The 57,671-nt window shown below is 56.1% G+C and carries 54 protein-coding genes (1 of these 54 running past the window's edge); 30 read left to right on the plus strand and 24 right to left on the minus strand.

The window, feature by feature from the left end; genetic code table 11:
- Nucleotides 1-277 precede the first annotated feature (277 nt).
- Nucleotides 278-949, plus strand: coding sequence for an HAD family hydrolase (locus tag CU103_RS10845; RefSeq protein ID WP_106663958.1), 672 nt, complete (start codon nt 278-280; stop codon nt 947-949).
- 1 nt (nt 950) lies between these two features.
- Here CU103_RS10845 and CU103_RS10850 read toward each other — a convergent pair whose 3' ends face one another.
- Complete coding sequence (locus CU103_RS10850) at nt 951-1,244, minus strand: hypothetical protein (protein ID WP_106663959.1); 294 nt, start codon at nt 1,242-1,244, stop codon at nt 951-953.
- 146 nt (nt 1,245-1,390) lie between these two features.
- Here CU103_RS10850 and CU103_RS10855 point away from each other — a divergent pair, with 146 nt between their 5' ends.
- The gene (locus tag CU103_RS10855; RefSeq protein WP_106663960.1) at nt 1,391-2,125 is read left to right on the plus strand and encodes an SIMPL domain-containing protein; all 735 of its coding nucleotides are present in this window, start codon (nt 1,391-1,393) and stop codon (nt 2,123-2,125) included.
- Nucleotides 2,126-2,184: 59 nt separating this feature from the next.
- On the opposite strand, the gene CU103_RS10860 is transcribed toward CU103_RS10855, so the two are convergent.
- Both CU103_RS10860 and CU103_RS10865 read right to left on the minus strand, forming a co-directional pair.
- Nucleotides 2,185-2,538, minus strand: a complete 354-nt coding sequence (locus CU103_RS10860) for an antifreeze protein (protein WP_106663961.1) — start codon at nt 2,536-2,538, stop codon at nt 2,185-2,187.
- A 136-nt stretch (nt 2,539-2,674) separates the two neighbouring features.
- On the minus strand, nt 2,675-3,130 hold the full coding sequence (locus CU103_RS10865; RefSeq protein WP_106663962.1) for a YcgN family cysteine cluster protein: 456 nt from the start codon (nt 3,128-3,130) through the stop codon (nt 2,675-2,677).
- A 55-nt stretch (nt 3,131-3,185) separates the two neighbouring features.
- On the opposite strand from CU103_RS10865, the gene CU103_RS10870 reads away from it, so the two are divergent.
- The 3 genes from CU103_RS10870 (at nt 3,186) to CU103_RS10880 (ending at nt 6,185) form a co-directional block, all read left to right on the plus strand.
- Entirely contained in the window at nt 3,186-3,464 is a 279-nt protein-coding gene (locus tag CU103_RS10870; protein ID WP_106663963.1) for a hypothetical protein, read from the plus strand.
- Nucleotides 3,397-5,526, plus strand: a complete 2,130-nt coding sequence (locus CU103_RS10875; RefSeq protein ID WP_245448726.1) for an OmpA family protein — start codon at nt 3,397-3,399, stop codon at nt 5,524-5,526. Before CU103_RS10870 ends, CU103_RS10875 begins: the two co-directional genes overlap by 68 nt.
- Before the next feature lie 134 nt (nt 5,527-5,660).
- Complete coding sequence (locus CU103_RS10880; RefSeq protein WP_106663965.1) at nt 5,661-6,185, plus strand: TIGR00645 family protein; 525 nt, start codon at nt 5,661-5,663, stop codon at nt 6,183-6,185.
- A 137-nt stretch (nt 6,186-6,322) separates the two neighbouring features.
- On the opposite strand, the gene rpoD is transcribed toward CU103_RS10880, so the two are convergent.
- Both rpoD and dnaG read right to left on the minus strand, forming a co-directional pair.
- Nucleotides 6,323-8,350, minus strand: coding sequence for an RNA polymerase sigma factor RpoD (gene rpoD / locus CU103_RS10885; protein WP_106663966.1), 2,028 nt, complete (start codon nt 8,348-8,350; stop codon nt 6,323-6,325).
- Between the two features lie 293 nt (nt 8,351-8,643).
- Nucleotides 8,644-10,611: a DNA primase gene (gene dnaG, locus CU103_RS10890; RefSeq protein WP_106663967.1), complete on the minus strand. Its 1,968-nt coding sequence runs from the start codon at nt 10,609-10,611 to the stop codon at nt 8,644-8,646.
- A gap of 354 nt (nt 10,612-10,965) precedes the next feature.
- Here dnaG and CU103_RS10895 point away from each other — a divergent pair, with 354 nt between their 5' ends.
- A complete protein-coding gene (locus CU103_RS10895; protein ID WP_106663968.1) occupies nt 10,966-12,636 on the plus strand; it encodes a Na/Pi cotransporter family protein in 1,671 nt (556 codons plus the stop codon).
- A gap of 49 nt (nt 12,637-12,685) precedes the next feature.
- On the opposite strand, the gene CU103_RS31375 is transcribed toward CU103_RS10895, so the two are convergent.
- Complete coding sequence (locus CU103_RS31375; protein WP_162707066.1) at nt 12,686-12,850, minus strand: hypothetical protein; 165 nt, start codon at nt 12,848-12,850, stop codon at nt 12,686-12,688.
- A gap of 96 nt (nt 12,851-12,946) precedes the next feature.
- Entirely contained in the window at nt 12,947-13,633 is a 687-nt protein-coding gene (locus CU103_RS10900) for an HAD-IA family hydrolase (RefSeq protein WP_106663969.1), read from the minus strand.
- A gap of 187 nt (nt 13,634-13,820) precedes the next feature.
- On the opposite strand from CU103_RS10900, the gene CU103_RS10905 reads away from it, so the two are divergent.
- Both CU103_RS10905 and CU103_RS10910 read left to right on the plus strand, forming a co-directional pair.
- The gene (locus CU103_RS10905) at nt 13,821-14,267 is read left to right on the plus strand and encodes a GNAT family N-acetyltransferase (RefSeq protein ID WP_245448728.1); all 447 of its coding nucleotides are present in this window, start codon (nt 13,821-13,823) and stop codon (nt 14,265-14,267) included.
- A gap of 37 nt (nt 14,268-14,304) precedes the next feature.
- Nucleotides 14,305-14,838, plus strand: coding sequence for a DUF1003 domain-containing protein (locus CU103_RS10910; protein WP_106663970.1), 534 nt, complete (start codon nt 14,305-14,307; stop codon nt 14,836-14,838).
- Nucleotides 14,839-15,074: 236 nt separating this feature from the next.
- Here CU103_RS10910 and CU103_RS10915 read toward each other — a convergent pair whose 3' ends face one another.
- The gene (locus tag CU103_RS10915) at nt 15,075-15,734 is read right to left on the minus strand and encodes a hydrolase (RefSeq protein ID WP_106663971.1); all 660 of its coding nucleotides are present in this window, start codon (nt 15,732-15,734) and stop codon (nt 15,075-15,077) included.
- A 153-nt stretch (nt 15,735-15,887) separates the two neighbouring features.
- Between CU103_RS10915 and CU103_RS10920 the strand changes: the two genes are divergently transcribed.
- The gene (locus tag CU103_RS10920; protein ID WP_106663972.1) at nt 15,888-16,784 is read left to right on the plus strand and encodes a LysR family transcriptional regulator; all 897 of its coding nucleotides are present in this window, start codon (nt 15,888-15,890) and stop codon (nt 16,782-16,784) included.
- 230 nt (nt 16,785-17,014) lie between these two features.
- On the opposite strand, the gene CU103_RS10925 is transcribed toward CU103_RS10920, so the two are convergent.
- The gene (locus tag CU103_RS10925) at nt 17,015-17,464 is read right to left on the minus strand and encodes a GatB/YqeY domain-containing protein (RefSeq protein WP_106664257.1); all 450 of its coding nucleotides are present in this window, start codon (nt 17,462-17,464) and stop codon (nt 17,015-17,017) included.
- 289 nt (nt 17,465-17,753) lie between these two features.
- Here CU103_RS10925 and carA point away from each other — a divergent pair, with 289 nt between their 5' ends.
- Complete coding sequence (carA, locus tag CU103_RS10930; protein WP_162707067.1) at nt 17,754-19,007, plus strand: glutamine-hydrolyzing carbamoyl-phosphate synthase small subunit; 1,254 nt, start codon at nt 17,754-17,756, stop codon at nt 19,005-19,007.
- A gap of 3 nt (nt 19,008-19,010) precedes the next feature.
- Here the strand turns inward: carA and CU103_RS10935 are convergent, their stop codons facing one another.
- Nucleotides 19,011-19,931 carry an aldo/keto reductase gene (locus tag CU103_RS10935; RefSeq protein WP_106663973.1) on the minus strand — a complete coding sequence of 307 codons (921 nt, stop codon included), beginning with the start codon at nt 19,929-19,931 and terminating at the stop codon, nt 19,011-19,013.
- Nucleotides 19,932-20,111: 180 nt separating this feature from the next.
- On the opposite strand from CU103_RS10935, the gene CU103_RS10940 reads away from it, so the two are divergent.
- On the plus strand, nt 20,112-20,585 hold the full coding sequence (locus CU103_RS10940; protein ID WP_106663974.1) for a nuclear transport factor 2 family protein: 474 nt from the start codon (nt 20,112-20,114) through the stop codon (nt 20,583-20,585).
- Between the two features lie 3 nt (nt 20,586-20,588).
- The gene (locus CU103_RS10945; protein ID WP_106663975.1) at nt 20,589-21,146 is read left to right on the plus strand and encodes a TetR/AcrR family transcriptional regulator; all 558 of its coding nucleotides are present in this window, start codon (nt 20,589-20,591) and stop codon (nt 21,144-21,146) included.
- A gap of 23 nt (nt 21,147-21,169) precedes the next feature.
- Here CU103_RS10945 and CU103_RS10950 read toward each other — a convergent pair whose 3' ends face one another.
- A complete protein-coding gene (locus CU103_RS10950; protein WP_106663976.1) occupies nt 21,170-22,441 on the minus strand; it encodes a TCR/Tet family MFS transporter in 1,272 nt (423 codons plus the stop codon).
- Between the two features lie 216 nt (nt 22,442-22,657).
- Complete coding sequence (locus CU103_RS10955) at nt 22,658-23,122, minus strand: Lrp/AsnC family transcriptional regulator (RefSeq protein ID WP_106663977.1); 465 nt, start codon at nt 23,120-23,122, stop codon at nt 22,658-22,660.
- Between the two features lie 146 nt (nt 23,123-23,268).
- Here CU103_RS10955 and CU103_RS10960 point away from each other — a divergent pair, with 146 nt between their 5' ends.
- The gene (locus tag CU103_RS10960) at nt 23,269-23,991 is read left to right on the plus strand and encodes an aspartate/glutamate racemase family protein (protein WP_106663978.1); all 723 of its coding nucleotides are present in this window, start codon (nt 23,269-23,271) and stop codon (nt 23,989-23,991) included.
- Between the two features lie 58 nt (nt 23,992-24,049).
- Here the strand turns inward: CU103_RS10960 and ypfJ are convergent, their stop codons facing one another.
- Nucleotides 24,050-24,985, minus strand: coding sequence for a KPN_02809 family neutral zinc metallopeptidase (gene ypfJ / locus CU103_RS10965; protein ID WP_106663979.1), 936 nt, complete (start codon nt 24,983-24,985; stop codon nt 24,050-24,052).
- Between the two features lie 315 nt (nt 24,986-25,300).
- Here ypfJ and carB point away from each other — a divergent pair, with 315 nt between their 5' ends.
- On the plus strand, nt 25,301-28,786 hold the full coding sequence (carB, locus tag CU103_RS10970; protein WP_106663980.1) for a carbamoyl-phosphate synthase large subunit: 3,486 nt from the start codon (nt 25,301-25,303) through the stop codon (nt 28,784-28,786).
- A 216-nt stretch (nt 28,787-29,002) separates the two neighbouring features.
- On the opposite strand, the gene CU103_RS10975 is transcribed toward carB, so the two are convergent.
- Nucleotides 29,003-30,787: an ABC transporter ATP-binding protein/permease gene (locus tag CU103_RS10975; protein ID WP_106663981.1), complete on the minus strand. Its 1,785-nt coding sequence runs from the start codon at nt 30,785-30,787 to the stop codon at nt 29,003-29,005.
- A gap of 240 nt (nt 30,788-31,027) precedes the next feature.
- Here CU103_RS10975 and CU103_RS10980 point away from each other — a divergent pair, with 240 nt between their 5' ends.
- Nucleotides 31,028-32,872: a M66 family metalloprotease gene (locus CU103_RS10980; protein WP_210203747.1), complete on the plus strand. Its 1,845-nt coding sequence runs from the start codon at nt 31,028-31,030 to the stop codon at nt 32,870-32,872.
- A gap of 263 nt (nt 32,873-33,135) precedes the next feature.
- Nucleotides 33,136-33,348, plus strand: a complete 213-nt coding sequence (locus CU103_RS10985) for a cold-shock protein (protein WP_027233379.1) — start codon at nt 33,136-33,138, stop codon at nt 33,346-33,348.
- A gap of 115 nt (nt 33,349-33,463) precedes the next feature.
- Here the strand turns inward: CU103_RS10985 and CU103_RS10990 are convergent, their stop codons facing one another.
- Nucleotides 33,464-34,495: a zinc-dependent alcohol dehydrogenase family protein gene (locus CU103_RS10990; protein ID WP_106663982.1), complete on the minus strand. Its 1,032-nt coding sequence runs from the start codon at nt 34,493-34,495 to the stop codon at nt 33,464-33,466.
- A gap of 126 nt (nt 34,496-34,621) precedes the next feature.
- Between CU103_RS10990 and CU103_RS10995 the strand changes: the two genes are divergently transcribed.
- Nucleotides 34,622-35,548, plus strand: a complete 927-nt coding sequence (locus tag CU103_RS10995; protein WP_106663983.1) for a LysR family transcriptional regulator — start codon at nt 34,622-34,624, stop codon at nt 35,546-35,548.
- On the opposite strand, the gene CU103_RS11000 is transcribed toward CU103_RS10995, so the two are convergent.
- Nucleotides 35,549-36,163 carry a glutathione S-transferase family protein gene (locus CU103_RS11000; protein WP_106663984.1) on the minus strand — a complete coding sequence of 205 codons (615 nt, stop codon included), beginning with the start codon at nt 36,161-36,163 and terminating at the stop codon, nt 35,549-35,551.
- Between the two features lie 243 nt (nt 36,164-36,406).
- Here CU103_RS11000 and CU103_RS11005 point away from each other — a divergent pair, with 243 nt between their 5' ends.
- Both CU103_RS11005 and msrP read left to right on the plus strand, forming a co-directional pair.
- Nucleotides 36,407-37,609 (plus strand): pyridoxal phosphate-dependent aminotransferase, encoded by a 1,203-nt coding sequence (locus tag CU103_RS11005; protein WP_106663985.1) that lies wholly within the window; start codon nt 36,407-36,409, stop codon nt 37,607-37,609.
- Between the two features lie 136 nt (nt 37,610-37,745).
- The gene (gene msrP / locus CU103_RS11010) at nt 37,746-38,726 is read left to right on the plus strand and encodes a protein-methionine-sulfoxide reductase catalytic subunit MsrP (RefSeq protein ID WP_106663986.1); all 981 of its coding nucleotides are present in this window, start codon (nt 37,746-37,748) and stop codon (nt 38,724-38,726) included.
- Between the two features lie 337 nt (nt 38,727-39,063).
- Here msrP and CU103_RS11015 read toward each other — a convergent pair whose 3' ends face one another.
- A complete protein-coding gene (locus tag CU103_RS11015; protein ID WP_106663987.1) occupies nt 39,064-39,960 on the minus strand; it encodes a LysR family transcriptional regulator in 897 nt (298 codons plus the stop codon).
- Nucleotides 39,961-40,019: 59 nt separating this feature from the next.
- Entirely contained in the window at nt 40,020-40,994 is a 975-nt protein-coding gene (gene trxB, locus CU103_RS11020; RefSeq protein ID WP_106663988.1) for a thioredoxin-disulfide reductase, read from the minus strand.
- Between the two features lie 278 nt (nt 40,995-41,272).
- Between trxB and CU103_RS11025 the strand changes: the two genes are divergently transcribed.
- Both CU103_RS11025 and CU103_RS11030 read left to right on the plus strand, forming a co-directional pair.
- A complete protein-coding gene (locus tag CU103_RS11025; RefSeq protein ID WP_106664260.1) occupies nt 41,273-42,673 on the plus strand; it encodes a TrkH family potassium uptake protein in 1,401 nt (466 codons plus the stop codon).
- A 91-nt stretch (nt 42,674-42,764) separates the two neighbouring features.
- The gene (locus CU103_RS11030; protein WP_106663989.1) at nt 42,765-43,235 is read left to right on the plus strand and encodes an Lrp/AsnC family transcriptional regulator; all 471 of its coding nucleotides are present in this window, start codon (nt 42,765-42,767) and stop codon (nt 43,233-43,235) included.
- On the opposite strand, the gene CU103_RS11035 is transcribed toward CU103_RS11030, so the two are convergent.
- From CU103_RS11035 to greA, 3 genes are read right to left on the minus strand one after another with little or no spacing between them, the layout of a single operon-like run.
- The gene (locus CU103_RS11035) at nt 43,232-43,963 is read right to left on the minus strand and encodes a glycosyltransferase family 25 protein (RefSeq protein WP_245448730.1); all 732 of its coding nucleotides are present in this window, start codon (nt 43,961-43,963) and stop codon (nt 43,232-43,234) included. The genes CU103_RS11030 and CU103_RS11035 overlap by 4 nt on opposite strands.
- Nucleotides 43,960-45,021 (minus strand): glycosyltransferase family 4 protein, encoded by a 1,062-nt coding sequence (locus tag CU103_RS11040; protein ID WP_106663991.1) that lies wholly within the window; start codon nt 45,019-45,021, stop codon nt 43,960-43,962. Before CU103_RS11040 ends, CU103_RS11035 begins: the two co-directional genes overlap by 4 nt.
- A gap of 5 nt (nt 45,022-45,026) precedes the next feature.
- A complete protein-coding gene (gene greA / locus CU103_RS11045; RefSeq protein WP_106663992.1) occupies nt 45,027-45,500 on the minus strand; it encodes a transcription elongation factor GreA in 474 nt (157 codons plus the stop codon).
- 285 nt (nt 45,501-45,785) lie between these two features.
- On the opposite strand from greA, the gene CU103_RS11050 reads away from it, so the two are divergent.
- Nucleotides 45,786-46,931: a PQQ-dependent sugar dehydrogenase gene (locus CU103_RS11050; protein WP_106663993.1), complete on the plus strand. Its 1,146-nt coding sequence runs from the start codon at nt 45,786-45,788 to the stop codon at nt 46,929-46,931.
- Nucleotides 46,932-47,018: 87 nt separating this feature from the next.
- Nucleotides 47,019-47,909, plus strand: coding sequence for a DMT family transporter (locus CU103_RS11055; protein WP_106663994.1), 891 nt, complete (start codon nt 47,019-47,021; stop codon nt 47,907-47,909).
- Here the strand turns inward: CU103_RS11055 and CU103_RS11060 are convergent.
- Nucleotides 47,899-48,249: a DMT family protein gene (locus CU103_RS11060; RefSeq protein WP_106663995.1), complete on the minus strand. Its 351-nt coding sequence runs from the start codon at nt 48,247-48,249 to the stop codon at nt 47,899-47,901. The two genes, CU103_RS11055 and CU103_RS11060, sit on opposite strands and share 11 nt — an antisense overlap.
- Nucleotides 48,250-48,450: 201 nt before the next feature.
- On the opposite strand from CU103_RS11060, the gene CU103_RS11065 reads away from it, so the two are divergent.
- Nucleotides 48,451-49,443 carry an extensin family protein gene (locus tag CU103_RS11065; RefSeq protein WP_106663996.1) on the plus strand — a complete coding sequence of 331 codons (993 nt, stop codon included), beginning with the start codon at nt 48,451-48,453 and terminating at the stop codon, nt 49,441-49,443.
- 209 nt (nt 49,444-49,652) lie between these two features.
- Nucleotides 49,653-50,075, plus strand: coding sequence for a VOC family protein (locus tag CU103_RS11070; protein ID WP_106663997.1), 423 nt, complete (start codon nt 49,653-49,655; stop codon nt 50,073-50,075).
- A 1-nt stretch (nt 50,076) separates the two neighbouring features.
- Here CU103_RS11070 and CU103_RS11075 read toward each other — a convergent pair whose 3' ends face one another.
- Complete coding sequence (locus CU103_RS11075) at nt 50,077-50,415, minus strand: acyl-CoA thioesterase (RefSeq protein WP_162707074.1); 339 nt, start codon at nt 50,413-50,415, stop codon at nt 50,077-50,079.
- Nucleotides 50,416-50,639: 224 nt separating this feature from the next.
- On the opposite strand from CU103_RS11075, the gene CU103_RS11080 reads away from it, so the two are divergent.
- The 5 genes from CU103_RS11080 (at nt 50,640) to uvrB (ending at nt 57,485) form a co-directional block, all read left to right on the plus strand.
- Nucleotides 50,640-51,836: a mandelate racemase/muconate lactonizing enzyme family protein gene (locus tag CU103_RS11080; RefSeq protein WP_106663999.1), complete on the plus strand. Its 1,197-nt coding sequence runs from the start codon at nt 50,640-50,642 to the stop codon at nt 51,834-51,836.
- 133 nt (nt 51,837-51,969) lie between these two features.
- The gene (locus CU103_RS11085) at nt 51,970-53,139 is read left to right on the plus strand and encodes an alpha/beta hydrolase (RefSeq protein WP_106664000.1); all 1,170 of its coding nucleotides are present in this window, start codon (nt 51,970-51,972) and stop codon (nt 53,137-53,139) included.
- A 123-nt stretch (nt 53,140-53,262) separates the two neighbouring features.
- Nucleotides 53,263-53,520, plus strand: a complete 258-nt coding sequence (locus CU103_RS11090) for a SemiSWEET family sugar transporter (RefSeq protein WP_106664001.1) — start codon at nt 53,263-53,265, stop codon at nt 53,518-53,520.
- A gap of 124 nt (nt 53,521-53,644) precedes the next feature.
- Entirely contained in the window at nt 53,645-54,553 is a 909-nt protein-coding gene (locus CU103_RS11095) for an HNH endonuclease (RefSeq protein WP_106664002.1), read from the plus strand.
- A gap of 115 nt (nt 54,554-54,668) precedes the next feature.
- A complete protein-coding gene (gene uvrB / locus CU103_RS11100; RefSeq protein ID WP_106664003.1) occupies nt 54,669-57,485 on the plus strand; it encodes an excinuclease ABC subunit UvrB in 2,817 nt (938 codons plus the stop codon).
- Between the two features lie 9 nt (nt 57,486-57,494).
- Here uvrB and CU103_RS11105 read toward each other — a convergent pair whose 3' ends face one another.
- Nucleotides 57,495-57,671, minus strand: the 3' end of a protein-coding gene (locus tag CU103_RS11105) for a TetR/AcrR family transcriptional regulator (RefSeq protein WP_106664004.1). 405 nt of this gene lie beyond the right edge of the window; the window shows 177 of its 582 coding nt (coding positions 406-582); its start codon lies beyond the right edge, outside the window — the gene reads right to left on this strand; it ends in the stop codon at nt 57,495-57,497.

Consider the following 57,671-nt stretch of genomic DNA (forward strand, 5'->3'; position numbering starts at 1 on the left):
GACGATGTCGGTGCCCATCTCGCCCGAACCGATCAGGCCGATGCGGATCGGACGGCCCGTCTCCGCCCGCGCCTGCATGTCCCGCGCCAATCCCGTCAATGCAACATTCGTAGCCATAATGCCCTCCTCCGCGGCCTCTATTCGGTGTTCGAAGCCGTTCAAATCACAACCACCGAATATTGAACATTTGTATTTTAGTCAAGACCTATGTGCACTATATGAAAGGTAAGGACGAGCGGGCAAAGGCCCGTGAAGCGCATGATAAAGAGGGACGAAAATGCTGCAGAACCGATTTGATCTGGTGATATTTGATTGCGACGGCGTGCTTGTTGATAGCGAACCCCTAGCAGCTGTTGCCTATCACAATGTCTATGCCAATCAGGGAATGCCGCTACCGGAAGGTACGATCGCGCAATGCATTGGCATGAAGCAGTCCGACATCATCAAGCGAATTGCCGAACTGACCGGACACCAGCTTTCGGATAAAGCGGAAACCGGTCTTTGGCCGGAAACCAGACGTGTGTTCAGCCAGTCACTACGGCCGACACCCGGAATCCGGGCACTGCTTGAGACGTTGGAAACACCCCGCTGCGTCGCCTCATCCTCGTCGCTGGAACGCATTCATTTTAGCCTGGAGACGACAGGGCTATCTGCCTGTTTCGGCAATGCGATCTACAGTTCCTCCATGGTCAAACGCGGCAAACCCGCACCTGACCTCTTTTTGCATGCCGCCAGCGAGATGAAGGCCGATCCAAAGGACTGCGTCGTCATGGAAGATTCGCCATTCGGCATCGAAGGGGCTGTCGCCGCTGGCATGACCGCTATAGGCTACACCGGCGGCGCGCATACCTATGGTACCCACGCGCAAGCCCTCCTCGACAAAGGCGCAGTAGCGGTGTTCGCCGACTGGACGGACATCGCCTACTGGATGCGGGCGTCCAATGACTAAGCTAGTCGCCAAATCGGTGCCCTTCCCGCTCCGGATCGCGGGTAATTTCCTCCTCCTCTTCATCGTCGGGCAAGGCGTCATCGCTGTTCTGATAGGGGTTGTCATCGTCGTCTTCTGACAGGTCACCCGCATCCTCCGACGCTACGTGCCGCTCGCCGCGAATTGCCAACTCGTCGTCGATAGGCATTTCCTCCGAATTGACCTCACTCCAATCCCGCTTCTTCATCGGTGTTTCTGCCGGACCTTCGCGCCCCTTGATCTTTCCAGGGCTGTTCTTGTTTTTTTCGATAGTCATGATTCTCTTCCTTCTTCCTGAAAGAGAAACGCGCATGCAGCCAATTGGATGCACGAAGCGTGGAGCCGCCAAAAGTTTTGCCTTTTGCCCTAATCCACCCATAATGACCTGCGACGCAGCAGCGTCACTTCATCTGGGAGATATCCATGACACCGAAATTCCTGACGCTGGCCTTCGCAGCCACCACAATGATGGCTGTACCTTTCGCCGCCCTGGCGGACGAAACTCCACGACCACGTATTACGGTTACCGGAGAAGGCGAAGCTGCTGCCGCGCCAGACACCGCAATCATCTCACTGGTTGTCCTGCAGGAAAAGCCGACGGCACGCGAAGCGTTGACAGCCAACAATGAGGCTATGGCCAAGGTTCTGGATGCTATGAAGAAAGCAGGCATTGCCGAACGGGATCTACAGACCTCCGGTTTCAGCATCGACCCACGCTATGTCTATCCGGAAAACAAAGACGGTACACAACCACCACAGGCACCGAAAATCGTTGGCTACGCAGTTTCCAATTCACTTTCGGTCCGCGTGCGCGATCTGAAAAAGGTAGGCGAGATCCTCGATCAGTCAGTAACACTCGGTGTCAATCAAGGCGGCAATCTTGTTTTCACCAATGACAAGCCCGATGCGATCCTTGAAGAGGCACGAAAGAAGGCGGTTGCAAGTGCCATGGCCAAGGCAAAGACCTTGACGGAAGCTGCAGGCGTCGGCCTTGGCAAAGTTATCGACATTAGCGAGCAGTCGTTCAACCCTCGCCCCATGCCGATGGCCGTTCGGCCGAAGATGATGTCAATGGAGGCTTCCGACTCCGTTCCGGTTGCGGCGGGCGAAAACACCTATAACGTAAACGTAAACGTGACGTTCGAACTGAAAAATTGATCCTGCACATCAGGGAAAAGGGTGCCTTGCGGCACCCTTTTTGTTTGCGTCTGCAGACATTATCGAATGAACGGACAACCAGGCGCACGGGCGAAAACAACAACTGTGCGCAGGCCGCGCTTCCAGCCGGCAACACGGATGACGTTGCGGTTTACGGCCACGCGCGCCCGGTAAATACCCATGCGGTTCGCCTTGTTGGCGGCTTGGCGGGGCGTACAAAATGCGGGACGATAGGGCGGCCGATAATGCCCGTATCGGTGATCGATCTGCACTACCGGTACCGACGTTGTGCCATAGTCAACAACAATCGGCACCGCAGCGACCGGCGCGGCATTAGATGTGTTCGCGCCGAGAATTGCACCGATGCTGATCGCAGCACCGACCGCCAGCAACTTCAATGAAAGACTAGCCATGGGGCGTTCTCCTGTCTGATTGTCCGGGATTAGGGGATTCAGAAAATCTGATATCCGGACAGGCGCCCGTTCTTCCATAAATGAGCTGAACAAATCCTCAACGTGCCATTCACGCACGGTTCATTTCGAAACAGGCTCAGGATGGCAATTCGGCCTGCATCATGTGTTTGAAGTAATCTTCATCACTGGAAAGATCGTGGTCATATGCAGTGACCTTGCCTCGGACCGAAATGCCCGCCTCGTGCACAGTTTCTGCACTGCCCGATACGAGAGGGTGCCACGAGTAAAGATCTTTGCCCTCATCGATGAGCCTATATCCGCATGTCTCCGGCAGCCAGTCGACGGTGCGCACGATCTCAGGCGTCAGGAATACGCAGTCGGGCACCTTCTTCTTTCTGTCGACGTAGTCCGAACACTGACATGTCCCTGCGTCAAGCAAAGTACAAGCCACTGTCGTAAAGTAGATTTCTTCAGTGTCCTCGTCTTCAAGCTTGTGCAGACAGCAGCGGCCACAGCCATCGCACAGGCTTTCCCACTCCGAGCGGTTCATCTCGTCGAGAGTCTTTGTTTTCCAGAATGGCTCCATAGGCATGCGTTCCAATACAGCGCAAGCAGTTCCGCGTCCATATTTTTAACATGAACGCAAGATGAACAGCTTCTTCACCCGACATACAGGCTGGTATTGCAATCCTCACCTCATCGGATTCGGCCAAACTTCGCGGCCGGACAGCATTGCCACCGGCAATGAAACTGCAAAGACGATCGCAACGGACAATTCGTTGCCACAAAGCGGAACCAAGTTGCGATCACGAACATTTGACGTGTTTCAACAAGAAGGAACGCGAGACAGGGATGAAAATGAAACGTACAGCCCTCTTTTTTGCTTCAACAGCAATTCTCTTTTCCTCGCCATTGGCGATGGCTGAACAGCCCCCGCTCAATCGGCCCTTTATATCCTCCAACTCAAACGTGCCGTCGCTTATGCTCGCGCAGGCCGAAGAAGCCTTACCGCAGGAAGATTCTGCAGCCGAAGAAATAAAGAGGAAGGCGGGCAAGCGGGCTGAGAAAGCCCAAGAGCGCGCCGCGGAAGAAGCAGATGCCGCAGCCAAAGCGCAGCAACAGGCCGAGAAGCAGGCGAAGCAACAGGCTGATCAGGCTGCGAAAGCCGCCGAAGCGGAATCTGCTCAGAAGGCTGACGAAGCGCAACGCGCTGCGCAGGCCGAAGCCGACAAGGCAGCGGAACAGCAGAAGGCCGTAGAAGAAAAAGTAAAACGGAAAGCTGCTTCGGAATCGAAGGCTGCAAAGGCCGCCGAAAAGGAGGCTGCTCAGGAAGCCGAGAAAGCCAAGCGAGCTGCCGAGGCCGAATCCAACAAGGCGGCGGAACAGCAGAAGGCTATTGAGGAAGAAGCGCGCAAGAAGGCGGCATCAGAGGCTGAAGCGGCAAAGGCCGCTGAACAGGATACTGCAAAGGAAGCGGCGAAAGCCAAGAAGGCTGCGGAACAGGAAGCGGCAAAGGCCGCAAAAACTCAAAAGGCGACCGAAGAAGAAGCGCGCAAGAAGGCTGACGGCGCCCAGAAGGCGGCGGACAAGCAAACCGAAAAAGCTGCTGACGACGCGAAGAAGGCGACGGAAGCCGCCCAGGAAGCACCTGCCAAGGTTACGCCGGAGACCCCGGCGACCGCAGAAAAACCTGCGCCCGACCAGACAACAGGCGAAAAGCCGGCTGTAACCGTCGACGAAACCAAGCCAGTAAAACCTGCAAATCCTGCCACTGGACAGCCGACTCCTGAAGGGACGGCGACTGCTCCGGCAACAGCGCCAGCCGAGGCCACCCAGCCTGCACAACAAGAGGCATCACCCCTGCCGGAAAACGCGGCGCCGGTTCTCGACAGCGACAAGCCAGCACCCGTTCGTGAAGGAAAGGATCGTAGTAAGGGCAGCAAGGGCGGACAGGCAGCCGAAGCACCCGCCGCAGCAAGGCCGGTTGCTCAGGAGCCCGCCACCCCACCCGCGCCGCCACCCACGACCGATGCTGAGGTCCAGCAGCAACTAACTCCCGTCAAAATCGAGCCGGTCCTTACCGAAAAGGGTACGCGGACCAAGGACCGCCGGCGTGACGAGCGTCCAGCTGATGTTCAGGTAATCAAGCAGTTCGACGACCGCACCATCGTCGAAGTCAACAACAATGTCTTTGTCGAGAGCTCTGATCGCCCTCGCATGTCGCGCAATGCACAAGAGGTCTACTACGAGGACTTGCCGCGCCGCCGCACTCGCGAAACAATCGTCCGCGACAATGGCGTCCAGATCATTACCATCCGCAACCGCTATGGTGATGTGATCCAGCGGTCGCGTGTCATGCCGGATGGACGCGAGGTGTTACTCACCTATACGCCTGACTACGACCGCGAGGATCGTCTTGAATGGCGCGACCCGGGCGATGATTTGCCACCGCTTCGCCTGAACATTCCGGTCCGCGATTACATTATGGATGCCGAAGAAGCGCCTGAAGAAGATGTCTACGAGTTCTTTGCGCAGCCGCCGGTCGAACGGGTGGAACGCATCTATTCGGTGGATGAAGTCAAGCGCTCCGCCCGTATCCGCGACAAGGTGCGCCGGGTCGATCTCGACACGATCACCTTCCAGTTCGGGTCGGCCGAAATCGGCGAGGACCAGATCGAGCGTATCGAAAGCGTTGCCAACGCCATGTCACAAGTCCTGAAAAAGAACCCGGCGGAGACGTTCCTGATTGAGGGCCATACCGATGCTGTCGGCTCGGATCAGGCCAACCTTGTCCTGTCGGATAAGCGTGCCGAGTCCGTAGCGCAGGCGCTGACGAACGTGTTCGATATCCCGCCGGAAAACATGGCAACTCAGGGCTATGGTGAGCGCTATCTGAAAATTAAAGCCGATGGTCCGGAACAGCAGAACCGCCGTGTAGCCATTCGCCGCATCACACCTCTCGTCGCTCCTATGGCTAGTAACAACTAACGGCTGCAAATACGCTGGCAGCCAGAAACCCGGGCCTCGGTCCGGGTTTTTTGTGATTTTGACTTGAGTTCACGCTCTGCGTTGTTATGTGATGGCATGAGCCAGTTTCCTGCAACCGGACCGGACCCCACCTTATGAAACGCATCGAAATCTTCATCGAAAACATCATCCTTGCCTCTCGCTGGCTTCTGGTCGTTTTCTATCTTGGCCTCGCGCTCGCGCTCGCCATCTACGCCTTTTCCTTCGCAGGCAAGCTCGTGGATTTCGTCTCCAAGGTTACGATTCTGAACGAGACCGACACGATCCTTAAAATGCTCAGCCTGATTGATGCGGCGCTGGTCGCCAGCCTCGTCGTCATGGTGATCATTTCCGGCTATGAAAACTTCGTCAGCCGCTTTGATGAAGCCGAGGAAGTGCACTGGTTGGGGACAATCGATGCGGGATCGCTCAAGATCAAGGTTGCATCGACCATCGTCGCCATTTCCTCGATCCACCTGCTGCAGGTGTTTTTAAATCTGACCCAGTTCAGCACGGAACAATTGACCTGGTTCACAGTGATCCACCTTGCCTTCGTCTTCTCGGCGCTGTTCCTGGCCTATATCGACAAGCTGATGGTCAAGGAAAAGGCCGGAAAGAAATCAAGCGAACCCTCGCTCTGAACCGGCTTTAAGCCAATTCCCATTGCAGGGAAGATGTCCCAGGTGTGAAACGGGGCACATTGTTCTCTACACAAACAAAAACGGGATGGGTTCACACCCATCCCGTTTTCATATTTGCGGCTGTGCAAGCCGCAAAATCAGCTGTCGAGGAATGAACGCAGTTTCCGCGACCGGCTCGGATGCTTGAGCTTGCGAAGTGCCTTCGCCTCGATCTGACGAATGCGTTCGCGCGTTACAGAGAATTGCTGGCCGACTTCTTCCAGCGTATGGTCGGTGTTCATGCCGATACCGAAGCGCATGCGGAGCACACGCTCTTCACGCGGTGTCAGCGAAGCAAGAACCCGCGTCGTCGTATCGCGCAGGTTGGCCTGGATGGCAGCATCGATTGGCAGAAGCGCATTCTTGTCCTCGATAAAATCGCCGAGATGCGAATCTTCCTCGTCACCCACTGGCGTTTCAAGCGAAATCGGCTCCTTGGCAATCTTCAGGACCTTACGCACCTTTTCCAGCGGCATGGCCAGTTTTTCTGCCAGTTCTTCCGGTGTCGGCTCACGGCCGATCTCATGCAGCATCTGGCGCGAAGTCCGGACGATCTTGTTGATCGTTTCGATCATATGTACCGGAATACGGATAGTTCGGGCCTGATCGGCAATCGAGCGGGTAATGGCCTGGCGAATCCACCAAGTCGCATAGGTCGAGAACTTGTAACCACGGCGGTATTCGAACTTATCAACCGCCTTCATCAGGCCGATATTGCCTTCCTGAATGAGGTCGAGGAATTGAAGGCCGCGATTGGTGTATTTTTTGGCAATGGAAATAACAAGACGCAGATTAGCCTCGACCATTTCCTTCTTGGCAAGCGCCGCTTCGCGTTCGCCCTTCTGGACCTGATTGACGATGCGGCGGAATTCCGAGATCGAAATGGCGGTTTCCTGCGCCATGTTCTGGATTTCCGTGCGCAGGTTCTTGATCGTGTCTTTTTCGTTCTTTGTGAACTCTTTCCAGCCACGTGTCGTCAGGTTCGAAACGGCTTTGAGCCAGTTCGGGTCAAGCTCGTTGCCCTGATATTCCTTTAGGAAGTCCTCGCGGCGCACGCCATAGGATTCGGCAAGACGCAGCAGGCGGCCTTCGTTCTGAACGAGGCGCTTGTTGATGTCATAGAGCTGTGCAACCAGCGCTTCGATACGGTTCTGGTTCAGCGACAGCGACTTGACCGCCTTGATCAGCTGATCCTTTAGTTCCTTGTAGCGGCGCTCTTGGCTTGGCGACAGCGAGCCTGAGGCAGCGAGACGATTTTCTACCTGCTGGTCCTGCAACTTGCGCAGCTTCTTGTAGGTGTCAGCGATAACGTCGAGTGTTTCCATGACCTGCGGACGCAGTTCGGCTTCCATCGCGGCGAGCGACAGATTGGCCTCATCATCCTCATCGTCATCTTCCTCGACCGGTGTATCGCCGCCGACGTTCGTAATGTCGTCATCATCGCGACGGCTGCGCGACCGGTCATTGGCAGCGGCAGGCCGTTCTTCCTCGACGCGTTCGATCACCGGAGCCTGCTTGGCTTCAGGGCCCGCATAGGTGGTTTCGAGATCGATGATCTCGCGCAACAGGATCTTCGACTCGTTCAGATCTTCGCGCCAGATGATGATCGCCTGGAAAGTCAGCGGACTTTCGCACAGACCAGAGATCATGGTCTCGCGGCCAGCCTCTATGCGCTTGGCAATGGCAATTTCGCCTTCGCGCGACAACAGCTCAACCGTGCCCATTTCACGCAGATACATGCGGACGGGATCGTCGGTACGGTCGGTAGGTTCTTTCTTGGTCGTCGTTGGAGCTACAGCGGTGCCTGTTGACTCCGCGAGCTCCCGTGCGTCGCTTTCCTCGTCAGCGCTGTTGTCAGTCTCTTCAGCGTCTGCATCCTGCTCATCATCTTCGACAACATTGATGCCCATATCACTGAGCATGGCCATGGTGTCTTCGATCTGCTCGGAAGTGACCTCTTCAGACGGAAGAACTGCGTTGAGTTCATCCATCGTGACATAGCCGCGCTTCTTCGCGAGCTTGATCATCTTCTTGACAGCGTCATCGGAAAGGTCGAGAAGCGGACCGTCTGGCGCGCCTTCGCGCTCGACTTCTACTTCCTCGTTTTCCTTTGCCTTCGTTGCCATATTCTATATCTCCAAGCGACGTTCGCTTTGTTCATGCATAAGGGAAAACGAGTGCGGCCGCACACCGGTTCCCCCGCATCATCAAGGTAATAAATGATCGACTAGCCGAAATCCCGTTAATGGCGGATTAACCTTGTTATCCCGGTGGCGAGCACGCTACATATCTGCTGAATTTGCCGGTTTTTGTGCTAGACCTGCAAATATCTTCAATTCCGCGCAATCTGATTCCGTCATTATTGACCCACGTCAACCCCGACTCAACTGATTCGCGATAAAAAAGCGAATCAATTCGGTCAAAAACCCTTACCCGCCCGTCCCGAAGGTATTCCGAACCCTTCGATCAGCGCTTCAGTGGCTTGCGCATTGCGAATATCGTTCTGAATATCGAGCAGCCGGTTGAGGTTTTCGTCGGTGGCTTCTGTGGCCAAGGCGGTTTCAGCGACTTTCAGCTCCTTATGTAGTGTACTTGCGCGCTGATGCAAGTGAACTGCCTGTCTTAACGCTTCCAAAGCGTCCTCTTCCGCGGCTTCCGCTGTCGCGGTCCACATGCGAGCACGCCGCGCCAGTGCTTCAAGTGCTTCGATAAGCGCTCCATGGCTGGTTTCCACCATCGCCTTGCGCATCTCGGCGCCATTCGCGACATGGTGTTCCGCCATGGCATTGAGCATGGCCGCATGAAAGCGCTTGAGGTCAGGGTGACTGAATTCAAGCCGGACAACCGTTTCGAAATCTTCCTCGATCAGGCGCGGATGATTGAACAGGGTCATCAGGATAGCGGTCTCGCGGAGCGGCGGCGCAGCAGACGTCGTCTTCACTAGAACCGAACGCGCCAGACTGTCCGAAACGGCAAGGCGGCCGCCTGCCGCCCCTCTGCCCCGCTGCCCGTAGCCGTTCTGTTGGCCAAAGCCGTTCTGGCTGTTGCCGCGCTGACCATTGTTGCGCCGATCATTTCCACGCTGGCCCGAGTTGAAGAATTGCTGGATGCGATCGCGAACATCCTGCGCATAATGCCGGCGTACATTCTCGTCACCGATCAGCGCCGTCATCTGCTTGAGCCGCGCTTCTAGTTCTGCTCGCCGTTCGGGCGTATTGAAGACGCCGCCGCTGGTCTCGCGTGCCCAGAGCATGTCAGCTAACGGCCGCGCATCATCGAGTACCGCCTGGAAGGCCTGTGGTCCGGAGGACTTTACAAGATCGTCAGGATCCTTGCCTTCCGGCAACACCGCAAACCGCAGCGACCTTCCCGGCTTCAATGCAGGCAATGCCAGATCGATCGCCCTGTGCGCAGCCTTGATACCGGCATTGTCCCCGTCGAAACAAAGCAAAGGTTCCGGCGACATCCGCCAAAGCAGATCGAGTTGATCTTCCGTCAATGCGGTGCCCAGTGGCGCAACCGCCTGCGCGAAGCCGGCCTGGGCCAAGGCAATGACATCCATGTAACCCTCCACGGCAATCACTGCTTTTGCCGGCTGCCCGGCCTGGGGCTGTGCCGCTTTCCTGGCACGGAGGGCGTTGAAGAGTATCTTGCCTTTGTGGAAAAGCTCGGTCTCGTTGGAGTTCATGTATTTTGCTATGGCGTTAGGCGCTAGCGCCCGGCCACCAAAAGCGATGATGCGGCCACGCAAATCCTCGATCGGAAACATGATGCGGTCGCGAAACCGGTCAAAGGATACTGGCTTGTCGTCGCCATAGACCACAAGGCCGCAAGCCTCGATCTGCTCCTTGGTGGCGCCCTTCAATGCCAGATGTTCTTTCAGGGCATTGCGACTCTCGGGAGCATAGCCCAAACGGTATGAATGCTGTGTGGCGGCAGTCAGGCCCCGATCACGCAGATACGCACGCGCCTTTGCACCGCCAGCCGCCTGCAACTGCTCCTCGAAGAACTTGGTCGCCATCTCCATGACGTCGTAGAGCGTGGCGCGTTTCGCTTCGCGTATTTCCATTTCAGCGTCGCGCGCGGGCATGGGAACGCCCGCCATGTCGGCAACACGCTGCACTGCTTCAGGGAAGCTGAGCCCCTCCAATTCCGTCAGGAAGCGGAAATGATCGCCAGTGACACCGCAGCCGAAGCAGTGGTAGCGGCCTTTGCGATCCTCGCAGTGAAAGCTCGGTGATTTCTCGCCATGAAACGGGCAGCAAGCCCAGAAGTCGCCCTTGGGCGCATTCGTCTTTTTCCGGTCGAATGAAACACGTGTACCGATCACGCTGGAGATCGGTACACGTTCCCTGATCTCATCGAGAAAGGACGGCGGAAATCGCATGCTGCTCTTCGTTCGTTAAATTTGACGGTTCTGGAGGCCGAATTGATGGTTCGAGCCTCTATCGCTCAAGCCAATCACATGATGCAACAAATAAAGGCGCGACGGAAGGCCTGCAAGACCGTCATCCCCTACTCATACGCCCCTCATGCCTGCCCGACTTTCAAAAGCCAACGAACGAAAAAACATCAAGCTGGAACCGTCACAAAACCGTTGCACTTTGTCAAATACGACACAATTTTTCTTAGCCGGAACATATTTTTTCCCCCGTTTGCACGATATGTTATCTTAACAAATTGAAACTAAAATCAAGCGGTTGCATTACCGTATTTTCCAACGTGTCAGGATTGCCCTCAAGTGAACGGTTCCGCAATTTTGTTGCATCTCGCAGGAGCAGTAGCACTTCTGCTTTGGGCCACCCGCATGGTGCGAACCGGAGTGGAGCGCGCTTACGGCGAGCGTATGCGCCAAAGCCTGCGCGGTGTCCTGCACAATCCCATTCTCGCGGTACTCTGGGGGTTGATGCTTTCCATCGCCCTGCAAAGCTCGACCGCGGTCAGCCTTCTCGTCGGGTCCTTTGTCGGCTCAGGCATAGTCAGTGGCATTGCCGGCCTGATGGCTGTGCGCGGCGCTGAGGTTGGCTCCGCGCTGGTGGTCAAGATTCTGAGCTTCGATCTCACATTGCTCGTCCCTCTCTGCCTTGTTGCCGGCACGGTAATTTTCATGTCGACGGAGCGCAGCAACTGGCGCCAGATGGGCCGCATTCTCGTCGGCATCGGCCTTCTGATCCTCTCGCTTGAGATGACCGGTCAGGCGACCGAACCGTTGCGCGAAAGCGAATTGCTGCCGGTGATTGTCGGCTATCTTGATACTGACCCAGTTACCGCCTTCCTGCTTGCCGCTGTAATGACTTGGCTGTTCCACTCCAGCATCGCGGCTGTGTTGCTTTTGGTCACCTTTGCTGCCCGGGGACTCATCCAGCCCGAACTCGGGATCGTGATGATCTTCGGCGTCAATCTGGGCTCGTCCTTCATCGCACCACTTCTTACCCGCAATGCCGCGCCGCAGACGCGTATCGTGCCGATGGGCAATCTGCTGATGCGCGGCGCGGGCTCGGTGGTAATCCTCGTCCTGTACCTGACTTTCAAACCATCGATGGCCTTCCTCGGCTCCACGCCCGCCGATCAGGTGATCAACGGGCACATCCTGTTCAATATCATCATCCTGCTTGCCGGCGTGCCGCTCTCCGCCCTTGTCCTGAAGGTTACCAAAGCCTTCGTTGCGCTCAATGTGCCTGCAGAACAGCCACGCCCCTTGGATCATGAAGAACTCAGCGCTCTGGATGAGAGCGTGCTCGACACCCCCAGCCTTGCGCTTGCCAACGCGACACGCGAGACCGTGGGCGTATGTGAGACTATCGAGATCATGCTGCGGCGGATCATCGACCTCTATGAGAATCCAGAACAAGAGCGCATCGACGAATTGTCAGCACTAGACGACAAGGTCGACCGCAAGCATGCCGCGATCAAATTGTATCTCGCCAAGCTGACAACCAAATCACTCAGCGACTTTGAAGTCGCGCGCGCTCAGGAATTGCTCGGCGCCTGCGTCAAGCTGGAACAGGTCGGCGATATCATCGTACGGAACATGCTGGCGCTGGTGCAAAAGAAAATGGACCGTAAGCTCAAATTCACGGATGAGGGATGGCTCGAACTCAGTAATTTCCACGCCAAGGTGCTGACCAATGCACGCATGGCCTTCAACGTCCTCGTCTCCCGCGATCGTGAAACTGCGCATCAGCTGGTTCTGGAGAAGGATCACTTGCGGGATTTGGAAAAACAAAGCAGTTCCCGGCATTTCAGCCGTCTGCGCGAAGGCACGACGCGCAGCCTGGAAACAAGTTCCATTCATCTCGATACGATCCGCGACCTGAAGCAGATCAATTCATTGCTCGCAGCGATGGCTTATCCTGTGCTTGAAGAACAGGGTCTTCTGAACACCACTCGTTTACGTGCGTTGCACAGCTGACCATCCGGAAGTTCTCTGCACCAGCGGCCTGCGTAAGCGAAGGAGCTGTTCAATAATCTCGATGGATGTGGGTGTTCGATCCTATGAATGCGCCCATGGCTGTACCAATTAGAAGTCCGAGGAGCATATTTCCCATCACCGCACCGCCGATACCCGCGCCAACCGATAAACCGGCCAATATTCCAATAATGGTAGACCAGCGTTGTTCTTTCATTTTCGCCTCCGTTGCTTTTGAACGGTAAACGCGCAAATGTCATGCCAGTTCCAAGCATCGCGACACGCGATCCGGAGGTTACATGGATGAATGCTATTAAGTGCCCGGCTGGAACAAGAATATCCGGTCGTCATCAATACCGGTGTTGAGGTTCTCGTAATTTGGCATTGTCGTGTGTGCAGTCTCTATCGGATGTGTATGCGTCGCCGTAATCACCAGCACTTCCGCACCCGCTGCGTCACCCGCAATAATTCCCGGGACGGCATCCTCGAATACGAGGCAATTCACAGCGCTCACACCAAGTTTTCTAGCCGCAAGAAGATAGCAATCTGGACTGGGTTTGCCGGCAGTCACATCTTCAGCTGTGATCAGGCAATCCGGAACCGGAATCCCGGCGGTGGCCAGACGCCGTTTCGCCAGATCAAGTGGCGACGAAGTGACGATCGCCCATATGGAGCGCGGTAGCCCGGCCAAAAACGCAATTGCGCCTGGAAGGGCGACAATTCCTTCAACGTCGTCTAATTCAGCTTGAGTGATCTTTGCCGCTTCCTCCTCAGGAACAACCCCCGGCAACCCAAGTCTGCGCACTGTATCAACGGCGCGGGCGCCATGCATAGTCGGCAGAAAGGTTTTAACATCCAGGCCGTGTTGCTCTGCCCACTTGGCCCATACGCGCTCGGCCGCTGCGGTGGAGTTGATAAGCGTACCATCCATGTCAAACATGAATGCGGAATAATTTCTTTCAAACACGGACACTGCCAGTACTCCCACTCGACCGTTCATGATGGCATGGATGAAGTCTGCTTATCTAGGCTATCCTTTGAACATATGGCCAGACTGGAATGCGGTCATAACTCGCCATAGGTGCTTGAGTTCAGGAACTGTTAGTATGATCAAAATGGCGCCTCGAAGGGCTAAAGATGCATGTTCCGATCCGGCGATTCGCCCAATCCAAAACAGGAACCAGCCGATGATATCGCTTAGACCCATGCGTCCCGACGAATTTACTGCCTATCTCGATTATTTCATCCGCGACTATGGAGCCGAGATTTCTACCAACTACGGTCTCTCCGACGTCGATGCCCGGGCACAGGCGATACGCGAAATAGATGAAGACCTCCCACAGGGCACCAAAACAGCGGGGCAAGTACTTCTTTGCATCATCGCTGGGGCCAGCACCGTGATCGGCTATCTCTGGTACCGGCAAGATCTCGCAGCTCGCTCCGCATTCATCAGCGATTTTCACATATTTACCGGTAAGCAAGGAAATGGCTACGGCAAACAGGCATTGCCCTCCTGGAGCGCCAATTGGCAGACAGCGGCTACACCCAGATCAGATTACGCGTGGCGGCAGACAACGACCGCGCCAGACACGTCTATGATCGCTCGGGGTTCCGCGTCACTGGCATCAATATGAGCAAGACAATCACACAATAGCAACGGGAAACAGGTTCATGCCAAATGTCGAGGAAGTGAAGAAGGGCTTGTGGGATGCCGAACGCAAGCTGCTGCATCATTTGCGGGAAGTTCGCCGCCAGGAGCGCCACAAGAGGCCCGCCGATCGCGAACAACTGACGCCGGGCCAGAGAATCGCAGATCAGGTTGCTGCAACAATGGGGTCATGGTCGTTCATCATTATCCAGACCACGATCTTGTTTATCTGGATCGTACTGAACGTCACCGCCTATGTGCGAGAATGGGACCCCTACCCGTTTATTCTTCTCAATCTCGCTTTGTCGTTCCAAGCCGCCTATGCTGCGCCGTTTATCATGATGAGCCAGAACCGTCAGCAAGACATTGACCGCAAGGAAGCTGAGAACGACTACCGCATCAATATCAAGGCGGAGCTGGAGATTGAACTTCTACACGAGAAGATAGAGCTTCTGCATCATAAATTCGATCAGCTTCGCGAGAAGGAAGTCGCGTCGCTTGCTGAGACAGTCCAGGAACTGGCAGATCCGAAACGCCCGCCCGAAAAGGCTGATTGATGCGATGAAATAAAAAGGACCGCTGCGGGAGGAGGTGCAGCGGTCCTGATTGTAAATATGCCGCGGGAGGAGGTGCAGCACATTTGAATGTCGGGGTATCTGGGAGGAAAAGAACCCGACAAGTTCAGATTAGCTGAGTTCAAATGTATGGCAACTTTCAGAATTGCATAATAGCTATGCAAATTTTCGCATTGACCCCGCCATAGAATCTGACTCGATTTGGTGGGAAAGCAGACTCAACCGGCCACTGCGGTGCTCGGCACCGGCGTGTTGAGCAACTGCTGCTCCCAAAGATACGCGATGCCGCTGCCGCCGAAGTGCTGGATGAGAATCTCGGTCAGCTCCTCGACATGCTCGGTGCGCGCCCAATCACGCTGCCATTCACCAGCGAGCGCCATCACGGTCATCACGTTCGCGCCGGCCGCGATCATTCGCTGGATGGCAACCTCGTGAGACTCCTTCGAAATCCCGCCCGACGCGTCGGTGATCACGGTCACGTCCCAGCCTTCGCCGGCGGCCTGGATGACAGGCATTGCGACGCAGACCTCGGTCCACAGGCCGGCGATGATCAGCTGCTTGCGGCCAGTCGCCTTGACGACGTTCACCACATTCTCGTCCTGCCAGGTGTTGACCCAGGTCCGGTCGATGACCTCCTGGCCCGGAAACACGTCGGTGATCTGCTTGAAGAGGAGCCCACCGCGCGCCGCGATCACGCTGGTGAGAATCGTCGGAACATTGAAGGCTTTCGCCAGCTTCGCCAGAGCGGTCGTGTAATTGACCACAGCTTGCGGATCGTGACTGTTCAAGTTCGCGAGCTGATAGGGCTGGTGGTCGATCAGAACGAGTACCGAGTCTTCGGGACGTAGAAGAGAATCAAGGCCGTTGCGAAAGGTCATTATTACTTCCTATGCTGTCATTGTTAGTTAGGTCGATTTGCGGGAAGACATGCGCCAGCGGCGACGTTGCCTGAAAGCAGTATTGCCGTTCCCATGCGTGATGCGGTAGTACCTTTAAGTGGTAAGCTGTGTCGCGAAATGGGGAACACTGAATTGGATATCGAAGAGCTACGGACATTCGTAGAAGTTGCTGATGCCGGGGGCGTTTCGGCCGCCGCGCTCCGGCTCGGCGTCTCCAAGTCGATCGTCAGTCGTCGGCTCTTCCGGCTTGAAGCGGAGCTTGGCGTTCAGCTTCTTGCACGAACCACCCGCGGGGCCGCTCTCACAGAAGCCGGGGAAACGTTCCGAGACTATGCAGCAAGAGTTTGCGCCGAGATCGACGTGGCCAGGGAAACGATCCTACCCGCCGGTGACCTTCGCGGCCGATTGCGGGTTGCCGTGCCGCTCTCTTTCGGACAGACCCACTTCGCTCCGATCCTCGCCGAAATGGCGCGACGCCATCCCCAGCTCCAAATCCACACCTGCTACAGTGATCGGTTCGTCGATCTCATCACAGAAGGTTACGATTGTGCGATACGAGTTGGCTATCTTCAGGACTCCAACCTGATCGCAAGACGCGTCGGACCGATCTACGGGAAGCTCGTCGCGAGCCCGGACTACATTAAGGCGCATGGGTCGCCCGAAACGCCGGAGGAGCTCGTCGCTCATGAAGCCCTCATGCAGGGCACCGAAGCCTGGCAGCTCATGGATGGCGGCAAGATCATCACGGTTCGTCCGCAGGGGCGCTTCAAGGCCGACAACGGCACTGCTCTAGTCGCCGCTGCAGTAGCAGGACTCGGGATCGCTTACCTGCCCGATTGCCTTACCCATGACTATATAGCCTCCGGCGCGCTTGTGCCGGTCATGACGCATTATCCACCGCCTCCGGCAGGTGCATATGTCATTCGCCCGCCAGGTCAGCATCCCGCACGGAAAATACGGGTCCTCACCGAATTGCTGATTGAGTATTGCGAACCTGCTCCGCACCTCGCGGGACCTGTCCCTGTCTGAGTGGTGCATCGACTATGATGGTTTGGATCACGAAGGGGATGACGAATGCCGAGCAAGAAGCATTGGCCGGAGGAATCCTGGTCGGTCGGAAAGAACGTCCAGTCTCGCCATTCGCAGTCTGAAGTTTGTGGAAAATGAGGGTTGAGTCAGCTTTCTCGCCGGATCGAGTCAGACTCACCCCGCAAACAAGTCAGACTGCTGCTGGCCCCTGCACGTCCCGCAAGATTCGTCTATTGCAGAATCTCTTTCACAATGCTGCTCGCCTTGCTGAAATCCATCTGGCCGGCATATCTTTCCCTCAGCACATTCATGCTTTTTCCCATGTCGCGCAGGCCGCTTGCACCGATTTCCTCTATAATCTGCATGGCCGCCTGGCGGATCTCCGCATCGCTCAACTGTTTCGGCATGAAGTCGCGAATAATTCCGATCTCGGCACGTTCCTGTTCAGCCAGTTCGAGGCGATTACCTTCCTCATAGAGCTTGGCCGATTCTTCGCGTTGCTTGATCATCTTGGCAAGAATGGCGCTGATTTCATCACTCGTTGCGGGCTCCTTGCCCGTACCACGGTTAAGGATATCACGATCCTTGATGGCGGCCATGATCAGCCGCAGCGTGGGAATTCGGCGCTTATCCTGTGCCTTGATGGCTACGGTTAGTGCCCCGGCGATTGTATCGCGCATGATCATACTCTCCTGCTATGCCCGCACACTAACGGCGACCCCATGCGAAATCAAACGTCGGGGCTTGCCGCTTGTGACATGATTCGACGAAGAGTTCTTGTGTCGCAATTGACCGGAGGTGCGGCTTTGTTTATGGACTGGGTCTTAGCCAGACATTTTTTGTTGTTGCTGCCGTGGGGGATTGTTCGACCACTGCGTCCAGCCATGCCATATGGAAATCTGGACGGCATTTTTCAATGCCCAGCACAGACAACAAGCAACGACGCGAGCCCACGCTTAAGGAAACCGCATGACCGCCACGACAACTACAGACGCAGGTGCCCAGGCAGCAGGGCCGAAGACCGCAGGCTGGACCGAATTCAAGCCAACGGCCCTGCTGGTGCTCGCTGACGGAACGGTCATCGAAGGTAAAGGCCTTGGCGCTACGGGTATCTGCGAAGCGGAGGTCTGCTTCAACACGGCCCTCACCGGGTATGAGGAAATCCTCACGGACCCTTCCTATGCCGGCCAGATCGTCACCTTCACCTTTCCGCATGTCGGCAATGTCGGCACCAACAAGGAAGACATCGAGGACCTGACCCCGGCCAATCGCGCCGGCGCCGTCGGCGCGATCTTCAAGGCGGACATCACGGCGCCTTCGAGCTATCGTGCCGCCGATCATCTGGATGATTGGCTGAAGGCGCGCGGCGTCATCGCGCTCGCTGGCGTCGATACACGTGCCCTGACGGTTCTCATCCGCGAGAAGGGCATGCCGAATGCGGTGATCGCTCACGAACCGCATGGCAAGTTCGACATACCGGCCCTCAAGGCACGCGCCGCAGCCTGGCATGGTCTCCTTGATCTCGATCTCGCCAAGGACGTCACATCGGGGCAAAGTTCCGTCTGGACGGAAAAGCCCTGGGTTTGGAACGAAGGCTTCGCCGAGCAATCGGCGCCGGAATTCCACGTCGTCGCCATCGATTACGGCATCAAGCGCAATATCCTGCGTCTCATTGCCGGTCTCGGCGCCAAGGTGACCATTCTCCCTGCGTCCGCAACGGCCGAGGACGTTCTGGCCTACGAGCCGGATGGTATCTTCCTCTCCAACGGTCCCGGCGATCCGGCCGCGACCGGCAAATATGCGGTTCCAGCCATTAAGGAACTGATCAAAACCGACATCCCGGTTTTTGGCATCTGCCTTGGCCACCAGATGCTGGCTCTGGCACTTGGCGGCGACACCAAGAAGATGCACCAGGGTCATCACGGCGCCAATCATCCGGTTCGCGACGATACAACTGGCAAGGTCGAGATCGTTTCGATGAATCATGGCTTTGCTGTTGACGCCGAATCCTTCCCGAACGGCGTTGAGGAAACCCACGTCTCGCTGTTCGATGGCAGCAATTGCGGCCTGCGCGTTACCGGACGCCCGGTGTTTTCGGTCCAGCATCACCCGGAAGCGTCACCCGGCCCGCAGGACTCGCACTATCTGTTCCGCCGGTTCTTCAATCTGATCCGTCAAAGAAAGGGGCTGGAGCCCCTGCCCGAACGCGATCACGCTGCCTGATCGTCACGGGACATCTTGGCCAGTACTTGCCTTTAGAATCCCGAACCACTGCTGGCGCTCGAGCTTGATATCGAGCGCCGCAGCCATCGCGGCCAAGCGTTCGCGCTTGAGACTGCCGAGTACGGGAATCGGCCGCGCTGGATGCCGCAGCAGCCAAGCAATGGCAATTGCCGAGATGTCGACGCCACCTGCTTCATCTGCAATCATCTTCAACGTTTCGCGCACACGCTTCTCCTGCGCTCCATCGCCAGTGAAGAGACTGCCGCCGCCGAGCGGTGACCAGATCATCGGCGCATACCCCAGGCGCTGAGCGTGATCGAGGCTGCCATCGAATAGCGAAGCCGTATGGACGACAGACATCTCGATCTGGTTGGTGACCAGCGGGAAAGGCAGTCGCGAGGCCAGCAGATCGAATTGTGAGGGCGAAAAATTGGAAACGCCAACAGCCCGGACCTTGCCGGCCGTCACGACACTTTCCAGTCCTGCCGCTGTTTCGTCAGCGTCCATCAGCGGATCAGGACGATGGATCAGCAGCACGTCGATGTAATCCGTGTGCAGATTCTTGAGCGAGCGATCCACTGAGGTTTTGATGTGCGCGGCGCTGGTGTCGTAGTGCTTGATGCGGTTGTCCGGGCGCGCGGCCGACGTCAGCATGATATCGCATTTCGTAATCAGTTCGATCGCCTCGCGCTGGCCACCCCAGTACTTGAAACCGGCACCGAAGACTTCTTCAACCCCGTAGTCTCCATAAATGTCGGCGTGGTCGAAGCTGGTCATTCCCAGATCAATCGCCTCGCTGATCAGCCGCGCCACGCTGGTTGCGCCGGGCCTTTCCGGACCGCTCAACAATCGCCATGCTCCAAGCACCAGGCGAGACAGGGTTAGACCTTCGGCATTGAGCGCGACGCGCTTTTCATTGGACATCTGGATTCAACCTCAGCTGGAACAGCGATCCCGCCTGCTTAAACCAACTGGCCAGCCGAGAAAATAGCGCGCCGACCACAGCAGGTAAAAGATTCATCATCGCGACTGTTGACGTGCTCGAGATCTTCGTTTACCAATCAGTAAATACTTTACCGATTAGTACAGTATAGAGAGCTTGAAATGTCAGACCAACGCCCGCCATTGCCGCCGTTCACCCTTGAGACAGCCATCCAGAAGGTCCGCGGTGCCGAAGACGGCTGGAACAGCCGCGACCCACAACGCGTGTCTCTTGCCTACGCGGTTGACAGCTATTGGCGAAATCGCTCGACATTCGTGCAGGGACGCGAGGCCATTGTCGCCTTCCTGGCTGGCAAGTGGGAAAGGGAGCTCGATTATCGCCTGATAAAGGAGCTTTGGGCGTTCAGCGGCAATCGGATCGCCGTCCGTTTCGCCTACGAATATCACGACGATTCCGGTAACTGGTTCCGGGCCTATGGCAATGAAAACTGGGAATTTGACGAGAACGGACTGATGCAAAAGCGCTTCGCCTCTATCAATGACTTGCCCATCAAGGAATCGGAACGCAAATTCTTTTGGGACCGCTCCGGCCCGCGTCCGGCCGATCATCCCGGCCTATCAGATCTAGGGTTATAGTTGATGGCAAGAACCGTTGCCGAACGTACGGATATCATTCCAGTCCTTGCCGAGATCTTTCGTGAACACGGTTTCGAGGGCGCGAGCCTGTCGATCATCGGCGAAAAGACCGGCCTTGGCAAAGGCAGCCTCTATCACTTCTTTCCCGGCGGGAAGGAAGAGATGGCGGCGGCGGTCCTGCACGAGATCGACACATGGTTCGAGAACAACGTGTATCGGCCGTTGCGCGAGGCCCAAAACCCGCGCGCGGCGATCAGTGGGATGTGTGGCGCAGTTATCGACTATTTTCATTCTGGACGGCGAATCTGCCTGGTAGGCGCCTTCGCCCTCGACAATGTCCGGGATCGATTTACCGATCAGATCAAGGACTATTTTTCCGATTGGAAAACGGCCCTCGCCGCAGCGTTGCAACGCGCCGGTCACGATGAAGCCAAGGCTTCCGAGCTCGCCGAAGAGGCCGTAATCAGCATTCAGGGTGGGCTCATACTATCCCGCGCGCTTGGCGAGCCAACATTGTTTGAGCGTGCCATGAAGAAGGCCGAGGAACGGCTCTTGACCTGAAAGGTCGAGCGCCGAGCTTGCTTTTATCCTGCCTCGTTTTGAGCCAATGCACCCGGAGCGAGAACCTCATCTTTCGCCAGCACCGGCTTTTCAACACGAAGGATGAACACGATCAAACCAATCAGCACGAAAATACCACCCAGCACATAGGGCGCCCCGCTAAATACTATGGACGCATTGGGTGCCGTGAAGATCGCAAAAATCTGGGTAAAGATCAGCGGCCCGATAATATTGGTGATGCTGAAGAGGCTGGTCATGGCTCCCTGCAACTCGCCTTGCTCCGAGGCGGGCACCTTGGCGGAGGCAATACTGCGCATGGCCGGATCTGCCACACCTTCCAGGCAAGTGGCAATGATCACGACGTAAACCAGCCATCCCTGCCACGCGCTGGCATAGCCGAAGAAACCGAGCGCCGCGAAAGTAAGGCCAATGACGGCCGTGCGCCATTCGCCAAATCTCGACACGATACGAGGCAAGACCAATCCCATCACGATGGCGCTGCACAGACCATAGATGCCAAGCGACATGCCGATATCGCTTTCGCTCCAACCATAGCGATAGCTACCGACATAGGCCCATACCGCCGGATAGGACATATGGCCGAGCGTCAGCATGAAGAAGACCAGTCCGATCCACAGGATTCCCTTGTGGTTGCGCATCTGTTTCAACGCGCCGAGCGGGTTGGAGCGCTTCCACTCGAACGTGCGGCGGTCCTTCGCGCTGAGCGTTTCAGGCAGAAGGAAATAGGCTGCGACAAAGTTCAAAAATGAAATCAGTGCAGCCCCGAAAAACGGCACACGTGGGCCAAATTCGCCAAGGAGACCGCCAATGATCGGTCCAACAATGAAACCGACGCCGAACGCAATGCCAAGCAAGCCGAAATTCTTCGCCCGGTTTTCGTCTGTGCTGACATCGGCAATATAGGCTGAGGCGGTCGAGTAACTGCCGCCGCTGATGCCGGCAAGTATCCGGCCAACCAGCAGGATGGCGAAGTTCGGTGCAAGCGCGCAAATCAGATTGTCGAGGGCAAACGTCACGACCGATACAAGCAGCACCGGGCGGCGGCCAAAACGATCGCTGAGATTGCCGATGAGCGGCGCGAAAATGAACTGCATTCCCGCATAGGCAAGGAGCAGCCAGCCGCCGTAGATCGCCGCCTGCCCCACATCCGAACCGGTCAATTCTTCAAGATATGCGGGCAGAACCGGCACGATGATTCCGATGCCGATAATATCAAGCAGCAGGATCATGAAGACGAGTGTCAGGCCGCGTTTGGCCAGGATCGGGTCAATCATCGGAAAACTCGCAATGGCGTTCACGTCCGCGATTGACGCGGAAAATCGTTATAATCGCTTCGCGCTGGCGAAACAATACGTGAACATGATCAGGAAATGCGCAAATACGCCACCGAAAAGTGACTTTTGGGCAAAATCCTCCTGACAAATCCTGCCAAACTGTATCGAACCTGGAAGCGTAGAAAGACTCGATTTGCTGGCCGGCATCACTTGAACCTAGCGCACGTAATGGGTCGGCAATGCAGTCGTTGCCTTCAATGTTTCCATGGAAACGGAAGCGGATATGTCAAAGAACTCGACCTTTTCGACCAGCGCCTTGTAGATTTCATCATAGGCCTCGACGCGCGGCAGAACCAGTTTCAGAATGTAGTCAATTGTGCCAGTCATGCGATGGACCTCTACGATTTCCGGAATGTCGCTGATCGCCTTGCGAAATTGCTCGAGCCAGTCGGCGGAATGGCGCGCCGTGCGCACGATCACGAACATTGTCGTCGGCAGCCCCATGAGCGGACGATTGAGAAGAACGACGCGCCGGGCGATATAGCCGTCTTCCTCAAGCCGCTGGATGCGGCGTGAACAGGCGGAGACGGAGAGGCTGACGCGATCAGCCAGATCGGAGACGGCAAGCGCTGCATTCTCCTGCAACAGATCCAGAATCTTGCGGTCACGATCGTCGAGCATATTATCTTCCCAGCAAATTTCCCGCGCACTGTATAAATCGTTCGCTTATTTTTTGCACGCAGACAAGTATTTCTCACAAACTTTGCGAACCTTTCGCGTCCAATCCAACTTATTATCCCGATCGTGAACCAAAAAGGGAATTTGCAATGCGCACTATTGGACTGATCGGCGGCATGAGCTGGGAAAGCACTGCGGTCTACTATCGCCAGATCAATGAAATCGTCCGGACACGTCTTGGCGGCCTTGCCTCAGCCAGGATTGCCATGCAGTCGCTGGATTTTGCCGAAGTCGTTGCCTTGCAGAAAAGCGACCGTTGGGATGATGCAGCTGCCCACTTGTCCGACGCAGCTCGCCGCCTCGAAGGCGCTGGTGCGGATTGCATCCTGATTTGCACGAATACGATGCATCTCGTCGCTGACGCCGTGGCCGCCTCGGTCAGTGTTCCGCTCATCGATATCCGCCAGGAAACTGGCCTTACCCTCGCCGCGGCAGGCAAGAGACGCCCGCTCCTTCTCGCGACGCGCTACACGATGGAACATGGCTTTTACGCCGATTACATGTGCGCTGAGTTTGGCATCGAAGTCGTTGTTCCGAGCGAGATCGATCGCGCCAAGATTCATTCGGTGATTTTCGATGAACTCTGCTGCGGTATCGTCAAGGAAGAGTCCCGCCATGCGCTGGAAAAGATCATTCAGCGCGGCAGGGATGCCGGCGCCGATTGCGTCATTCTCGGCTGCACGGAAATCTGCCTGTCCCTCACGGACGACAGCATCGCCTTGCCAGTCTTCGACTCGACAACAATCCATTCGCGTGCGGCTGTCGCCCATGCGCTGGGCATGGATTTCGCGAGCGAGCAAGACGCGGGTTGATCGAAGGAAATAGCCCGCCCCGCCCTTATCTCTCCCGTTGTGGGGGAGATAACTGGGCTCAAATATTCCCGCTAAACGTATCGCAGCTCTCCAGTTTGCCGCTGTCAAAGCCGCGCTTGAACCACGTGGCGCGCTGCGCTGATGTTCCGTGGTTGAAGCTTTCCGGCACGACATAGCCCTGCATCTTTCGCTGCAGATTATCGTCGCCGATCTGTTGCGCCGCGTTCAGCGCTTCTTCCAGATCACCCGCATCCAGAATCCCCTTCTGCTTGGTGAAATGACCCCAGATTCCGGCAAAGCAATCGGCCTGAAGCTCGACCCGAACCGACATGGCATTCGCTTCCGCTTCGCCCATGTTCTGGCGCATCGCGTTGAATTTGGGCAGAACACCGATCAGGTTCTGGATATGATGGCCGACTTCATGTGCAAGTACATAGGCTTGGGCAAAATCGCCGGAAGCGCCGAACTTCTTGTCGAGTTCGTCATAGAAACTCAGATCGATATAAAGCTTCTTGTCGCCGGGGCAGTAGAACGGGCCCGATGCGGCGCTGGCGAAACCGCAGGCTGATCGCACCTGCCCGTTGAACAGAACCATCGTCGGCGCTGGATAGGTCTGGCCCTCTGCCTGGAAAATGCCACTCCAGACGTCCTCGGTTTCAGCCAGGACGGTGCGCACGAATTGCGTCATCTCGTCATTGCTCGTGACCGACGTTTCGCCGGGAGCCGTCTGGCTCTGGCCTGGTACCAGCTGACCGCCATCGCCACCGGAATCGACGAGAATCTGCATTGGGTCGATATTGGTGCAGAACTTGAGAAACAGGAAGATTGCCGCCAGGATGATGATCCCGGAAAAACCGCCGCCGCGCGCCGTGCGCAGGCCGGAGCCCCCCGGAAGCCGGAACCCGCCACCGCGGCCGATACCGCCGGGAAATCCGCCGCCTTCGCCGCGTTGATCTTCAACATTGTCACTCTGTCTGCGGCCCTGCCAACGCATTTCCCCGTCTCCTGATTGCCGGCCTAACCGCCGATATTCTGCACTATCAACAGTATAGTGCGATATTTGTTTCACGCACGATGCTATTTTTCAACGTGCGGGTTTTCGTGACCGATAAATGCAGAGCGGTGCCAAACCTGCCGGCGGGACAAAAACTGTTGCGAAAAAGCGTAAAAAGACGCGTTTTTGGGGTTACGCAGAAGAGAGTCATTGCCTATAAGGCAGCCTTAGCCTCGCATTTGGAATTATGTGCCTGCCCGTACGGTCAAAACCGTGCGGTTTTTTGTGCAGCACGCTGTTGATAGGAACGCACCCATGCCAAAACGCACCGACATCAAATCTATTCTGATCATCGGCGCCGGGCCGATCATCATCGGTCAGGCATGCGAGTTCGACTATTCTGGCACGCAGGCCTGCAAAGCCCTCAAGGAAGAAGGCTACCGCGTCATCCTCGTTAACTCCAATCCGGCAACGATCATGACCGATCCGGAACTGGCCGACGCAACCTACATCGAGCCGATTACGCCGGAAGTGGTCGCCAAGATCATTGCCAAAGAACGGCCCGACGCGTTGTTGCCGACCATGGGCGGGCAGACCGCGCTCAACACCGCATTGTCACTGCGCCGTATGGGTGTGCTCGACCGTTACAATGTCGAGATGATCGGCGCCAACGCCGAAGCGATCGACAAGGCTGAGGACCGCGCATTGTTCCGCGAAGCCATGGCCAAAATCGGCCTTGAGACACCCAAATCCATGTTGGCCAACGCCACCGAGGTCAAGGACCTCGACCGCAGGTTGCATCAGGAACAGCGCGAAGCCGTGAAGGCCAAATATTCGGGCGCCGAGCTCGACGCTGCTTTGGACAAACTCGAAACCGAATGGCAACTCGGCGAGGGCGACCGCAAGCAGCGCTATGTCTCCCATGCGCTCGGCATGGCAGGTGCGGCGCTCGACCATGTCGGCCTCCCTGCTATCATTCGCCCTTCCTTCACCATGGGCGGAACCGGCGGCGGCATCGCCTATAACCGGAACGAATTCTACGACATCATCGGCAGCGGTCTCGACGCATCACCGACGACGGAAGTACTGATCGAGGAATCTGTTCTTGGCTGGAAGGAATATGAGATGGAGGTCGTCCGCGACAAGGCGGACAATTGCATCATCATCTGTTCCATCGAGAATGTTGATCCAATGGGCGTCCACACAGGCGACTCGATCACCGTTGCACCGGCCTTGACCCTGACAGACAAGGAATATCAGATCATGCGCAACGCCTCGATCGCGGTGCTGCGCGAGATCGGCGTCGAAACCGGCGGATCAAACGTGCAGTTCGCGGTCAATCCGGACAATGGCCGTCTGATCGTCATCGAGATGAATCCTCGCGTGTCGCGTTCTTCGGCACTGGCATCAAAGGCTACAGGCTTCCCCATCGCCAAGGTCGCAGCGAAGCTCGCCGTCGGTTACACGCTGGATGAACTCGACAACGACATTACAGGCGGCGCGACACCTGCTTCGTTCGAACCCTCGATTGACTATGTCGTCACCAAGATCCCGCGCTTCGCCTTCGAGAAGTTCCCAGGCGCCGAGCCTACCCTGACCACCGCCATGAAATCGGTCGGCGAAGTGATGGCCATCGGGCGCACATTCAAGGAGTCGCTGCAGAAAGCCCTGCGCGGCCTCGAAACCGGCCTCACCGGCCTCGATGAAATCGCCATTCCCGGGCTCGGTGAAGGCAATGACAACAATGCGATCCGCGCCGCCATTGGTGTGCCGACCCCGGATCGCCTGCGCATGGTAGGCCAAGCGCTGCGTATCGGCCTCTCCGTCGAGGAAGTTCACGAAGGCTGCAAGATCGATCCGTGGTTCCTGGAGCAGATGGCCGAGATCATCGCCACGGAAGAGCGTGTGCGCGAACATGGCCTGCCTCAGGATGGGCAAAATCTGCGCATGCTGAAAGGCATGGGCTTTTCCGATGCGCGCCTCGCCAGCCTCGCCAAGGTCGAAGCCAGCGACGTGACAAAGCTGCGCAACAAGCTCGACGTCCACCCCGTCTTCAAGCGCATTGATACCTGCGCCGCCGAATTCGCCTCGCCGACTGCCTACATGTATTCGACCTATGAAGTGCCGTTTGCCGGGACTCTCGCCTCTGAGGCGCAGGTTTCCGACCGCAAGAAGGTCGTCATTCTCGGCGGCGGCCCCAACCGTATCGGCCAGGGCATCGAATTCGATTATTGCTGCTGCCATGCCGCGTTCGCCCTGCGAGAGGCGGGCTATGAAGCCATCATGATCAATTGCAACCCCGAAACGGTCTCGACAGATTACGACACGTCGGACCGGCTCTATTTCGAGCCACTGACCGCAGAAGACGTGCTGGAAATCCTGGCGGTTGAGCAGACCGCCGGAACCTTGCACGGTGTCATCGTTCAGTTCGGCGGTCAGACACCGTTGAAGCTCGCCGATGCGCTGGAGAAGGCGGGAATTCCCATCCTCGGCACATCACCGGATGCAATCGACCTTGCCGAAGACCGTGACAGGTTCCAGAAGCTCTTGATCAAGCTCGACCTGACGCAACCAAAGAACGGCATCGCTTACTCGGTCGAACAGGCGCGCACGATTGCCGGTGAACTCGGCTTCCCGCTCGTGGTTCGCCCATCCTATGTTCTCGGTGGCCGGGCGATGCAGATCATCCACGATGAGCGCGGCCTGCAAAGCTACTTGCTCGACACCGTACCGGAACTCGTACCGGAAGACATCAAGCAGAAATATCCGAACGACAAAACCGGCCAGATCAACACGCTGCTCGGCAAGAATCCCTTGCTGTTCGACCGTTATCTGACCGAAGCGATCGAGGTCGATGTCGATTGCCTCTGCGACGGCAAGGATACCTGGATCTCTGGTATCATGGAGCACATCGAAGAGGCTGGCATCCATTCCGGGGACAGCGCCTGCTCGCTGCCGGTTCATTCGCTTTCCGCAGAGACGGTTGCAGAACTGGAAAAGGAAACTGCGGCTCTAGCCAAATCGCTGAATGTGGTCGGCCTGATGAACGTGCAGTACGCGATCAAGGACAACACAATCTACGTCCTCGAAGTCAATCCCCGCGCCTCACGTACTGTACCGTTCGTTGCCAAGACCATTGGCAAGCCGATTGCCAAGATTGCCGCACGTATCATGGCTGGCGAAACACTCGATGACGCACTGGCAAACTATGGCGGCAAGCCCTCGACGACCGGTCGCAAGCACATTGCGGTGAAAGAGGCAGTCTTCCCGTTCGCGCGCTTCCCAGGCGTTGACACCCTGCTTGGACCGGAAATGCGCTCGACTGGCGAGGTCATGGGTCTCGATTACGATTACGCGCTGGCGTTCGCCAAGTCGCAGCTCGGTGCCGGTGTCGATCTGCCGCGCGACGGCACGCTCTTCGTCTCGGTGCGCGATGAAGACAAGCCGGGAATTCTCCCGTCGGTAAAGCGGCTTGCAGGACAGGGTTTCAAGATTCTTGCGACCGGCGGCACGGCCCGCTTCCTCAGAGAGAATGGTGTCGAGGCTCAAAAGATCAACAAGGTCCAGGAGGGCCGTCCGCACGTCGAGGATGCGATCCGTAACCGGCAAGTTCAGCTGGTCTTCAACACCACGGACAGCGCCAAGGCGATCTCCGATTCGAAATCGCTGCGCCGCGCGACGCTGATGCAGAAGGTGCCCTACTATACCACCCTCTCCGGTGCCGACGCAGTGGCGGAAGCAATTGCCGCGCTGAAGGCTGGGTCGCTGGAGGTCAGGCCACTGCAGGACTATTTCGTCTGAGTCTGAATTGGTTGGAATCAGAATGCCCCCATGGAGCCACCCCGTATGTCTCTATGATGGGCGGTCGGAATTATGGATCGCGGTCACGGCGCGTTCTAGAGGGAGCCAGCGGATCGCATGGACGAGGCCACAGAGCGCAGTCGCTGGCGCGCTGATCTAGGCAGACGAGAAATTTGCGCACCCAGTATCACCCCAGAACGATCTGGTGGAACGACGTCAGGCGCCTTCGAGCCCTTCGTCTTCCATACCATGTCCAGAGGGATCGCTGACAAAATGCAGAACCTTGGCGAAGACATGGTCGCCCTTGTCTTCGCGGCCGATATGCACCACTGTGGACGTGCCGAGATGATTGCGGAGGACAGCCATAACACGGTCATGCGCGGCTGGTTCCATGGCATCTAACGCTTCGTCGATCACAACCCAATCGGGCTTGTGCAGCTTGAGCCGCGCGAAAGCCAGTGATTGCTGTTCGTCGTCGCTTAGCTCCCTGTCCCATCTAGCCCGGAAATCAAGCAAGGTCTCAAGCCTGGTTAAGCCAAGCTCATGCAGTGCCGAAATTAGCTCTTCGTCAGAAAATCCCTCCTTTCCAAGCGGATAGGACATTGCTTCGCGTAAGCTCCCTGGCGGAAAATAAGGCAGGCGCGGCATGTAGAGAACGGTGGCATTTGGAGGCAAGCTGACCGTGCCGGCGCCCCACGGCCAAAGGCCCGCGATTGCGCGGAAAAGCAGGGTTCTGTCGATCCCCGGCTCGCTGGTGATCAGCACGCGCTCGCCTTCCTTGACGATGGCTTTCTTCTCCTTAAGGCGGACTGTTGCCCGGGGAGCCGTAATCTTTAGAGAATCGAGGACAATTTGATTTGAGTCCGATTCCGCGAATTTGATGCGCTGCTGGACCCCGTTCTTGATATCAGTCGCCTGGACAGCCTGCCGAAAAGAAGTCACGCGCAAAAGTGTCGCGCGCCAGTCGGCGATGGCGCCGAAATTGTTGACGAACCATTTCAGGGCGTCGTGGACCTGATTGAACGCCCCGATCGCCATCATTAAGCCGCCAAAGGTCAGATTACCGGCAAAGTAAACCGGCGCCGCCACGAGAATCGGCGCAACGATGGTGATCCACCCATAACCCGAAGTCACCCATGTCAGCTGTGTAAGCGCTGTCACCAAAAGACGGATTGCAGCGAGAAGACTGTCGATATCAAAGCCAATTCTGCGATTCTCGTCGGCTTCTCCACGATAGAGCGAGATCGCATCGATGTGCTCATTGACCCGCATGAGCGAGAAGCGCAGCTCGGACTCTTTTTGATAGCGGTCAGCATTGTATTTGATAAGTTTGCGACCAACGAGCCAGCTGAGCCAGGAAGCGGAAGCGGCGTAAAGAAAGGCTGCCCAAACCATATATCCCGGTATGGAAAAACTGTAGCCATAGATATTAAAAACGAAGCCGCTGGACAACGCCCACAACACACCAACAAAGCTGATCAGCAATATCGAAGCCTGCAACAGCCCGAATCCGAGATCGGTCGACATTTCCGAGAGGTGCCGGGCATCTTCATGCAGCCGCTGATCGGGGTTGACACCGATCGGCCCGGAATTGGACAGCTTGAATGCCCGGCGTGGCTGCAGCCATTCCCCCACCAGATCCCGGGTGAGGCCTTCGCGCAACTTCAGGCGAGTCATCTGATTGAGCCAGGTTTGGGCCACGTTGAGAACGAGAAGCACCGAAGCTATTCCAAAGAACACCATCAACTGGTCAACGAAGGCAGGAAAATCCCGCCTGGACAAGGAATCATAAAATGGGACGTTCCATCGGTTCAGCAATACCTGTCCGGCCGAAGTCACGATGATGATACTGAAAACACCGAGAACCATCAGAATGAGGCGGTTGCGCACGGGCGATATCCAATAGATATCCCCGATGACGCGCAGTTGGGAGAGGAGCCCTGCTTCCACTTCGCCTGCAACCGAGGTAGCTGTGGATCGGTTCTTTTTCTGCTCCGCCATGAGTTTCCCCCGTGGACGACCGCGATTCGGCCTGTTCCTGTTCACTCTACCATCTACTGTTAGGCCCTTCCCTTCCAAATGGAATCTCCATTCGAGCTTACAGAGGGGCCGGTGGCTGTGAAGGATCCGGCAAGGTATCGCACTAATGTCGAATATTCCAATTCTTGAAAATATGGAACGATAACATACCGCTACGCGGATTCGCGGATTGGTCGTGCACTCCAGGTGGAAGGATATCCGGTGAGAAATTTTATCGAATGCAACACCATTGCGATCCTCAGTATTCCCGTTTTACTTGGCTTTGGACCGCCAGCCTTTGCCCAAACGGCGGCCCCAGCGCCTGAACCCGCAGGAAAAGTGGAATTTGCGCAAACACATGTACTTCAACGCACCGGCGGGACCCTCAATGCCCCTGTTCAAATTCCTGATCGCCAGACATTGCTGCTGTTTACACCAACCTCCGCTATCCCTGAGGACTACGCCGCTTATTTGGATATCACTTTGAATGGAGAATCGGTACAAAGCATCCCCCTCGCCGAGCCTGACGGCCTGCCGGGAAATCTCGAAGACAAACTTTCCGATGTCCAATTGCCGCGATATAGCACAACTGCGTGGAGTGCGCTAATCTCGTCCGATTACATGAGTCCTGAGTACAAATTCAGTATCCGGTATGACGGTCCGATTGACCTGAACCCCTTGGACGTGAGCCCGCTCCACTGGTCACGACCCGCAGACTTCACGATCGCCAGAATCCCTATGGTGTTGTGGTCTCCGGCAAATACGGCCTCCCCGGTAAACCTGCTTCCAGCTGCAAAACTCGCGCAGGACTATTTCGCATCTGCTCCGCTTCGACAACTCAAACTCGTTGATTACACTCCAATGAAATTTGACTACCTGATAACTCATGCGAATGCGAAACCCGTTAAAAAATACAACACGGACCAAGACCTGCAGGCAGATGGGATGTCAGATCTCTATGGCCCCGCGCGGGAATTAACCATGCGCGTCAGCTTGGCCAACACAGGTCGTGGACTGCTCGATGTATTTGGTGATTCTTCACCTTATAGTTTCGGTACCTATGTTGGCCTTGGTTGGCGGTATCAACCCTCCACGAAAAAATTCTATGATACGAACACGGGTGGTGCGTCCGGGGGCTGGACCGGTTGGACCGAAATGTGGAATACGCTTGCATACCAATGCAGCAATGCTTTCATCCATGAAGTTGGCCATTCGTTTACGCTCTACCATTTTGTCGAAGGCACGGCAAAAGCATGGAAAATCGATAGTGAATACCCACATGATGGGGTGAATGGACCAGCCAATCCCTCGGGATTCGATTCGACGCGCAATCTGTTCAGAACCTGGTACGAAGTGAACGAAAATGGCCCGGTTCATGATCATTCCGGTGCGCTGGCAGGAAAGCACGATCCGATGAACGGCGGAGAGTCTGCCAACAAGATAACCTGCTTTCCTCAATACACGGCCTACCAGGCCATGAAAATGCAGGGTTGGCTGAACACTACACCGACGCTGCTCTCCTTGAACGGTGTTCCAGGGGTCTACAAGTGGAACAATACCACCAGAACCTATAGTAAAACAGCTCCTGCTGCTGGTGCCTTGGAACCAACCGGTATCGACCTTCCCGTAACGACTGTGATGGGAACCCTGACATCCAGCGATACGAATGGCACGTCGCAAATTTATCCGGCAATATTCGCAAAAAGTGGCAATCTGTTCGATTTGCCAGACCCATTTTCGAAGGGATTGCCTCATCTCTACAATGACGCTCGTTATTTTGTGAAAGTAACCAACAGCGATGACAGCGCGCGTTATATTCTCATTCCCCAGCCCAACATACTTAACGACAAGCAGCTCCGTTATTTCTCCTTCAATCTGGACTTCAGAAGCAATCCCGTTCGCCTTGAACTCTATCATGCTGACACCGGCTATCCGGATATCTCTCTGGAGACCAGCCATGTCACGAACTCGATTGATATCAAGCAACCGGATTTGGAAGAACTTTCCCAACCCGTATCATTTCCTAAAGCCTCGCAACCAAACGAAATACAGATCCTCAAGGACTGAACGGACTGAAATTCGAAAAGGAATGTGGGGGCAAAATTTGCCTATGCAACCCGCAGCAGCTAGCCCCGGCAAGAAGCCCATTTGAATACGGCTTGTTTTGGCGCAAATTCTGTCATATGTATCCGGCATCGATTTTATCGGTCGAGTGACTTTGCGACCTGCGTAACCCGTTGCGCTTCCTGATGAACTCCATTGCATAGGTTCGATTCCCTGGGCCGCATATGTGCATGCTGCCTGTCTTATATATCTGAAAGGAATTTCCCATGGCTACGGGAACAGTGAAATGGTTCAACAGCACTAAGGGCTACGGTTTTATCCAGCCTGATACTGGTGGTGCAGACGTTTTTGTCCATATCTCCGCTGTTGAACGCGCAGGTTTGCGCGGTCTCAATGACGGCCAGAAGGTCAACTACGAGATCGTACAGGACCGTCGTTCGGGCAAGTCGTCCGCAGACAACCTGAGCGTTGCCGGCTGATAGCCGAATACGGGAATCGTCGGATTTCTGAACGCACATAGAAATAAAAGAGGCGGGATTTATCCCGCCTCTTTTATTTCTATCAATGAAATTAGACCGTTGCGGCCCCTCAATTCTAACCGACTTCAACCACAATCTTACCGAAGGGCCCTCGGTCGAGATGATCGAGGGCCGCCTCAAAGTCATTCATACCATATATCGCATCGATAACAGGGGTCGTCCCTGATAGATCGAAAGCCCTGACCAGGTCCTCTAGCGCACGTCTGTGCCCCACCTGTATTCCTTCCACAACGACGCGTTTGCGAGCGAAGGCGCCAAAACCGCCTGATACATCAAGACCCTCAAGAATGCCTATTAACGAGATTCGACCGGCGACGGCCGCTGCATCGAGCGACTTGCCGAGATGAGCGCCTCCGACCGTCTCCAATATATGATCGGCACCATGATCGCTGGTCAGGCGATAAACCGCCTCAACCCAGTCCTCTCGTTTGCGGTTGATAGCATGATGGGCCCCAAGGTCCCTTGCCCGCGCCAGCTTCTTGTCATCCCCTGAAACGACGATCACTTCCGCCCCATGCAGCAATGCGATCTGCAGGCTGAAAAGCGATACCCCACCCGTCCCGAGCACCACCACCTTCTGCCCTGCCCGCACTCTGCCACGCTCGACAAGTGCGGTCCAAGCGGTGAGACCCGCGCAAGGCAATGTGCTCGCCTCGGTATGGCTCAGCTTCCGGGGGCCGCACACCGCCCAATCCTGATTGAGGACGATATATTCCGCCAGCACGCCCTGTAGCGACCCGCCAAGATTGCGGCCGTTTGGATGGCGCGCCGTCCCCGGACCGTCGCCATCGATCCAGTCCGGCAGGAACGTCGAAACAATGCGCTCGCCAACGGCAAAACGTGTGACACCTTCGCCGCATGCGGCGACAATCCCTGAGACATCCGAGAGCGGTATTAACGGCTCCGTTAAAGGATCCAGCATTCCAAACCCGGCATCGACCAGCAACTTGTCACGATAGTTCAGCGAAACCGCCGCGACCTTGATCAATACCTCGCCAGGGCCTGGTGTCGGGATTGCCGTCTCGACAAGTTTCAAATTCGCCCTGCCCGCTGCCGTCAATTGCCAGCGTTTCATTGTCGTCGTCATGCTCTCCGTCCTTTTTTATGCCCGACTACGGGTCTGAGGGCATCAACTTATAGGACCCGCGGGCAATACAGTTGCGCTTGTTGGCTGCATTATTGTATCTCATATGTCTACAATAGGAGGCGGACAATGGATCGACTCGCGGGTATCCAGGAATTTGTGACGGTGGTGGATGCCGGAGGATTTTCTGCTGCCGCCGATAAGCTGCACCTGTCTCGCTCAGCCATCGGGAAGACAGTCGCGCGGCTGGAAACGCGGCTGGGCGTGCGGCTGTGCCATCGAACGACCCGCAATTTCAAACTGACGAGCGACGGACACGCCTTCTACGAGCATTGCGTTCGCGTCCTTGCGGCAGTCGATGCTGCGGAAAACTCGGTGACGCCTGACAAGGGCGAACCGGCTGGCCGCATGCGCATCAGCGTGCCGGTTCTCTTTGGCCGGCGTTGCGTAGCTCCGGTGGTGTACGATCTCGCGCGCCAATATCCGAAGCTGCGGTTCGATATGTCGTTCACAGACCGTCCCGTTGATCTGATCGAAGAGGGCTACGACCTGGCTGTGCGCAATGCCGCATTGCCCGACAGCGCTGTTCTCACGGCCCGCCGAATCGCTCGGCAACGCATGACCATATGCGCTTCGCCGTCCTATCTCGCCTCTCATGGAACGCCAGCCTGCATGGAAGATATCGCGAGCCACGACGCGATCGTCTATGGCCGCGAAGGCAGCACACGACCCTGGCTGTTTCCAGACAGTAAGGGGGGCTCCTACGCTGCTCCGACGCGAAACCGTATCGTTCTCGACGATCTCGAGGCCGCTGCCGATGCCGCCGCCAGCGGGCTGGCGCTTGCCTGGCTCCCTTGCTGGCTCATTCGCGACCGGGTCCTGGACGGCAGCCTCGTCGGAGTATTGCCTGATATCGAGCCGCTGGTTTTCGACACCTATGCCATTTGGCCGAAGGCACCCTTCATGCCGGCGCGGTTGCGCATTCTGATCGATGCGTTGGTTGCTCGCCTGCCCGGCCTGACCGGGACCAACGGGGAGATCAAGTCGAGCGGTTGATCAGTCCGGTAGCCAACTGATGGGAACATGACCCTCATCGCCAGCAACACGGTTCAGCCATTTCGACACCGAAGGATACGCTGAAAGATCATAGCCGCCGCGATTAGCCTCATGCGTATACGCATAGAGCGCGATGTCCGCGATGCTGATTGTGCCGCCGGTAAAATAGGGCGTCTTTTGAAGCTGGCTCTCCATGACGAGCAGGGCCTTGTTGCCACCCTCAAGCGTTGCCGCCAGCCGTTCCGGTGTCGCATCCTTGGCTCTCTCCGGATAGACCAGGAGTGCGCGCCGAACGGCTATATTTGGCTCATGGGTATACTGCTCGAAAAACAGCCATTGGTACATTAATGCTCGCTCGTAGGCATCCTCCGGAATGAACCGGCTGCCTTCAGCGAGATGCAGAAGGATGGCATTTGATTCTGCCAGCAGCCGGCCATCGTCAAACTCAAGCAACGGTACCTTGCCATTGGGATTCTTCGCCAGAAATTCTGGTTTACGTGTTGAACCATCCGTTGATGAAATAGCAATGTGTTCAAAGGGCAGAGCCAGTTTCGCCATCAAAAGCCGCGGCTTATAGCAGTTTCCGGAATCGATTTGCGAATAGAGTTTCGGCATGGCTTTGGTCTCCTGTGGCGGGCGAATATTCCCGCTACTTCCCGGCGTGTCCAATCATTTTGATTGAAGCGTTGTTCAAACATCACTGATGATTGAGGCGTTCCATGTCACACACTGCACAGAAAGTGCACGATGTGAACCCGTGCGGGCATCCTTTCGCTTGCGATTCGCACGCTGTTGCGACATAGCAGGCCCGCAAACCGTCTACTGGTCATCAAACCCTCGTTACTGGAGAACGATAACATGGCATTCCTCGCAGACGCCCTTTCCCGTGTGAAGACTTCCGCAACGATTGCGATCACCCAGAAAGCGCGCGATCTGAAAGCCGAGGGCCGGGATGTCATATCGCTCTCCGTCGGCGAGCCGGATTTCGATACGCCCGACAATGTCAAGGAAGCTGCCATCGCTGCTATTCGGCGCGGCGAGACCAAGTACACGCCTGTCGCCGGAATCCCGCAGCTACGTGAAGCCATCGTCCGCAAGTTCAAGCGCGAGAATGAGCTTGAGTACAAGGCGAACCAGGTGATCGTCGGCACTGGTGGCAAGCACGTCATCTACAATGCTCTGCTCTCGACACTGAACCCTGGCGATGAGGTCATCTGCGTCGCGCCCTACTGGGTCAGCTATCCGGAAATGGTCGCGCTGTGCGGTGGCACCCCGGTCATCGTTTCGGCCGTGCAGAAGAACGATTTCAAGCTCCAGCCGGAAGATCTGGAGCGGGTCATTACGCCGAAGACCAAGTGGATCATCATGAACTCGCCCTCGAACCCGTCAGGCGCTGCCTATACATGGGATGAGATGAAGAAGCTCACTGACGTTCTCATGCGCCATCCGCATGTCTGGGTGCTGACCGACGATATGTATGAGCACCTCACCTATGGCGACTTCAAGTTCGTCACGCCCGCGCAGGTCGAGCCGAACCTCTACAACCGTACCCTGACCATGAACGGCGTGTCCAAAGCCTATGCCATGACCGGCTGGCGCATAGGCTATGCGGCGGGTCCGCTTGAACTCATCAAGGCGATGGACATGGTTCAGGGTCAACAAACCTCAGGTACCAGCTCGATCTCGCAATGGGCGGCCGTTGAGGCACTCGATGGCACGCAAGCCCACCTTCCAGTGTTCAAGAAGGCATTTGAAGCGCGCCGCGATCTGATTGTCTCCATGCTCAACCAGACCAACTTCCTGGAGTGCCCGAAGCCCGAAGGCGCCTTCTACGTCTATCCGTCATGCGCCGCTGCAATCGGCAAGACAGCTCCATCCGGCAAGCTGATCGTAACGGATGAGGATTTCGTCAGCGAACTGCTGGCGACCGAGGCTGTCGCCGCCGTGCACGGATCGGCTTTCGGCCTTGGACCGAACTTCCGCATCTCCTACGCCACTTCCGATGCCAACCTCGAAGAGGCCGGCAAGCGCATTCAGCGCTTCTGCGCCAGCCTTCGCTGAGATCGGGCACATCGCATCAAATTAAGGGGCATCGCGAGCCCCTTTTTTCTTTGCGGCAGAACTTCACAGCATTGTGTGAAACCAGTGATGGAAAACTGCGTATTTTCGGAGCGAAAGCTCTTCGCAAGGAATAATCATGGTCGCTATCCACCGAAAGCCCGTTTGGGCAATCTCCGAGGCCCTGGCAACACCGGAGCAGGCATTCCTTGATCGCCGGACGATCCTCAAAGCCTGGGGCTTGGGCGGACTGGCAGCCACGACCTGCGCAGTCCTGCCTAGATCGGCGCGAGCCGAGATCGAACGCAAACCCGCAGGCAACCCTGCTCTCTATCCCGCAAAGCGTAACGAGGCTTACGAGTTGGGCCGCAGCCTCACGCCGGAAGAGATCAATTCGAAATACAATAATTTCTATGAGTTCGGCGGCGACAAAGACATTTGGACGGAAGCACAGACCTTAATCACCAATCCATGGGATATCGAAATTGACGGAATAGTGGAAAAACCATTCACGATAGCGTTTGCCGATCTGGAAGCAAAAGTTCCGCTGGAAGAAAGACTTTACCGGCATCGTTGCGTCGAAGCCTGGTCGATGACCGTGCCATGGACGGGTTTTTCCCTCGCAAAGCTGGTCGAGTTTGCCAAACCCACGGCTTCAGCAAAATATATCCGATTCGAGACATTCAACGATCCGTCCATGGCGAGCGGCCAGAACGGCTTTCTCTACACCTGGCCCTACGTCGAGGGCGTGACTATGGCGGAAGCAGCCAATGATTTGGCATTCGTCGTGACGGGCGCCTATGGCAAGCCTCTGCTCAATCAGTTCGGCGCACCTATCCGGCTAGCTCTTCCATGGAAATATGGGTTCAAATCAGTGAAGTCGATCCGCAAGATCACCTTTACCGACCAACGCCCTGTAAGTTTCTGGGAAGGCCTTGCATCGAATGAATATGGCTTCTGGGCTAATGTTAACCCGGAGGTCGCGCATCCACGCTGGAGCCAAGCGCAGGAACGCATATTGCATACGGGAGAAACGGTGCCAACCCTGCTGTTCAACGGCTATGGCGAACACGTCGCTTCGCTCTATAAGGGGCTCGAGGGCGAACCACTCTATCGCTGAGCCGTGAAGGCATACCCCTGAAAAGAAAAGAGGCCGGACAATTGCCCGGCCTTAAATTTTGAAGGATGCCGTTTCCGGCGAAACCTCCAGAGGGGAACACTTGCGGGCGCGCAATGGGAGGAGGAGACGCACCGGCAAGTCACGTGGATATGAAGGTTTTGCCTCATGATCGCAACACCCATTTGTGCAACGCACCCATGCACACAGCGCATAGCGGTGAATTTGCGAGCACTATTGGAAAATTAGTCACGAATATCAACAGAATGAGTAAATCCATGCTGCTGGCAATCGCATATTTAGGAAGAAAAACTTTTCACAATCAAGCCAAACAGGGATCCTAATACGACCAGGTGCGCGCTTTCGAGAAAAGAAAATCTCGAAACACGTGCAATTTGGCAGCGTTTTTGATTCCTTCCGGATAGCAGAAAAACGTATCGAAGGAAGGTAATTCCATCTCGGGCAACAGCCGGACCAGCGTCGAATCCTTCTCCACCATATAGTCCGGCAGGACACCGAGGCCGACGCCCTTTTGGATCGCCCGCTTGATCGACAGCAGGTTGTTGATCTGCAGCACCGCCGGACGCAAATTGCCATCCGACCGGCCAATCACCTCCAGCCAGTTGAGATTGGTAAGATAAGACGGCGCGGGTTCGCCAAAGCTGACGATACGATGGGTATCGATCTCTTCGATACTTTCAATCTTGCCGTACTTGGCAATATAGGCTGGTGACGCGTAGACATGCATATGCACGGTAAATAGCCGGCGCTGGATCAAGTCTGGCTGCTGCGGCTGACGCAGGCGAATAGCGCAATCCGCATGACGCATGGTCAGGTCGAGCTCTTCATTATCGAGGAGCAACTGCAGTTGGACTTCAGGATAGAGCTCGATGAATTCCTGCACGCGCTCGATCAGCCAGCCCGATCCAAGGCCAACCGTGGTCGTTACGCGCAATTTTCCAGATGGTCTGTCCTTGCTGTCGGTCAGGCGGGAGCGGACATTTTCCAGCTTCATCAGAACTTCATGAGCGGTGCGGTAGAGCACCTCGCCCTGCTCGGTCAGGATAAGACCGCGGGCATGGCGGTGAAACAGCGGAACACCGACATCCTGCTCAAGCGCACTAACCTGACGGGAGATGGCCGATTGCGACAGATGCAGTGTCTCGGCGGCATGGGTGAAAGACCCTGCCTCGGCAGCAGCATGAAATATTCGCAACTTGTCCCAATCAAGCGACATCGCGCAGTCTCTCCCCGTTCCGGCCACGCATATCGCGGCCAGCTCCATTCTAGCGGCTGCTATTCAGCAGCTTGACGCACTGGTTCCTGAGCGGTCAGCCAACGCTCGGCTTCAAGGGCTGCCATGCAGCCCATTCCGGCCGCGGTGACCGCCTGACGATAGATATCATCCGTGACATCCCCGGCGGCAAAGACGCCCGGTACATCGGTTGCGGTTGAATCCGCTGCGGTCCAGAGATAGCCATTCGGCTTATGTTTGAGTTTCCCCTTGAAAAGCTCGACAGCGGGCGCGTGGCCAATGGCGACGAAAACGCCGTCCGTGGCCAGTTCCGTTGTTTCACCGGTCTTGACGTTCTTCAGGCGAACGCCAGATACCGATGCCGGAAGCGGTGCCTTGGCTACCGTGCCGGTGATCTCGTCAATGGCATTGTCCCAAATAACTTTGATGTTTTCTTTGCGGAAAAGCCGATCCTGCAGGATTTTTTCCGCGCGGAACTGATCGCGGCGATGCACGATCGTGACGGACTTTGCCAGATTGGCGAGATAAAGCGCCTCTTCGACTGCCGTATTGCCGCCACCGACCACCACCACATCCTTATTGCGATAGAAGAAGCCATCGCATGTGGCACAGGCCGAAACGCCAAAGCCCATGAAGGCCTGTTCAGTCGGAATGCCGAGCCATTTCGCCTGTGCGCCGGTGGCGATGATCAGCGCATCGCAAGTATATTGTGTGCCGCCGTCGCCGATGAGCCGGAACGGGCGAACGGATAGATCGACCTCGGTGATGATGTCGTGAACGATCTCGGCGCCGACATGCTCGGCCTGGATGCGCATCTGGTCCATCATCCACGGACCCTGCACCGTATCGGCATAGCCCGGATAGTTTTCCACATCAGTCGTGATCATCAGCTGGCCACCCTGCTGCAGGCCGGCCACGATGAGCGGCTTGAGGTTTGCGCGGGCAGCATAGATCGCCGCCGTATAGCCGGCGGGACCGGAACCGATGATAAGAACGGGCACATGGCGCTGTGACATAACAAGACCTTGAAGTGATATCTTCTCTACATACGATAGGTGGCACGAACCGGGGTCCGCTTCAATCGCTATAAAGTAGTGGTTGAGCCCCCTTTGTTGCAAGGTCTGTGCATAACATAGGCGGGTTAGCCACAGCTTGATGCTGCATTGCACGGTTTCCAACACGTTGTGCGGTTTGCCAGAACCAGTTATGAAGCTTGAAATGTCAAAAATGCGATCCTGAGGTTCACTCCATTTTTCGCACCATCATCAACATTTGCGCGCGGTTTGGCTTGGTCATGGCTGCGACCATGCTTGTCCCGGCACTGGTCGATATTCATATCGGTAATCGTGATTGGGCCGTTTTTGTTAAGTCGGCGGTTTTTACGAGTGTCCTCTGTGGGCTGGTAAGCCTGGCCACGAGTAACCCCGAGATCCGCTTCACCCCGCGCCTGGGCTTTTTGCTGATTGTCGCCATCTGGCTGACAGCCGCCCTGCTCGGTTCCTTGCCGTTCTTTTTTTCGACATTGCCAATCAGCTTTGCCAAAGCTTTCTTCGAATCCATGTCTGGCATCACGGCGACGGGAGCGACAGTGCTTACCGGGCTCGATTCCATGCCCCGCGGCATATTGATGTGGCGTTCTCTTCTTTGCTGGTTCGGGGGTCTCGGCTTCGTTGGATTGGGTCTTTTGCTGTTGCCATCGCTTCGTATCGGCGGCATCCAGCTTCTGCATATGGAATCCTCCGACAAGTCCGAAAAAATCCTGCCACGTATTCATCAGATCGCCACCGGAATTATCCTTGCCTATATCAGCCTGACGCTGGCCTGCACGCTGCTTTATTTTGCAGCTGGCATGGGCATGTTTGACGCCGTCAATCACGCAATGACCACCGTGGCGACGGCCGGCTTTTCAACGCACGATACGTCGCTTGGCTTTTATGCCCACAACCGCGCGATCCTGATAATCGCCACGATTTTCATGATCCTTGGCGCTCTGCCCTTCGTGCTATATATCAAGGCGGTCATGCCGCAGCGCTTGATGTCTCTCGTCGATCCGCAGGTAACGCTGTTCTTTGTCATCATCGTCGGTCTCAGCGCTGTCCTCGCCGTCGGGTTGAAACTGGAGTCCGGTATCGGTACAGGCGATGCTCTGATTGCAGCGTTCTTCAACCTTGTCTCCGTCATAACAACGACTGGTTTCGCGACAGAGGACTACACACTGTGGGGCTCCGAAGCGCTCGGCATTTTCTTCCTGGTTACCTTTATCGGCAGTTGCTCTGGCTCCACCTCGGGTGGGATCAAGCTCAACCGCCTTATCATTCTGTGGCAACTGGCATCTGCAAGTCTGACGCGTCTGATAATGCCCAACGCCGTCATAAAGATGCGTTATGGCCGTTCCGAAATTACCCAAGACGTCGCTCAATCGACCTTGCTGTTCATTTTCCTCTATATGTCATCGTTGGTGATTGGAGCGACTATCCTCACAATACTTGGAAATGACCTGGGAACGGCGTTCACAGGCGCCTTGACGGCACTCTCCAATGTCGGGCCAGGCTTTGGAGACACAATTGGCCCTGCGGGAAATTTTTCGACTTTGGGAGACCCCTCCCTGATCGTTCTCAGTTATCTCATGCTCGCCGGGCGGCTAGAGATTATTCCCGTTGTCATCCTCTTCACCCGTCGTTTCTGGAGCCGGTAGCGCCGAAGGTGTTTGCAACCTGTGAGGGATACATTACACAGCGTGGGGAATCGCTTATGGTGACGACAATTCTCTTGGAACAGGATGGAATATGCCTTTGAAGGCGGACCTCGACGCGATTGACTGGAAAATCCTGAAACAGTTGCAGGATAATGGCCGTATCACCAATGTGGAACTGGCCGAGCGCGTAGGTATTTCGGCGCCACCCTGCTTGCGCCGTGTCCGCAAACTGGAGGAAAGCGGCGTCATCCAAGGCTACCGCGCTATCCTCAATGGTTCGATTTTGGGCCAGGACATCGTGGCGTTCTGCATGATCCGGCTGCATCGCCAATCCGACGCGGATCTGAAGAATTTTGCAGAAAAAACCAAGAACTGGATCCTTGTACGCCGGGCATGGATGGTATCAGGCGAATCTGATTTCCTGCTCCATTGCGTCGCCAGCGATCTCAGCACGTTCCAAAACTTTGTCATCGAAGAGCTGACCTCGACACCGAATGTCGATTCGGTTCGCACGTCGCTGACGATCCGTTCGGTCAAGAACGAACCGCTGATGGTTCTCTAGCGGCGAAAACGATTATAAAGATACAGCTTCACGCGGTAGTATGGTCTCAGTATCTCCCGGCTCAGGCGGCCGGACAATGTCTTGTTCTTGCCCTGAACCACTGTTCCACCGAGATTGAAATCGATCTCGCGAATTGTGATCGGCCGCGCTGACAGGACGCGTATTGGATGCAGCCACCGCATCTGGATCGTTGTGTCGACCGGACGGTCGAATTGCTTTGTCGCGGCGAGAAGCGCCAACGCCGCATCCTGCCCGACCAGCTGCATCTGCATGCCGAGCCCAGGCAGGTCCGGTTCGATAACACTGTTGGCGCCTTCTTTAGCGACTTCCTGCCCGTACTCGCCTCTTGGCCAGCGAGGAAAGCGGATATAGTCGGTCGATTTCATGCCTTGCAATGCCAGCTTCAATTGTGCGGCAAAGGCAGCATCGTCCAAATCGACATCATCCTCGATGACGAGTCCGGCGCCGAGATTGCGGTCAACGATTGTTTGCCAGGCCTTGCGGTGCGACAGGAAGCAGGCGACTTCCGAAATACGCAATTCGAATGGATAGTAGGGTCTGTGCAGCGAACGCTTGTACACTGCGCCCATATCGTCATCGCTGAGATCCAGCGCGTCCACTGCGTCAATGATTTCCGCCTTTACCGGCAAGCGCTCGATCAGCTGGCGAATATGTTCGCCGCGCTTTGTGGCACGCTTGAGATGAATGATAAATGCCGTGATGGTCACGGTTTCGCTCCACCGTCGAAAAGGTATTCATATACTTCGAGGACTTTGGCGGCTTCCTTTTCCAGTGGGAATTTCTCCCTGACATGGCGAAGACCCGCCTTGCCCGCTCTTTTACACATTGCCGGATCCGCAAGGTAGGGAGCAATTGCCTGTTCAAGCGCAATACTGTCGCCGGCCGGCACAACAGTTCCGGTGCCCGGCTCGATCATCTCGGCATAGGCCCCCGCATCGCTCGTGACCACAGCCGTCTGCGATGCCATAGCCTCAAGCGGTGTCAGGCCAAATCCTTCGTTGCGTGAAGGCGCGACGTAGAGCGTCATCCTGCGATACCAGACACGCACATCCGGCACCTCCCCCAGGAACAGGATACGATCGGCGAGCCCGGCCCGAGTAATCCTGTCGCGCAGTGCCTGTTCGAAGCCCTTATGTTCCGCAGTCGTCCGGCCGGTCATCACTGCCGTCCAATCCGGATAGCGCGGCAGAAGATTGATCATGGCGTCGACAAACAGGTCCGTGCCTTTCGACGGCCGGATACGGCCGGAACAGCCAACGAGATACTGTCCTGGAAGCCCCGATGCTTCAAATGTGTCCTGATCGTCCTGCGGCGGGTGAAACAGATGGGTGTCGACACCGTGCATGATCACCGTGTGCGGCACTTTCAGGAAACTGCCAGACTTGCCGCTCGTCGCGATCACGCCATTCATCTGCCGGATCAGCCATTTGGTGAAGGGCTTGTGATCACGCTGCGCGGCAGACGTAAACAGTAGCTTCAGCTTCATGCGCAAGACCGAGCGCATGAAAATGCCTGCAATCATTTCATTGTTCCGGCGCGCATGCCAAATGCGGAACGGTCTTGTCTTGGGGTTGAACCAGAGACCAGGAAGCGACATCCAGCCGATATTGGGCAGGTTGGCGGGCAGCCCCGGCCCTATCGTGACGATCTTGAGGCCGTTCGCGCGTTGCAGGGGGATAAGTTGAATGATGGTCGAGGTGACTCCGGAAAGCTTGCGCTTGAAATTCGGAGCTATCACCTCGACGCTGCTTAGGGGATCATGCACGAAGGCTAGACGAAACTGAAACCGATGATTTCGTAAGAACGGGCACCACCGGGTGCATTGACTTCAATTGTCTCGCCTTCAGTCTTCCCGATCAGTGCACGCGCAATGGGCGAAGAAATGGAAATGCGGCCAGCTTTGGGATCAGCTTCCTGATCGCCGACAATCTGATAGATCCTTTTTTCGTCCGTGTCCTCGTCGATCAGATGGATCGTCGCGCCAAATTTGATCTTGTCGCCGGACAGTTTCGAGATATCGATAATTTCGGCGCGAGCGGTATAGTCTTCGAGCTCACCCACACGACCTTCATTATGACTCTGCGCTTCTTTGGCAGCGTGATACTCGGCGTTCTCCGAAAGGTCGCCATGGGCGCGCGCTTCCGAAATTGCCTGGATGATACGCGGCCGCTCTTCCTGTTGGCGCCAGCGCAACTCTTCCTTGAGCTTGTCGAATCCAGCCTGAGTCATCGGGACCTTTTCCATGCCCTCTCCTTTCGTAGTCAGTGTCGAATAGCGCTCCATCGAGGCCACGCGGCACAAAAAGAAAACGGCCACCGAAGCTCAAGACTTCGGAACCGTTCAGTCAGTCGTCCCTTAATATAGCACTGTTTCTGGCGATTTCACGAAGAAAGTGGAAAATGTCGCATCAACGGGCTTTACGCCTCGGCAAATTGACAACGGAGCGGCACCTCACGCCACTGTGAGACGACCGCGTCGAAGGAATATGCACAAAATGGTGCAATCTCGGTTGGGACAGGAGGATCGCCAATGAAACGAACACCGAGCTTTAAATCAGCTCCGCTCCTTGCCACGCTGTTGGCCCTTTCTTCGACTGCTTTTGCTGAGGATTTCAAAACCGAGACGGTCACTCTCTCGGCTCAAACGATAGCAGGCGGGCTCAACCATCCGTGGAGTCTTGCATTTCTTGCCGACGGGGCACTTCTTGCGACGGAGCGCACAGGAAGCATGCGCATCATCAAAAGCGGCAAAGTGTCGAAACCAGTTGCCAACGTTCCCAAAGTGGTTGCCAAGGGTCAGGGCGGCTTGCTCGATGTCGCCTTGGCACCCGACTTCGCCACAAGCAGCCGGATCTATTTTACATTTTCGCAACCGGGCAAGGGTGGAGCAGGAACGGCATTGGCAAGCGCCAAACTTGTTCGGAGTGAGGAAAGTGCGGCACTTGAAAATGTCTCGATACTCGTTTCGATGAACAAGAAAACCGGAACAGCGCATCATTTTGGCTCACGTATCGTTGTGGCCCCCGACGGCAAGCTATTCGTAACGATGGGCGAGCGCGGCGACAAACTGCGCGCGCAAAATTTCAAGGATCACGCGGGTTCCGTGCTTCGGATCAACGCGGACGGCACCGTTCCAGCGGACAATCCGTTCGCTGATGGCAAAAAAGGACTGCCGGAGCTTTGGTCCAAGGGCCATCGCAATCCGCAAGGCGCGGCTTGGGACCCCGTCACACAATCCCTGCTGACTGTCGAGCATGGCGCCATGGGTGGCGATGAAATCAACCGGCCGGAGCCCGGCAAGAACTATGGTTGGCCTGTCATTACCTATGGCAAGGATTACTCGGGTGCGAAAATCGGCAAAGGCACAAGTGCCGAAGGTTATGAGCAGCCACTCTACTACTGGGATCCGTCTATCGCACCGTCGGGCCTGGCCGTGTACGAGGGGGCAATGTTTCCCGAATGGAAAGGTGATCTTCTCGTCGGAGCGCTGAAATTTGAGTTGCTGTCGCGCCTTGATCGCGATGAGGAAGGGACTATCAAAGGCGAGGAGCGCCTTTTGAAGGGCGAGTTTGGACGCATCCGGGATGTCCGCGTGGCACCCGACGGCTCGATTTACCTTCTGACCGATGAAAGTGATGGAAAAATCATCCGGCTGTCACGCGCATCAGGAACCTGACACCGCAGCATTCCTGGCCTTGCGGCATTAAATTGCAATCTGTAGATATCCCTCGCGGGTATAACCGCAGAGCACTGTGGGATCATCATGACGCATGGCCGGGCCAATATACTGCTGCTTGCTGCGGGAGCCATCTGGGGCCTGGGTTTTGTGGCGCAATCCAGCGCCATGGACAGTGTCGAACCATTTATGTTCATTGCCCTGCGCTTCTTGCTCGCAGCGCTTACGGTAATGCCACTTGCGATCCGCGAAGCAAAGGCAGCCCCGAAGAAACTATCGCGTTTCGACTATTTTGGCTTTACCTTCATCGGATTGCTGCTTTTTGCAGGGGCCGCCCTTCAGCAGATCGGCATGCAGACAACGTCTGTCACAAATGCCGGCTTCCTGACCGGGCTCTATGTGATCATGGTGCCGTTCCTCGCGGTCGTGCTTTTCTGGCAGTGGCCACATCCCGTCGTGTGGCCTTGCGCCCTGACCGCAGTTGCCGGCATCTATCTCTTATCCGGGGGACGCCTCGAAGGTCTGACGGCTGGTGATTGGCTGATCGTTGCATGCGCTGTCTTTTGGGCGCTGCAGATCATCTTCATCAATCGCCTTGCCGCAAATAATGGCCGGCCGATCATGCTTTCGCTTGTGCAGTTCGCCGTATGCGCCGTGCTTGGCTTCATCGTAACGCTTGGAACGGAACGCACTGAACTCTTCTCCATTATTGCCGCTGCACCGGAAATTCTCTTTGCGGGGGTCATCTCGTCGGGCATCGCCTTCACGCTGCAGGCTGTTGGTCAGCGCTTCACAACTGCACCGCAGGCTGCGATCATGCTATCGTCCGAAGCATTGTTCGCCGCTCTTTTCGGCGCACTTATTATGGGAGAGCGCATGTCACTTCAGGGTGCGATCGGTTGCGCGCTCATCTTCATAGCAATGATTACGGTTGAATTGATCCCGGCCCTGCGAAGCAGAACCGAAGTCAGGCCTTGAAGATCAGCGTTGCCCCTCCGGCGATCAGAACGAAACCGGCCACATGCTGCCAAGTGAACGACTCCTTCAGGTAAAACACTGAGAACAGGCTGAAGACGACCAGCGTGATCACTTCCTGCATCGTCTTGAGTTCGGCTGTCGAATAAACCGCATGTCCGATTCGATTTGCCGGAACGGCGAACCAGTATTCTACCAACGCGATGCCCCAGCTGATGAAAACAACTGGAGTGAGCGCTGCCGCCGGATATTTCAGATGCCCGTACCAGGCGAAGGTCATGAATACATTTGAAGCGATAAGAAATATTATGGGCAGGATGGAAGGCGAAAGGAAGGTTGGCATGATGGTTCTTTCGGGAGGAAGGATCGGGCATTGTGCAGTGCACTAACGCAGTGCTGAATACAGCAAAATCAAGCCAATTCAATGTAAAATGACGCCGCATTCCCGACGCAGACGTTAATTCGCGCGCTGACCTTTCCTTTACAATTTGCCACTATTTTTAACTGCATCCGCCTGCGTATCGGGCAAATGGGATGTGGTGACATGAGTTTTGCGTTGTCGTCCGCTTTGCACTTGAAGCGCCTTTCAACCATTCTGGTTCTGTGTATCTGCGCGGCGCTCAGCGCCTGTGGCATGGGTGATGTCAGGCGTCCACTGGTCGATGTGGGCAATGGCACGGACACATCCGTGGCTGATCAATCGCTGGCGAGCGAGGAGAGCCAGCAAGTGGCGAGTGAGGAAACCGAACAACTATCCACCCCGCAATCAGGAGAATTCACCGCACAAGAGCCCGAAGTCCTATCCGTGCCGGACGCCGGACAGCAGCCGGATACGCTAGTCGTACCAGACACCCCGCCGGCCGCCGAGCCGAAACCCTATTCCTTGCCGGAATCAGAACCGGCTTCCGATGATGCCGAAAGCTATGGTTATCCCGGGGGTATTCGCGACCCCATTGCCCGCGGTGAGAGTGCCCTGGCCCTGCCAGGAAGCGAGGTCGCCTGCCGCACGCAGCTGAAACGGCTTGGCGTTGTCTTTCAGGAACGCGAACCGATCAATGACGGGGGCGTATGCCGTATAGACCATCCGCTCACGGTCAGTGGATTCTCGAGTGGGCGGATTAAACTGAAGCCGAGCGCGACACTAAACTGCCAGATGACACTTGCCTTCGCTCGCTGGGTCAAGGGCGATCTCTCGCCTTCGACGCGGCTGCGCTACCTCTCGGGGATCAATACGATTCATCAGGCATCGAGTTATTCCTGCCGCACCATGAGCAATCAACGTGGAAGGGCCATGTCGGAACACTCTAAGGGCAACGCGCTCGATATTGCCAGGATTACGCTCAATAGTGGTCGCGACATCAAGGTGCAGAAACCGGGCCTCTTTGCCTTTCGGCAACGGGGCCTCCTGAATACTGTTCGCTCCGACGCATGCGATTATTTCACCACCGTGCTCGGCCCTGGCTATGACAGGTTCCACCGTGATCATTTCCATTTCGACCTGATGCAACGCCGAAGCGGCCACCGAGCCTGCCGTTAATGCCGCGCGGCGCCAGTCTTGCAACGATATTCGCGGCATTCAACTAACCATGTCGGGCCCCTCTAGACCAAAAGGTCTTGATTGCTGTAGTCGCAATTTCACAACTAAAATGGGAACGTGCCCCAATGTCAGTCTCCTGACAAACACTACTTGCCACCGGCTTTTCGAGGCTTGTTTAATGCGATGATTCGTAATCCCGGGAGGACACCATGCATTTTACCGACCGCTATCCGATCATCGTCACCCATCGCAAGGAAGCATGCCGTGATTTCTGGATTCGTCATATGGGTTTCATCAGCGGCTTTGACAGCACGTGGATCTCCTGGCTCACGACGGAAGACCAGTCCGCTTCGATCGCTTTTATGAGTCCGGATCACCCATCCGCACCGCCCGGTCCGGAAAATTTCAACGGCAAGGGCATATGTTTTGAACTACAGGTTGATGACGCCAAGGCTGCATTTGAAACGATCAGTGCCACCGGCCTCGAGATAGAGTATCCCCTTACGGATGAGCCCTTCGGTCAGCGCCGTTTTGGTTTTCATGACCCTTCGGGCCTTTGGATCGATATTGTCGAACAGACTGAAGCCGCAGCCGGATTCTGGGATAAATATATGATTGGCAGCCAAGGCTAGGTCAGATCTCGGTCGGCACTGGCGTCGGCTTGCCACTCTTATCAAGCGCGACCATGACAAAATCGGCGTGGGTAACGAGTTCCATCAGATCCGAGAGATAGCGCTGTGCCCAGGCCTCGACCTTGAGCGTGATCGACGTCCGCCCGACATGAGCGATATGCGTATAGACACACAGCGTATCGCCAATCTTGACCGGTTTGGCGAAGGCCATTTCCTTGACTGCTGCCGTAACCACACGCCCCCTCGCCCGTTCCGCCGCCCGCATGCCGCAGGACAGATCCATCTGCGCCATAACCCAGCCGCCGAATATATCTCCGGCAGCATTGGCATCGGCCGGCATGGCGAGTGTACGTAGCGTCAATTCGCCAGTAGGCTTCGTCTCTTCGGTCAATTGCGGTCTCCATTGGTGGTTGCAGTCGAGCCTATGATGCGATGCGGCAACGGGATTGAAAAGGGGCTCACGCAAGAACTGTCGAAATCCCGACATCGCGGGTCGTTGCGCGGTTTCGGCATTCCCCCAGGCTTGGCCTAGTCTACCCTTGCGACAAACTTCAGGAGGATGCCATGAAAGTTACCGACGTAAGAACCTTCGTGGTCAGCAATCCACCGCCGTCCTTTGGCGGCACTTGGTTCCTCTTTGTCAAACTCACGACCGATTCCGGCGTTGTCGGCTACGGTGAAGCCTACAATTCGACCATCAGTCCGCAAGTAATGCGCAAGGTCATTGAGGATCTGGCAGAACGTTGGCTCATCGGCGAAGACCCCCACCACATTGAACGTTTTTTCCGCCGCGCCTATTCTGGTGGCTTCACTCAGCGCCCTGATGTGACGATCATGGGTGCGGTTTCCGCGCTCGAAATGGCTTGCTGGGACATTATCGGAAAGGAAGCCGACAAGCCTGTCTACGAACTGCTCGGCGGCAGGGTTCATGAGCGGTTGCGCAGCTACACCTATCTCTATCCGAAGCCGGAATTGGGAGAGACCTCAGCAATTTACTGGAACGCTGAAGCCTCGGCAGAGCGCGCGGCCGAATATGTCGCGCAAGGCTATACCGCGGTGAAATTCGACCCGGTTGCTCCCTATACGTCTTTTGATCCCCGTCAACTGTCGCTTGAACAGCTCGATCTTGGCGAAAAATTCGTTCGTCTCGTGCGCGAGGCCGTCGGCTCCAAGGCCGATCTGTTGTTTGGCACCCACGGTCAAATGACGCCGACCAGCGCGGTACGGCTGGCAAAGCGGCTCGAACCCTATGATCCACTCTGGCTGGAGGAACCGGTACCGCCGGATATGCCGGAGAATATGGGCTATGTGCAGCAGCACACGTCCATTCCCGTCGCTGCCGGAGAGCGTCTAACGACGAAGTATGAGTTTCAGCGCTTGCTGGTGAACAGGGCAGCCAACATCTTGCAGATGAATCTTGGCCGTGTCGGCGGTATTCTTGAGGCCAAGAAGATTGCGGGCATGGCCGAGACATTTCACGCACAGATTGCGCCGCATCTCTATTGCGGGCCGATCATTGGAGCGGCCAACATCCAAATTTCTACGTGCAGCCCGAACTTCCTTATTCTCGAATGTATCCAGGCTTTCAGTGGCTTCCACGCCGAGATCCTGAAGAAGCCCATCCACTGGGAAAATGGCTATGTCATCCCATCCTTGGCGCCGGGCCTTGGTGTGGAACTGAATGAACCCGTGGCAGAAGCCAACGCGTATTTGGGGCATGAGCTTCATCTCAATATGGCGCGCGACCCCCTGGTTGTCTGAGAGTGTGCAAGATGACAGATGTTGAAAAATTGTCACGCGAGTAGGCTACCGGGCCACCGTGATCGCTTTTGGGTTGCAGCATCAGCTAAATGCTGTTTCTAAATCGTGGCGACTGCGGTTCGGAGTTGAAGTCATGACTGTTTCGCGCTTGTCAGCGTTATTTCTTGTCATGCTTATGCTCGCCGGTTGTGGCGGGCGCGCTGTTCTTGGCCTCGAACCCGAAAACGTCATCAAATCAAGTGCCGCGGTTCCAGCACCGCTTGTCAACGACAAGACCGGCCCGAAAGCGATTATACCCGTTTTCGTTGCGACCAGCCGTGAGCGTTCGGGCGACTTGTCCCTGCCCTACACATCGAAACGTTCGCCGTCCTTGAACTTTGCACGCGTCGATATCGGCATTCCCCCCAATCATAAGAACGGAGAGGTGGAAAAATCGAACAGCAAGCCAAATCCGGCCCGGCATTTTGCGGCAACCACTTTCCAGCCTTTGGACAACGGACAGATCTTCATCGACAGGATCAACGCGGAGCTTGCAAGACGGCCTGCTGAAAAGCGCGAAATCTTCATTTTTGTCCACGGCTATAACAATAATTTCGCCGACAGCGTCTTTCGCCAGGCCCAGATTGCTTATGACTACGCCCTTCCCGCCGTCGCAGTCCACTATTCCTGGCCGTCGGCTGCGGCGCTGGGTCTGTATGTTTATGACCGTGACAGTGCAACTTACGGCCGCGAGGGTTTGGCCGAGCTCCTGCAGCTTCTCACCAAGGCGAAGGCTAGTAGAGTCTTGCTCGTTGGCCATTCGATGGGCTCGTTTGTCGTCATGGAAGCGCTCACCAAGCTTGCAGAGACAGGTCATCACGATGTGCTCCGTCGTTTGTCCGGCGTGATGCTTGCAGCACCCGATATCGACGTCGACGTATTTCAGTCGCAAGTGGCGGACATCGGCAAATTACCAAGACCGTTTGTCGTCCTTGTTTCGCGTGCGGACCGCGCATTGAACGTATCGGGCCGCATCACTGGCGGCCATGCGCGCGTCGGCGATGGCTCCAGCATCCCCATGCTGCAGAAACTCGGCATTCTGGTTTTGGACGCTTCGTCCCTCGATGGCGGGTCGCACGGCGTCTTCGCCAGCTCTCCAACGCTCATGGCAATGTCCCGCAGCGGGCAGCTGTCGCGGCGAATCCTCCAAGGAGATGAGACCCCGACCGGACAAGCCATCCTGGCCGACGGCACCTCAGCCATTACCGGCGCAGCTTCGCTGGTAATTTACCTTCCGGCGCGGCTGCTGGGCGCGCTGCGATAGAACATGATAGCGCGCAAAAAATAAATTTTTCGCGCACGAACTTTGCGTCATGATTCCGCTATATTTTTCAGAAGAATCCGCTCATATATCAATTGCATTCCTCCCCTTTTGAAAGATCGATCCGTGCCTCTCCATATCGAGCTTATCGGCAGCCTTGCTGCCGTGATTACCACCCTGTGCTGGATCCCGCAGATCATCAGGATCGTCCGGCATCGGGATACAGCGAGCATTTCGCTCGTCACCAATGTCTCGCTCGTTTTGGGTGTTTTCCTGTGGTTGGTGTATGGGATGATGATCAGTTCCTGGCCGGTCATAGCCGCGAACGGAACGACGCTGCTGCTTATTCTCACCATCCTTGGTCTGAAGCTTCGCTACGGCTGAAACAATTCGATTGCTATTGCAGATTGAATGAAGATGTAAAATGCAATTCCGGGTGAGTTTCCCTTCCCACCGGGTATCTCCATGTTGAAACGAATCCAAGTTTCAACAGGTGAACACCGGCTGAATGCCTGCAATATTCCAGATCAGATCGAAAGAAGAGTACCATCGCCCCATCCACGAGCGGTTTTGTTTTGAGAATAAACACTTAAACATTGTCTACAGCGCCCTGAACGATTGGATTATCTACTACCAGCCTGCCCGGCGCGCTGGCGAACGGGGAGGCAGACCGGCAGGATACTTTGCCAGAGCACGCGTTGTCTCAGTGCATCCAACACTTGATGCCCCAGGTTATTCCGATGCAACCCTCGAATATTATTCCGAGTTCCCAAGCGTACCCTTCAGCGTATTTGACCCTCAGCTCGATCGCAAATTCTATTATGAAAAAAGCATGTTGGAGTCGGATGGCAGTTTGAACAAGCATGCGAACCAACAGCGAGTTCGTGCCTTGTCAGGTCAGGAATATAACCGCATTGTGGAAGCGGGATTCGATGGATTCTCGGCGTTAGAAGAATGCGCCATTCCCCCAGTTACCTATTCCGGCTTTGCTGAGGATCCTCCTGAACCGTTGGAACGGGACCGATTCCTGACCTCGCGCATTCTTCGAGACCGGGTCTTCAGCAAGCTCGTGGGGGAAGCATACGAATGGAAATGCGCGATGACAGGGATTTCCCTGCCTGCGCCCGATGGCAGTCATGAGATTGAATGCGCCCACATCAAACCCGTCAAGGATTCCGGTCCGGATTCTGTCATTAACGGCATCGCGCTTTTGCGGACTATACACTGGATGTTCGACAAGGGTCTGATCTCAATCGGTAGCGACCACCAGATCATCAGATCATCTCGCTATAATTATTCGGCGATCGATAGGCTCATAAATGAATCCGGGAAAATCGATCTGCCCAAGAATGACATCCACCACCCTCACCCCGATTTTCTCCGCTACCATCGCGAACATATATTTGAGCGCTGGTGATGAATCGGTGCATCGGACATGCTCCTGACAACCTTGTGTCAGGAGCATGTCAAGGTCCGGCACTTTTCAAAACTCCACTCTTTCCATTTCACCGGACTCCTCCCATATTCAACCTATGGTTAAATCTCCTGACAAATATAACGCTGACGGTTTCGGCGAAGCGCCTCAACCCGAACTGGAAGGCTCACCGCTATCCGGTTCAATCAGTGACTGGGCAAAGCAGATCACTGAAGAGACGGTCAAAGCCAAGCCGAAAGCCCCAAGGCCAGCCAGGGCCGGAAGCACCCAATCCAGCGCGTCGCGCACTTCACGCGGCACCTCTATTGGCGGCTCGACCGACCCGAAGACACGCGCCGCTGCAGGTCTTAATCCCGTGGCTGGGCTCGATATCGGATTGGAAGACGCAGGCAGCATCATGCCCGGCGGGGCCACCGCCACCGTTGCAGCCCTTTCCGCCCTGATCGAAAGCGGAAATCCGCTGTTCAAGAATGGAACCGCTTGGGCTCCGCATCGGCCTGCCCGTCCGGAAAAATCCGAAGGCGGTATCCAGATACGGATGGAAACGGAGTTCACACCGTCCGGCGACCAGCCGACCGCTATCCATGATCTCGTTGATGGGATCAAAGAGAATGACAAGACACAGGTTCTGCTTGGCGTCACCGGGTCGGGCAAGACCTTCACCATGGCCAAGGTGATTGAGGAAACGCAAAGGCCCGCCTTGATCCTGGCGCCGAACAAGACATTGGCGGCCCAGCTTTACGGCGAATTCAAATCTTTCTTCCCGAATAATGCAGTGGAATATTTCGTATCCTATTACGATTATTACCAGCCGGAAGCCTATGTGCCGCGTTCTGACACCTATATCGAGAAGGAATCGTCGGTCAATGAACAGATCGACCGGATGCGCCACTCAGCCACCCGATCCCTGTTAGAGCGCGACGATGTCATCATCGTCGCCTCGGTTTCGTGCATTTATGGTATCGGTTCAGTCGAAACCTATACGGCCATGACCTTCGAAATGAAGATCGGCGACCGTCTGGACCAGCGCGCCCTTCTCGCCGATCTGGTGGCGCAGCAATACAAGCGGCGTGAGATGGATTTCACCCGTGGCTCGTTCCGGGTTCGCGGCGACACGATCGAACTCTTTCCTGCCCACCTGGAAGATCGGGCATGGCGCATTTCCATGTTCGGTGACGAGATCGAGGCAATCACCGAATTTGACCCGCTCACTGGCCAGAAGACCGGCGACCTGCGCTCGGTGAAAATCTATGCCAACTCGCACTACGTGACCCCTCGCCCGACGCTCAACCAGGCCATCAAGTCGATCAAGGAGGAACTGAAACATCGCCTTGTCGAACTGAATGCAGCCGGACGCTTGCTCGAAGCGCAACGGCTGGAGCAGCGCTGCACGTTCGACCTGGAAATGCTGGAGGCAACAGGGTCTTGCGCCGGCATCGAAAACTACTCGCGCTATCTCACCGGCCGCAAACCGGGCGAACCACCGCCAACGTTGTTCGAATACATTCCCGACAACGCCCTGGTATTCATCGACGAGAGCCATGTGACAGTTCCGCAGATCGGCGCCATGTATAAAGGCGACTTCCGCCGCAAGGCAACGCTGGCTGAGTACGGGTTTCGCCTGCCCTCTTGCATGGACAACCGACCTTTGCGGTTTGAGGAATGGGATGCCATGCGCCCGCAAACTGTCGCGGTATCTGCTACGCCGAGCACTTGGGAAATGGAAGAGTCCGGCGGTGTTTTCGCCGAACAGGTGATCCGTCCGACTGGCCTGATCGATCCACCGGTGGAAGTACGCCCAGCCAAATCTCAAGTTGACGACGTTCTTGGTGAAATCCGTGAAACCTCGGCAAAGGGCTATCGCACACTTGTCACGGTCCTCACCAAGCGCATGGCTGAAGACCTGACCGAATACCTGCACGAACAGGGTATCCGGGTTCGCTACATGCACTCGGACATCGACACTCTCGAACGTATTGAGATTCTGCGCGATCTGCGCCTTGGTGCATTCGATGTGCTTGTCGGTATCAACCTGCTGCGCGAGGGTCTGGACATTCCGGAATGCGGCTTTGTCGCTATTCTCGATGCGGACAAGGAAGGCTTCCTGCGTTCTGAAACCTCATTGATCCAGACCATTGGCCGGGCGGCGCGGAACGTGGACGGCAAGGTCATCCTTTATGCTGATCATGTCACGGGTTCGATGGAGCGTGCGATGGCGGAAACCAATCGCCGCCGCGAGAAGCAGGAGGCCTACAACACCGAACATGGCATCACGCCCGCCAGCATCAAGAAGAACATCGGCGATATTCTTAACAGCGTCTATGAACGCGACCACGTTCGCGCCGATATTTCTGATTTTGCTGAATCCGGCGCGATGATGGGCAACAATCTGAAAGCCCATCTCGAACATCTGATGAAGCAGATGCGCGACGCCGCAGATGATCTCGATTTCGAGGTCGCGGCCCGGTTACGCGATGAAATCAAGCGTTTGCGCGAGATGGAGTTGGCTATCTCGGATGATCCGATGGCGCGCGAAGTCGAGATGGAAAGTCCGGTCACGGGCCGCACCAAGGGCAGGCACAATGCCGGCCGCGCCATGCACCGCGTGGTGACGGACGAGAATGACAAGGATTCCGCGCTTTTCCGCAAACCGCATCTCGACGAGATGGGCGGCGACACCACCCGTCCGCTTGGACCGGGTGTGTTCCGCAAGAACTCGCTCGATGAAATGACGGTTGGACGCACGGAAAAGCCCGTTATCGGCAATGTGCCCGAAAAGCCAGCATTTACAGGCACGAACCGGAACGATCAAACGATCATCCGTCGTGAACGAACTGGCGCGGGTTCCTATGAAGATGCGAGCGACGCACGTAAAAAGCGCCGTCCAGGCAAGACAGGACGTCCTGGGCGGTAGTTTTTGGATCTATTGGGCGGTTTCGCCGGATCCGAAGGCCGCCTGCCCTGCGTTCAGAATTTCATCGGCAAATTCAGGATCGTCAACGGCACGCGACAGGACCAGCGTGCCTACAAGACCCGCCATGGTGGTCAGGGCTTTCTCACGCTTGGCCGCGTCGGATTGTCCCGGAATTGCCTTGGCAAG

This window comes from Phyllobacterium sophorae, from assembly GCF_003010965.1.
Taxonomy (GTDB): Bacteria; Pseudomonadota; Alphaproteobacteria; order Rhizobiales; family Rhizobiaceae; genus Phyllobacterium; species Phyllobacterium sophorae.

Coding starts and splice junctions, on each gene's coding strand:
- CU103_RS11070 (WP_106663997.1), top strand. CDS start 49,653: ATGCATTTTACCGACCGCTATCCGATCATCGTCACCCATCGCAAGGAA.
- CU103_RS10935 (WP_106663973.1), bottom strand. CDS start 19,931: ATGTCCAATGAAAAGCGCGTCGCGCTCAATGCCGAAGGTCTAACCCTG.
- CU103_RS10940 (WP_106663974.1), top strand. CDS start 20,112: ATGTCAGACCAACGCCCGCCATTGCCGCCGTTCACCCTTGAGACAGCC.
- CU103_RS11085 (WP_106664000.1), top strand. CDS start 51,970: ATGACTGTTTCGCGCTTGTCAGCGTTATTTCTTGTCATGCTTATGCTC.
- CU103_RS10985 (WP_027233379.1), top strand. CDS start 33,136: ATGGCTACGGGAACAGTGAAATGGTTCAACAGCACTAAGGGCTACGGT.
- CU103_RS31375 (WP_162707066.1), bottom strand. CDS start 12,850: ATGAAAGAACAACGCTGGTCTACCATTATTGGAATATTGGCCGGTTTA.
- CU103_RS10915 (WP_106663971.1), bottom strand. CDS start 15,734: ATGACCTTTCGCAACGGCCTTGATTCTCTTCTACGTCCCGAAGACTCG.
- CU103_RS10865 (WP_106663962.1), bottom strand. CDS start 3,130: ATGCCTATGGAGCCATTCTGGAAAACAAAGACTCTCGACGAGATGAAC.
- CU103_RS10880 (WP_106663965.1), top strand. CDS start 5,661: ATGAAACGCATCGAAATCTTCATCGAAAACATCATCCTTGCCTCTCGC.
- CU103_RS11055 (WP_106663994.1), top strand. CDS start 47,019: ATGACGCATGGCCGGGCCAATATACTGCTGCTTGCTGCGGGAGCCATC.
- CU103_RS11080 (WP_106663999.1), top strand. CDS start 50,640: ATGAAAGTTACCGACGTAAGAACCTTCGTGGTCAGCAATCCACCGCCG.
- trxB (WP_106663988.1), bottom strand. CDS start 40,994: ATGTCACAGCGCCATGTGCCCGTTCTTATCATCGGTTCCGGTCCCGCC.
- CU103_RS11065 (WP_106663996.1), top strand. CDS start 48,451: ATGAGTTTTGCGTTGTCGTCCGCTTTGCACTTGAAGCGCCTTTCAACC.
- CU103_RS11000 (WP_106663984.1), bottom strand. CDS start 36,163: ATGCCGAAACTCTATTCGCAAATCGATTCCGGAAACTGCTATAAGCCG.
- CU103_RS10900 (WP_106663969.1), bottom strand. CDS start 13,633: ATGAACGGTCGAGTGGGAGTACTGGCAGTGTCCGTGTTTGAAAGAAAT.
- CU103_RS11025 (WP_106664260.1), top strand. CDS start 41,273: ATGGCTGCGACCATGCTTGTCCCGGCACTGGTCGATATTCATATCGGT.
- CU103_RS10975 (WP_106663981.1), bottom strand. CDS start 30,787: ATGGCGGAGCAGAAAAAGAACCGATCCACAGCTACCTCGGTTGCAGGC.
- CU103_RS10955 (WP_106663977.1), bottom strand. CDS start 23,122: ATGCTCGACGATCGTGACCGCAAGATTCTGGATCTGTTGCAGGAGAAT.
- dnaG (WP_106663967.1), bottom strand. CDS start 10,611: ATGCGATTTCCGCCGTCCTTTCTCGATGAGATCAGGGAACGTGTACCG.
- CU103_RS10995 (WP_106663983.1), top strand. CDS start 34,622: ATGGATCGACTCGCGGGTATCCAGGAATTTGTGACGGTGGTGGATGCC.
- CU103_RS11075 (WP_162707074.1), bottom strand. CDS start 50,415: ATGCCGGCCGATGCCAATGCTGCCGGAGATATATTCGGCGGCTGGGTT.
- CU103_RS10990 (WP_106663982.1), bottom strand. CDS start 34,495: ATGACGACGACAATGAAACGCTGGCAATTGACGGCAGCGGGCAGGGCG.
- CU103_RS11015 (WP_106663987.1), bottom strand. CDS start 39,960: ATGTCGCTTGATTGGGACAAGTTGCGAATATTTCATGCTGCTGCCGAG.
- carA (WP_162707067.1), top strand. CDS start 17,754: ATGACCGCCACGACAACTACAGACGCAGGTGCCCAGGCAGCAGGGCCG.
- CU103_RS11095 (WP_106664002.1), top strand. CDS start 53,645: ATGCCTGCAATATTCCAGATCAGATCGAAAGAAGAGTACCATCGCCCC.
- CU103_RS11060 (WP_106663995.1), bottom strand. CDS start 48,249: ATGCCAACCTTCCTTTCGCCTTCCATCCTGCCCATAATATTTCTTATC.
- CU103_RS10960 (WP_106663978.1), top strand. CDS start 23,269: ATGCGCACTATTGGACTGATCGGCGGCATGAGCTGGGAAAGCACTGCG.
- uvrB (WP_106664003.1), top strand. CDS start 54,669: ATGGTTAAATCTCCTGACAAATATAACGCTGACGGTTTCGGCGAAGCG.
- CU103_RS10925 (WP_106664257.1), bottom strand. CDS start 17,464: ATGCGCGATACAATCGCCGGGGCACTAACCGTAGCCATCAAGGCACAG.
- CU103_RS10855 (WP_106663960.1), top strand. CDS start 1,391: ATGACACCGAAATTCCTGACGCTGGCCTTCGCAGCCACCACAATGATG.
- CU103_RS10845 (WP_106663958.1), top strand. CDS start 278: ATGCTGCAGAACCGATTTGATCTGGTGATATTTGATTGCGACGGCGTG.
- CU103_RS10850 (WP_106663959.1), bottom strand. CDS start 1,244: ATGACTATCGAAAAAAACAAGAACAGCCCTGGAAAGATCAAGGGGCGC.
- ypfJ (WP_106663979.1), bottom strand. CDS start 24,985: ATGCGTTGGCAGGGCCGCAGACAGAGTGACAATGTTGAAGATCAACGC.
- rpoD (WP_106663966.1), bottom strand. CDS start 8,350: ATGGCAACGAAGGCAAAGGAAAACGAGGAAGTAGAAGTCGAGCGCGAA.
- msrP (WP_106663986.1), top strand. CDS start 37,746: ATGGTCGCTATCCACCGAAAGCCCGTTTGGGCAATCTCCGAGGCCCTG.
- CU103_RS10860 (WP_106663961.1), bottom strand. CDS start 2,538: ATGGCTAGTCTTTCATTGAAGTTGCTGGCGGTCGGTGCTGCGATCAGC.
- CU103_RS11005 (WP_106663985.1), top strand. CDS start 36,407: ATGGCATTCCTCGCAGACGCCCTTTCCCGTGTGAAGACTTCCGCAACG.
- CU103_RS10910 (WP_106663970.1), top strand. CDS start 14,305: ATGCCAAATGTCGAGGAAGTGAAGAAGGGCTTGTGGGATGCCGAACGC.
- CU103_RS11030 (WP_106663989.1), top strand. CDS start 42,765: ATGCCTTTGAAGGCGGACCTCGACGCGATTGACTGGAAAATCCTGAAA.
- carB (WP_106663980.1), top strand. CDS start 25,301: ATGCCAAAACGCACCGACATCAAATCTATTCTGATCATCGGCGCCGGG.
- CU103_RS10905 (WP_245448728.1), top strand. CDS start 13,821: ATGATATCGCTTAGACCCATGCGTCCCGACGAATTTACTGCCTATCTC.
- greA (WP_106663992.1), bottom strand. CDS start 45,500: ATGGAAAAGGTCCCGATGACTCAGGCTGGATTCGACAAGCTCAAGGAA.
- CU103_RS10945 (WP_106663975.1), top strand. CDS start 20,589: ATGGCAAGAACCGTTGCCGAACGTACGGATATCATTCCAGTCCTTGCC.
- CU103_RS11050 (WP_106663993.1), top strand. CDS start 45,786: ATGAAACGAACACCGAGCTTTAAATCAGCTCCGCTCCTTGCCACGCTG.
- CU103_RS10870 (WP_106663963.1), top strand. CDS start 3,186: ATGAACAGCTTCTTCACCCGACATACAGGCTGGTATTGCAATCCTCAC.
- CU103_RS10875 (WP_245448726.1), top strand. CDS start 3,397: ATGAAACGTACAGCCCTCTTTTTTGCTTCAACAGCAATTCTCTTTTCC.
- CU103_RS10950 (WP_106663976.1), bottom strand. CDS start 22,441: ATGATTGACCCGATCCTGGCCAAACGCGGCCTGACACTCGTCTTCATG.